Annotated in this window: 47 protein-coding genes and 4 tRNA genes (1 of these 51 running past the window's edge); 13 read left to right on the top strand and 38 right to left on the bottom strand. The window is 56.8% G+C overall.

Going from position 1 to position 57,671, the window contains the following annotated elements; translation table 11 throughout:
* The 6 genes from lepB to rpsP all read right to left on the bottom strand — a co-directional run.
* Positions 1-264, bottom strand: partial view of a signal peptidase I gene (gene lepB / locus BQ7114_RS00255; RefSeq protein ID WP_072340372.1) — the beginning only. 507 nt of this gene lie to the left of the window's left edge; only the first 264 of its 771 coding nucleotides appear in the window; its start codon is at positions 262-264; its stop codon lies off the left edge, out of view.
* Between the two features lie 141 nt (positions 265-405).
* On the bottom strand, positions 406-753 hold the full coding sequence (gene rplS, locus BQ7114_RS00250; RefSeq protein WP_034510726.1) for a 50S ribosomal protein L19: 348 nt from the start codon (positions 751-753) through the stop codon (positions 406-408).
* 279 nt (positions 754-1,032) lie between these two features.
* Positions 1,033-2,421, bottom strand: coding sequence for a tRNA (guanosine(37)-N1)-methyltransferase TrmD (gene trmD, locus BQ7114_RS00245; RefSeq protein ID WP_072340492.1), 1,389 nt, complete (start codon positions 2,419-2,421; stop codon positions 1,033-1,035).
* 5 nt (positions 2,422-2,426) lie between these two features.
* On the bottom strand, positions 2,427-2,927 hold the full coding sequence (gene rimM / locus BQ7114_RS00240; RefSeq protein WP_072340369.1) for a ribosome maturation factor RimM: 501 nt from the start codon (positions 2,925-2,927) through the stop codon (positions 2,427-2,429).
* A 77-nt stretch (positions 2,928-3,004) separates the two neighbouring features.
* On the bottom strand, positions 3,005-3,244 hold the full coding sequence (locus BQ7114_RS00235) for an RNA-binding protein (protein WP_072340367.1): 240 nt from the start codon (positions 3,242-3,244) through the stop codon (positions 3,005-3,007).
* Positions 3,244-3,750 carry a 30S ribosomal protein S16 gene (gene rpsP / locus BQ7114_RS00230; protein ID WP_072340365.1) on the bottom strand — a complete coding sequence of 169 codons (507 nt, stop codon included), beginning with the start codon at positions 3,748-3,750 and terminating at the stop codon, positions 3,244-3,246. Before rpsP ends, BQ7114_RS00235 begins: the two co-directional genes overlap by 1 nt.
* Before the next feature lie 294 nt (positions 3,751-4,044).
* Here rpsP and BQ7114_RS00225 point away from each other — a divergent pair, with 294 nt between their 5' ends.
* Positions 4,045-5,046, top strand: coding sequence for an inositol monophosphatase family protein (locus BQ7114_RS00225; protein WP_072340363.1), 1,002 nt, complete (start codon positions 4,045-4,047; stop codon positions 5,044-5,046).
* Here BQ7114_RS00225 and BQ7114_RS00220 read toward each other — a convergent pair.
* The 15 genes from BQ7114_RS00220 to BQ7114_RS00150 form a co-directional block, all read right to left on the bottom strand.
* Positions 5,043-6,227, bottom strand: a complete 1,185-nt coding sequence (locus tag BQ7114_RS00220; RefSeq protein ID WP_072340361.1) for an amidohydrolase family protein — start codon at positions 6,225-6,227, stop codon at positions 5,043-5,045. The genes BQ7114_RS00225 and BQ7114_RS00220 overlap by 4 nt on opposite strands.
* The gene (gene ffh, locus BQ7114_RS00215; RefSeq protein ID WP_072340359.1) at positions 6,227-7,801 is read right to left on the bottom strand and encodes a signal recognition particle protein; all 1,575 of its coding nucleotides are present in this window, start codon (positions 7,799-7,801) and stop codon (positions 6,227-6,229) included. The genes BQ7114_RS00220 and ffh overlap by 1 nt, the downstream gene beginning before the upstream one ends.
* Positions 7,802-7,856: 55 nt before the next feature.
* Positions 7,857-9,101, bottom strand: coding sequence for a signal recognition particle-docking protein FtsY (gene ftsY / locus BQ7114_RS00210; RefSeq protein WP_072340356.1), 1,245 nt, complete (start codon positions 9,099-9,101; stop codon positions 7,857-7,859).
* 79 nt (positions 9,102-9,180) lie between these two features.
* Positions 9,181-9,480, bottom strand: a complete 300-nt coding sequence (locus tag BQ7114_RS00205; RefSeq protein WP_072340353.1) for a hypothetical protein — start codon at positions 9,478-9,480, stop codon at positions 9,181-9,183.
* A 97-nt stretch (positions 9,481-9,577) separates the two neighbouring features.
* Entirely contained in the window at positions 9,578-13,066 is a 3,489-nt protein-coding gene (smc, locus tag BQ7114_RS00200) for a chromosome segregation protein SMC (protein WP_072340350.1), read from the bottom strand.
* 34 nt (positions 13,067-13,100) lie between these two features.
* Positions 13,101-13,559: a nucleoside-diphosphate kinase gene (gene ndk, locus BQ7114_RS00195; RefSeq protein WP_072340347.1), complete on the bottom strand. Its 459-nt coding sequence runs from the start codon at positions 13,557-13,559 to the stop codon at positions 13,101-13,103.
* Between the two features lie 110 nt (positions 13,560-13,669).
* Entirely contained in the window at positions 13,670-14,338 is a 669-nt protein-coding gene (gene dhaM / locus BQ7114_RS00190) for a dihydroxyacetone kinase phosphoryl donor subunit DhaM (RefSeq protein WP_072340344.1), read from the bottom strand.
* The gene (gene dhaL, locus BQ7114_RS00185; protein WP_072340341.1) at positions 14,331-14,963 is read right to left on the bottom strand and encodes a dihydroxyacetone kinase subunit DhaL; all 633 of its coding nucleotides are present in this window, start codon (positions 14,961-14,963) and stop codon (positions 14,331-14,333) included. Before dhaL ends, dhaM begins: the two co-directional genes overlap by 8 nt.
* A 4-nt stretch (positions 14,964-14,967) precedes the next feature.
* Entirely contained in the window at positions 14,968-15,969 is a 1,002-nt protein-coding gene (dhaK, locus tag BQ7114_RS00180; RefSeq protein ID WP_072340338.1) for a dihydroxyacetone kinase subunit DhaK, read from the bottom strand.
* Positions 15,970-16,072: 103 nt separating this feature from the next.
* Positions 16,073-17,632 (bottom strand): bifunctional folylpolyglutamate synthase/dihydrofolate synthase, encoded by a 1,560-nt coding sequence (locus tag BQ7114_RS00175; RefSeq protein ID WP_072340335.1) that lies wholly within the window; start codon positions 17,630-17,632, stop codon positions 16,073-16,075.
* Positions 17,629-20,850 (bottom strand): isoleucine--tRNA ligase, encoded by a 3,222-nt coding sequence (gene ileS, locus BQ7114_RS00170; RefSeq protein ID WP_072340332.1) that lies wholly within the window; start codon positions 20,848-20,850, stop codon positions 17,629-17,631. Before ileS ends, BQ7114_RS00175 begins: the two co-directional genes overlap by 4 nt.
* A 299-nt stretch (positions 20,851-21,149) precedes the next feature.
* Positions 21,150-21,222: transfer RNA gene (locus BQ7114_RS00165), tRNA-His, on the bottom strand.
* A gap of 106 nt (positions 21,223-21,328) precedes the next feature.
* Positions 21,329-22,243, bottom strand: coding sequence for an ATP-grasp domain-containing protein (locus BQ7114_RS00160; RefSeq protein ID WP_195906681.1), 915 nt, complete (start codon positions 22,241-22,243; stop codon positions 21,329-21,331).
* A 126-nt stretch (positions 22,244-22,369) separates the two neighbouring features.
* Positions 22,370-23,497, bottom strand: coding sequence for a D-alanine--D-alanine ligase family protein (locus BQ7114_RS00155; protein ID WP_072340329.1), 1,128 nt, complete (start codon positions 23,495-23,497; stop codon positions 22,370-22,372).
* Entirely contained in the window at positions 23,494-23,685 is a 192-nt protein-coding gene (locus tag BQ7114_RS00150) for a hypothetical protein (RefSeq protein ID WP_143236751.1), read from the bottom strand. The genes BQ7114_RS00155 and BQ7114_RS00150 overlap by 4 nt, the downstream gene beginning before the upstream one ends.
* Before the next feature lies 1 nt (position 23,686).
* Here BQ7114_RS00150 and BQ7114_RS00145 point away from each other — a divergent pair, with 1 nt between their 5' ends.
* Positions 23,687-24,307, top strand: a complete 621-nt coding sequence (locus tag BQ7114_RS00145) for an AMIN-like domain-containing (lipo)protein (protein WP_072340323.1) — start codon at positions 23,687-23,689, stop codon at positions 24,305-24,307.
* Between the two features lie 59 nt (positions 24,308-24,366).
* On the opposite strand, the gene BQ7114_RS00140 is transcribed toward BQ7114_RS00145, so the two are convergent.
* Both BQ7114_RS00140 and murA read right to left on the bottom strand, forming a co-directional pair.
* Positions 24,367-25,089, bottom strand: a complete 723-nt coding sequence (locus BQ7114_RS00140) for a lysophospholipid acyltransferase family protein (RefSeq protein WP_072340320.1) — start codon at positions 25,087-25,089, stop codon at positions 24,367-24,369.
* Positions 25,090-25,098: 9 nt separating this feature from the next.
* A complete protein-coding gene (gene murA, locus BQ7114_RS00135) occupies positions 25,099-26,415 on the bottom strand; it encodes a UDP-N-acetylglucosamine 1-carboxyvinyltransferase (RefSeq protein WP_072340317.1) in 1,317 nt (438 codons plus the stop codon).
* 224 nt (positions 26,416-26,639) lie between these two features.
* Here murA and BQ7114_RS00130 point away from each other — a divergent pair, with 224 nt between their 5' ends.
* A complete protein-coding gene (locus BQ7114_RS00130) occupies positions 26,640-27,377 on the top strand; it encodes an IclR family transcriptional regulator (protein ID WP_016444969.1) in 738 nt (245 codons plus the stop codon).
* A gap of 16 nt (positions 27,378-27,393) precedes the next feature.
* Entirely contained in the window at positions 27,394-28,494 is a 1,101-nt protein-coding gene (locus BQ7114_RS00125; RefSeq protein ID WP_072340314.1) for a glycosyltransferase family 4 protein, read from the top strand.
* Positions 28,495-28,576: 82 nt separating this feature from the next.
* Here the strand turns inward: BQ7114_RS00125 and BQ7114_RS00120 are convergent.
* The 4 genes from BQ7114_RS00120 to gltX form a co-directional block, all read right to left on the bottom strand.
* A tRNA-Glu gene (locus tag BQ7114_RS00120) sits at positions 28,577-28,652 on the bottom strand.
* A 37-nt stretch (positions 28,653-28,689) separates the two neighbouring features.
* Positions 28,690-28,762, bottom strand: a tRNA-Glu gene (locus tag BQ7114_RS00115).
* Positions 28,763-28,810: 48 nt separating this feature from the next.
* Positions 28,811-28,882 (bottom strand) — tRNA-Gln (locus BQ7114_RS00110).
* Between the two features lie 133 nt (positions 28,883-29,015).
* The gene (gene gltX / locus BQ7114_RS00105; protein ID WP_072340311.1) at positions 29,016-30,518 is read right to left on the bottom strand and encodes a glutamate--tRNA ligase; all 1,503 of its coding nucleotides are present in this window, start codon (positions 30,516-30,518) and stop codon (positions 29,016-29,018) included.
* Positions 30,519-30,665: 147 nt separating this feature from the next.
* On the opposite strand from gltX, the gene BQ7114_RS00100 reads away from it, so the two are divergent.
* On the top strand, positions 30,666-31,796 hold the full coding sequence (locus BQ7114_RS00100; protein WP_072340307.1) for a MalY/PatB family protein: 1,131 nt from the start codon (positions 30,666-30,668) through the stop codon (positions 31,794-31,796).
* Positions 31,797-31,805: 9 nt separating this feature from the next.
* Here the strand turns inward: BQ7114_RS00100 and BQ7114_RS00095 are convergent, their stop codons facing one another.
* The 3 genes from BQ7114_RS00095 to BQ7114_RS00085 are packed head-to-tail and all read right to left on the bottom strand — an operon-like array spanning position 31,806 to position 36,523.
* Complete coding sequence (locus BQ7114_RS00095) at positions 31,806-34,241, bottom strand: ATP-dependent RNA helicase (protein WP_268258619.1); 2,436 nt, start codon at positions 34,239-34,241, stop codon at positions 31,806-31,808.
* Between the two features lie 43 nt (positions 34,242-34,284).
* Positions 34,285-35,058: a fumarylacetoacetate hydrolase family protein gene (locus tag BQ7114_RS00090; protein ID WP_072340301.1), complete on the bottom strand. Its 774-nt coding sequence runs from the start codon at positions 35,056-35,058 to the stop codon at positions 34,285-34,287.
* Positions 35,059-35,092: 34 nt separating this feature from the next.
* On the bottom strand, positions 35,093-36,523 hold the full coding sequence (locus BQ7114_RS00085) for an alanine/glycine:cation symporter family protein (protein WP_072340298.1): 1,431 nt from the start codon (positions 36,521-36,523) through the stop codon (positions 35,093-35,095).
* A gap of 194 nt (positions 36,524-36,717) precedes the next feature.
* Between BQ7114_RS00085 and BQ7114_RS00080 the strand changes: the two genes are divergently transcribed.
* On the top strand, positions 36,718-39,363 hold the full coding sequence (locus BQ7114_RS00080) for a DEAD/DEAH box helicase (protein ID WP_072340295.1): 2,646 nt from the start codon (positions 36,718-36,720) through the stop codon (positions 39,361-39,363).
* 94 nt (positions 39,364-39,457) lie between these two features.
* Here the strand turns inward: BQ7114_RS00080 and BQ7114_RS00075 are convergent, their stop codons facing one another.
* From BQ7114_RS00075 to BQ7114_RS00065, 3 genes are read right to left on the bottom strand one after another with little or no spacing between them, the layout of a single operon-like run.
* Positions 39,458-39,853: a YccF domain-containing protein gene (locus BQ7114_RS00075; protein ID WP_072340290.1), complete on the bottom strand. Its 396-nt coding sequence runs from the start codon at positions 39,851-39,853 to the stop codon at positions 39,458-39,460.
* A 2-nt stretch (positions 39,854-39,855) separates the two neighbouring features.
* Complete coding sequence (locus tag BQ7114_RS00070; protein WP_072340286.1) at positions 39,856-40,569, bottom strand: YggS family pyridoxal phosphate-dependent enzyme; 714 nt, start codon at positions 40,567-40,569, stop codon at positions 39,856-39,858.
* 9 nt (positions 40,570-40,578) lie between these two features.
* Complete coding sequence (locus BQ7114_RS00065; RefSeq protein ID WP_072340283.1) at positions 40,579-41,628, bottom strand: lipoate-protein ligase LplAB; 1,050 nt, start codon at positions 41,626-41,628, stop codon at positions 40,579-40,581.
* Between the two features lie 144 nt (positions 41,629-41,772).
* Between BQ7114_RS00065 and ilvD the strand changes: the two genes are divergently transcribed.
* Positions 41,773-43,653: a dihydroxy-acid dehydratase gene (gene ilvD / locus BQ7114_RS00060; RefSeq protein ID WP_072340281.1), complete on the top strand. Its 1,881-nt coding sequence runs from the start codon at positions 41,773-41,775 to the stop codon at positions 43,651-43,653.
* A 111-nt stretch (positions 43,654-43,764) separates the two neighbouring features.
* On the top strand, positions 43,765-43,977 hold the full coding sequence (locus tag BQ7114_RS00055) for a CsbD family protein (protein ID WP_070664535.1): 213 nt from the start codon (positions 43,765-43,767) through the stop codon (positions 43,975-43,977).
* 68 nt (positions 43,978-44,045) lie between these two features.
* Here BQ7114_RS00055 and BQ7114_RS00050 read toward each other — a convergent pair whose 3' ends face one another.
* Positions 44,046-45,197 (bottom strand): branched-chain amino acid aminotransferase, encoded by a 1,152-nt coding sequence (locus tag BQ7114_RS00050; protein WP_072340279.1) that lies wholly within the window; start codon positions 45,195-45,197, stop codon positions 44,046-44,048.
* A 156-nt stretch (positions 45,198-45,353) separates the two neighbouring features.
* Here BQ7114_RS00050 and BQ7114_RS00045 point away from each other — a divergent pair, with 156 nt between their 5' ends.
* Positions 45,354-46,589 (top strand): DUF1015 domain-containing protein, encoded by a 1,236-nt coding sequence (locus BQ7114_RS00045; RefSeq protein ID WP_072340277.1) that lies wholly within the window; start codon positions 45,354-45,356, stop codon positions 46,587-46,589.
* A gap of 71 nt (positions 46,590-46,660) precedes the next feature.
* Here the strand turns inward: BQ7114_RS00045 and ilvC are convergent, their stop codons facing one another.
* Genes ilvC through BQ7114_RS00030 form a run of 3 tightly spaced genes read right to left on the bottom strand, consistent with a single transcriptional unit; the run spans position 46,661 to position 50,017 of the window.
* Entirely contained in the window at positions 46,661-47,686 is a 1,026-nt protein-coding gene (ilvC, locus tag BQ7114_RS00040; RefSeq protein ID WP_230205922.1) for a ketol-acid reductoisomerase, read from the bottom strand.
* The gene (gene ilvN, locus BQ7114_RS00035; protein WP_072340271.1) at positions 47,676-48,197 is read right to left on the bottom strand and encodes an acetolactate synthase small subunit; all 522 of its coding nucleotides are present in this window, start codon (positions 48,195-48,197) and stop codon (positions 47,676-47,678) included. Before ilvN ends, ilvC begins: the two co-directional genes overlap by 11 nt.
* Entirely contained in the window at positions 48,197-50,017 is a 1,821-nt protein-coding gene (locus BQ7114_RS00030; protein ID WP_072340268.1) for an acetolactate synthase large subunit, read from the bottom strand. Before BQ7114_RS00030 ends, ilvN begins: the two co-directional genes overlap by 1 nt.
* Positions 50,018-50,438: 421 nt before the next feature.
* Here BQ7114_RS00030 and BQ7114_RS00025 point away from each other — a divergent pair, with 421 nt between their 5' ends.
* The gene (locus BQ7114_RS00025; protein WP_072340265.1) at positions 50,439-51,929 is read left to right on the top strand and encodes a threonine/serine exporter family protein; all 1,491 of its coding nucleotides are present in this window, start codon (positions 50,439-50,441) and stop codon (positions 51,927-51,929) included.
* Between the two features lie 242 nt (positions 51,930-52,171).
* Positions 52,172-53,725, top strand: a complete 1,554-nt coding sequence (locus BQ7114_RS00020; RefSeq protein ID WP_072340486.1) for an aspartate:alanine exchanger family transporter — start codon at positions 52,172-52,174, stop codon at positions 53,723-53,725.
* Between the two features lie 359 nt (positions 53,726-54,084).
* On the opposite strand, the gene rfbB is transcribed toward BQ7114_RS00020, so the two are convergent.
* Positions 54,085-55,086: a dTDP-glucose 4,6-dehydratase gene (gene rfbB / locus BQ7114_RS00015; RefSeq protein ID WP_072340262.1), complete on the bottom strand. Its 1,002-nt coding sequence runs from the start codon at positions 55,084-55,086 to the stop codon at positions 54,085-54,087.
* A 198-nt stretch (positions 55,087-55,284) separates the two neighbouring features.
* Here rfbB and manA point away from each other — a divergent pair, with 198 nt between their 5' ends.
* Positions 55,285-56,433, top strand: a complete 1,149-nt coding sequence (gene manA / locus BQ7114_RS00010; RefSeq protein ID WP_072340259.1) for a mannose-6-phosphate isomerase, class I — start codon at positions 55,285-55,287, stop codon at positions 56,431-56,433.
* 83 nt (positions 56,434-56,516) lie between these two features.
* The gene (locus tag BQ7114_RS00005; protein WP_072340256.1) at positions 56,517-57,431 is read left to right on the top strand and encodes a cation diffusion facilitator family transporter; all 915 of its coding nucleotides are present in this window, start codon (positions 56,517-56,519) and stop codon (positions 57,429-57,431) included.
* The last annotated feature ends 240 nt before the right edge of the window (positions 57,432-57,671 follow it).

Raw genomic sequence — 57,671 nt, 5'->3', positions numbered from 1 at the left:
GACGTTATCGCCAATCTGTAGCGTATCCTCCATTGAACTGGACGGGATCCAAAAAGCCTGTACCAAAAAAACTCGCAATAACGAGGACAAGATCACCGCAAGAACAAGGATTAACAGTACCTCGCCCACACGTCCCCGCACAGTAGGCTTCTTGGCAGACTTACCCTGATTCTCTGAATCCGGATGCGCATGACGAGGCAGATATGCAGCCTCCGATTCAGGAGAGCGCTCCTCGCGCCGGACGATCGCATCAAAGTCCTGCATAACTCTCCTAAATCTCAGACCATTCCCAATGCATTAGCTTAAAACATCCAGCCCAATGTGCCTACACCAAACGCTCACGTACGCGAAGGCCCTATAAAAGTCATGCCCCGGCAGATGCCGGGGCATGCACAAGCACTAGAATTAGTTAGCGCGCTTCTCACGGACCTTAGCGGCCTTGCCGTGACGGTCACGCAGGTAGTACAGCTTAGCGCGACGAACGCGACCAACAGTCACAACCTCAATGGACTCAATGGTCGGAGCGTGCAACGGGAACGTACGCTCAACGCCAACACCGAACGAAATCTTACGAACGGTGAAGGTCTCACGAATTCCCTCGCCCTGACGAGCAATGACAATACCCTGGAAAACCTGGATACGAGTACGGTTACCTTCCGTAACCTTTACGTTCACCTTGACGGTGTCGCCGGCCTTGAATTCCGGAATATCGCTACGTAGCGAAGGCTCGTCAACGAAATCTAGCTTCTGCATGTTAATCTCCCGATCAAAACTGCCGCAGGTCAGACCTGATCATATAGCGGCTTAGCCGCCGACTACATTTGCGGAATCTGGCTTCGGTGTCCCCCTGCGGCAGGTTTCACCGCCATTTTCCAACCGCTCCATTGTGCCATATAACGATCACGCAGTCGACACTGTATCCCCCTGGAAACCTCCGGTAGTTACCAACCTCACGGCTCCAGATAATCGCGCGGAGTACCAAGGCGTCGGAGAAAGACGCTCCTAACAGGGTGCTGACACCGCCACGAGACTTTACACAGGTCGGGTCATGACCACGTCAACGTTACGGATATCCCCGACCATGAACACGCGCTTACCCGAGGTCACGAATCCGTGCCTGCGGTAGAAGCTCCGCGCCCGCTTGTTCTCTTTAGCCGTGCCCAACACGAACTCAGTGCCCTTTACAAGCGGCTTCGCATCCTCAATCGCGGCCTCAAAAATCCCGCCTGCAAGCCCCGAGCCCCTCCACTTCTGCGTCACGTAAAGCTTCGAAATATAAGTGGGTGCAGCCTCTATCTGGTGGGCGGGAATATCACTTGGATAGTGGTCTTCCTCGTACATGATGACCAGGGTGTACGCTTCTATCCGCCCGTCGATCACAGCCACCAGAACACGACAATTTGGGTCCGCGAGCCACGAGGCAACGACCTCACTCGATAGATTATTCGCGATGTGCTCAGCCTGAGCCTGCTCAGTAACGTATGCCGGGCACGCATCCGGGAACGTGGCGGCCGCAACCTGCGCGATCTCATCAGCCTCCGCAGCCGTGGCGGGGCGAATCGTCACCCTCTGCCAAACTGAACCGTCACGCGGCGCGATCCACCCAAACCGCGTCAGAACCTCCCGGTCTTCCAGCGAAAGGGTTTGCGGATTCGTTTGATCGATTAGGTCGGGCCGCACCCGCGCTGTCTTAGCGAGGGATTTCCCCCTCCTCCACGACTCGATTTGCGCATGGTTACCACCCATCAGCACGTCCGGAACCTCGAGTCCACGCCACTCTTGTGGCCGGGTATAAGAGGGATATTCGAGGACATTACCTTCGAACGACTCCTCGTCCAAAGACGCTGGATTACCCATGAACCCATCGAGTAGGCGCGCTACCGCCTCCACGAGCACGATCGCGGCCACCTCGCCACCATTCAACACGTAATCGCCAATGGAGTACTCAAACACCTCCACGCCTGGCGTGCCGGCGTAATAATCGACGACGCGCTGATCAATACCTTCATAACGACCACAGGCAACCACAATCTGATCGGCGGCGCACAGGCTCTCCACATCACGCTGTGTCAAAGGTTTTCCCGAGGGAGTCGGAACTGCCAAAACGCGGTGAGCTACGCGCGGGTTATCCTTACTGCCAGTCGCGCCAGCAGAACTATCTAGAAGCGAATCGCCACCGGCACCTTCTGCGCGGATCCGGAGGATTTCATCAAGCGCCTTCCCCCAAATATCGGCGCGCATCACCATGCCCGCGCCTCCGCCATACGGCGAATCGTCAACCGTGCGATGGCGATCCTGCGTCCAATCTCGCAAATCGTGAGCAACAATCTGTACCGCACCCGAATCCTTCGCTTTGCCCATCAGTGACAGATCTAGCGCATCAAAGAACTGCGGGAAAATAGAAACCAAATCAAACCGCACGGTGCTCACTCCTCATCATCAAAGAGGCCGCCCGGCGGATCAACCACGATAGTACCCTCGTCAAGCAGTACCTCAGGCACGATCTGCTTCACAAATGGCACCAAAACCTCGTGGCCGTCGTAATCCACCACCAGCAGGTCCTGCGCGGCGCCGGGTACAAAGCGAGAGACAACACCACGAGGCTCTCCCTCAACCGTGCGCACCTTCAAACCCGTCAGTTCGTGCGGATACCAAGCGTCGTCCTCGTCCAGCGCCTCGTCAGCGTCAATCAACAATAGAGCTCCACGAAGCGCTTCCGCGTCGGTCCTGTCGCGCACCTCTTCAAATTTGACCAGCATCCGCCCCTTGTGAACGCGAATCGACTCCACCGTTAGAACCCCGTGCGAGGCCACGTCAAACCGTGCGCCTTCAAATAAGCGCTCCTGCGGAGAATCCGTACGCACGTCCAGCGCAACCTCTCCCTTAAGAGCGTGCGCCGGCCCTACAACCGCAACCAAAAGTTCCATGAACACCCACCGCTTCAGCTCAAAATATGACTTGGGGCGGTGTGGACAAGCGCCACACCGCCCCAAAATCGAAATAACTAATCCCGATCAGCATCTATGACATCAACCCGGACCGGGCCCCTAGTAGACAGAGCCGACATGACCGCACGAAGCGCGCGAGCTGTCCGCCCATTTCTACCAATGACGCGACCCAGATCATCCGGATTAACGCGAACCTCTAAAAGTTGTCCGCGTCGCATAGACCTCGAGCTCACCTCGACATCATCGGGATTATCAACAATCCCACTGACAAGATGTTCTAGGGCATCAGCTAGCATTAGGCTTCCTCTGCCTCAGCGTCGGCTTCAGCTTCAGCCGGGGCCTCTTCCGCAGCTTCTGCTGCAGCTGCCTCAGCGGCTGTTTCTTCCTCAGCCTTCTTAGCAGCAGCGGCCTCAGCCTCTGCCTTCTGCTTGGCTTCAGCAATAGCTGCCTTACGCTTGATCGCTTCTTCCTCCGCAGCCTTAATAGCCTTCGCGGCGGCCTCTTCATCCGCAGAAGCGTACTTCACGCGCGAAACCGGGTTCTTAACACCCTTATGCGCAGCGAGGTCACCGGTCAAACGGAGCAGGTTGCGAACCTGGTTGGACGGCTGAGCACCGACACCGAGCCAGTACTGAGCACGCTCGCCCTTAATCGAAATGTGCGACGGGGTACGCGTCGGATCGTAGGTACCGATCTCTTCAATCACGCGACCATCGCGCTTCTTGCGCTGGTCAACGACAACTACACGGTAGAACGGTGCGTGGACCTTGCCCATGCGCTTTAGTCGAATACGAACTGCCACTTTAGTGGTCACTCCTTGATTTATTGGGGTGGACTCAAACCGCCATCGGGGGTTACACAAACAGTGGTTAGAATCCTGGACGCGAAGAACTACGGTAGAGAGGGGTCCGCAGACTTCGAGTACAACGCTCCATTGTGCCAGAAAATGAGCCAAAAAGGGAACTGTATTCGGGCTAAGTAAGCAGGATTTATCGTGCGATTGGTCACGGCACTCCCTCGCAAGCTACGTCGCAATGCGTCACGGAGGGAACTCTTCGCAAAATAGTGAGAGCATGGGAACGAGCGAAAGGACATCATGAGCACTGAGCAATACCGGCTGGACAATCCGCCAAGAGTCGTCGGCCTAGACCCCGAAACTACTCGAAGCCTGCAGCGGGCGGATCTAACCCACGAACTCGCACTCATGTGTCGAGCTGCAGCGACCGCGGTGGGGCCCTACCTACTAGCTTCAAGGGTAAAACTCGACGCTGCCACCACCGAAACCAAAGCTAACTTTCACGATCCGGTCACACCCTATGACAAAGCTGCCGAGACTGCGATCAGCGCCCTCCTGGGTAGTTTCATTCCCGGCTCGCTAAAACTTGGTGAAGAGCACGGCGAAGAAATCCTGCCCGGAGGCGCCCCCACCGACTTCCCCGATGAGATCCCAATCGCAGAACCCGATTTTCACGTGGACGCCCGCTCCCTAGCCTCGCGCGTGAAATGGATAGTTGATCCCATTGATGGCACCGCGAACTTCGCCGCTGGATTCCCCTACTTTGGCACATCCGTCGCAGCCTCCCTCGATGGCGAGATCGTGGCCGGAGCCATTACCGTCCCCTACAACAATGAAGTGTTCTGGGCCGATGAAACCGAAGGTTGGATTGAACGCGGAGATGACTTCTACGCACTAAAGTCAGGCAACATTCAAGGCAGCAAGACTATTACAGCTGAGAGCGAAGCGCTGCTCCTCACCTACTTCCCCACCGTATCTGAGGTGAAACAGTTCCCGGACCTAGCCGCTAAAGGACTCACTGACCTACTATCCACCTTCCGCGCCATGCGCCGCCCGGGAGCGTGCGCCCTTGACCTCGCTCAAGTTGCCGCTGGTCGCGCAGGAGCCGTCTTCGCCACGCGAATCAAACCGTGGGACATTGCCGCAGGTGTCCATCTGGTGCGAGTCAGTGGCGGACACGTGGACCAACGTGACCTCGGAAACGAAGGAACGGGCACCCAACCAGCCATTGCCGCTACGTCCGCAGGACTCAAATCGGAGATGCTCGCAAGCCTACTGGATCAAGTGCAAAGCCAGTATTAGAGGCCCTCGACGCGCTCTAGGCCTCGATAAAACACATGTGTTGGTAGTTGCAAGACCTCAATGTTTTGACGCGGGTCAGCATCAAACATAACGAGGTCGGCATCGGCGCCCTCATGCAGACCAGCCGCGCCGAGATACTCGCGAGCCTTCCAGGTTGCTAAATCGACAATTTGTGACGGGGCAAGGCCCATCGAGCGCCACATCGCAACCTCTTTTGCCACCTGGCCGTGCTCCTGGTATCCACCCGCATCTGTGCCCGGAAGTAACTGCACTCCAGCGTCGATGAGACTCCCGAGAGTAGCCTCATGGCGCTCCCACAAATCCGTCATGGTTTGCGCGTATACCGGGTATTTCTTGCTCCCTGCTCGCGCGAACTGCGGGAATAGCGCCACCTGCATCAGCGTGGGCGTAACCGCGATTCCCATCCGGGAGGCCTCCCGCGCATGATCCGGCCTCATTCCAGTGCCATGTTCAATACAGTCCACCCCGGCTTCGAGGAGGCCATCAATTGCCTTTTCACTAAACGAATGGGCCGTAACCCGCGCTCCGGCCTCGTGTGCGGCAATCACGCCTTCCTTTAGCGCTTGCGTATCCCATAACGGATCTAGATCTGAGTCCGCCCCATTTGATCGGTCAATCCAGTCGGCAACTACTTTCACCCAGCCAGTACCCGTCCGCGCCTGGCCCTCCATGACGGATGGCAGTTGCGCATCCGAGGTCTCAATCGCATAACCGCGAATGTAACGCTTGTGCTTAGCAATATGCCTGCCGGCCCGCAAGATGGTGAGAGTGTCGAGCCGCTCATTGATCCACGAGTTGTCACCAATCACTCCGCAATCGCGCACCAGGAGCACGCCCGCATCACGGTTGGCTTGAGCCTGGGCAAGCATTTGCTCGCCCGTGGTCTGCCCCTGCGGGCCTATCCCAATATGACAGTGAACATCCACGAGGCCGGGAGTTACCCATACGTCGTCAAAATCATTAGCCATGCCCGCTCGGCTGGCCTGATCACCTAGGCGGTAAATCTTCCCGCTCCGTACCTCAAACGTGCCGCTGACCCATTCGTGAGGGCCAACGGTTGAACTCGCTTCACGTGCGATACCCGAGGAATCTCCGGATGTAAGGGAAAACTCCCCGAGCTTCGGGGAGCTTTGCCAAAGCACGTGGCCGGAAAACCTCATTAGCCGCCAAATCCGCCCAGCATGCGCTTAACGTCATCCGGCAGATCATCCATTGTGGGGCGAGGTGCCTCCTGCTGCACGCCAAACGCAGACCCCTGACGCTGTTCCTTTGGAAGCATCGCCTTCAGTTCCTGCTGGCGACGCTTCGCGGGATTGCCCGATACGCCAGACTTCGAGCGCTTCTTAGCCTTCTTTGGCTGACGTGCGCCGGCTCGCTTGCCCGCACCCGGCAGGTTCCCCATACCTGGGAAGCCACCCATACCGGGCATTCCGCCGCCCGACCCCATGCGTTTCATCATTTCGCGTGCGGCCTCAAAGCGCTTAACCAACGAGTTGACTTCCGCAACTGTAGTACCCGAACCAGCCGCAATACGGCGCCTGCGAGAACCATCGAGCACCTTGACGTTGTTACGCTCAGCAGGCGTCATCGACCTCACTATCGCTTCGATGCGCGACACTTCCCGCTCGTCGAAGTTCTCCAGTTGCTGACGCATCTGGCCCGCTCCCGGCATCATTCCAAGGAGCTTCTTCATCGAACCGAGTTTGCGCACCTGCTGCAACTGGTTCAAGAAATCATCCAGCGTCAACTCACCCGACATTGCCTTGGCAGCAACGTCCTCGGCCTCACGCTGGTCGATCTTCTTCTCAGCCTGCTCGATAAGGGTGAGAATGTCACCCATATCGAGGATTCGCCCGGCCATGCGGTCAGGATGGAAACGCTCGAAGTCCTCCAACCCCTCGCCGGTGGAGGCGAACAGGATCGGCTGGCCGGTAACTCCGCGTACCGACAGCGCCGCGCCACCACGCGCATCGCCATCAAGCTTGGACAGAACGACACCCGTAAATCCAACACCGTCACGGAACGCAACCGAGGTTTGTACCGCATCTTGACCGACCATGGCATCTAGGACAAACAGGATCTCGTGGGGATTCACGGCATCCCGAATATCGCGCGCCTGCTGCATCATCTCTTCGTCAACGCCCAGGCGGCCCGCCGTATCGACGATTACGAGGTCGAATCCGTTCTCAATCGCATAGTTCAGACCCGAACGCGCAACGTGCACAGGATTGCCCACACCATTACCCGGCTCTGGGGCCCACACTTCAACACCGGCACGCTTACCAATAACCTCAAGCTGGGTGACAGCGTTTGGACGCTGCAAGTCCGAGGCTACGAGGAGGACGCGTTTGCCTTCCTCCTTCATCCAGTGGCCTAGCTTGCCAGCCAGCGTAGTTTTACCAGCGCCCTGCAAACCAGCGAGCATGAACACCGTGGGGCCGCGTTGCGCGAAGTGAAGCTCACGCGTTTCGCCACCCAATACCTCCACAAGCTGGTCGTGTACAACGCGCACAACCTGCTGGCCCGGATTCAGCCCCTTCGTCACGGTGATGCCGCGAGCTTCCTCGCGAACCTTCTTAGTGAACTCGCGAACTACGGGTAGCGCGACGTCCGCGTCAAGAAGGGCACGGCGGATCTCAGATGCGGTTGCATCAATATCCGCATCGGTGATCACACCTTTGCCGCGGAGTTTGCGGAAGGAATCTGTTAGACGATCAGAGAGGTTTTGAAACACGTTTTTGATCCTGTTTTCGAAAAGTTACTGCATCCTACCTTAACCGATTAGGAGCTTAGCCAACGATTGCGTCCACGAAGTCTTCGGGGCTGAACGGAGCCAGATCGTCCGCCCCCTCGCCCAAGCCCACAAGCTTCACTGGCACTCCAAGCGTCTTCTGCACCGACACGACAATGCCGCCCTTGGCTGATCCGTCCAGTTTGGTAAGAACCACGCCGCTCACGTCAACAACTTGGGCGAAAATTTCCGCCTGGCGCAAACCATTCTGCCCAGTTGTAGCGTCTAGAACCAGAAGCGTTTCAGCAATTGGTCCCTGCTTCTCCATGACGCGCTTCACCTTGCCAAGCTCGTCCATCAACGTGGACTTATTTTGCAAGCGCCCCGCGGTATCCACCAAAACCACGTCCACCGCGTCCTCACGTCCGGTTTTGATCGCCTCAAATGCAACCGAGGAGGGATCGGCGCCTTCAAGTTCAGAGCGAACGGTCCCCACGCCCACGCGCTCGCCCCAAGTGGTGAGCTGTTCGGCAGCCGCTGCACGGAAGGTGTCGGCCGCACCGAGGAGGACTGACTTGTCCTCCGCAACGAGGAGGCGGGCCAGCTTACCCACGGTTGTGGTTTTTCCTGTGCCATTAACACCAACCACGAGCACCACGGCCGGGTGCGTACCAGTCTCGGTCTGAACGGGCGCGAGATTCAAAGAGCGGTCCATGTCCGGATCCACCGCGGCAAGAAGCTCCTCGCGCAGTAGCTTGCGCACGCGCTCGGGATCCGACGTGTCCTCGACCTTCACCTTTTGGCGCAGGCCCGCCATGATCTGATCCGTGGTGTCGAGGCCGAGATCAGCCATGAGGAGAGTGTCTTCAAGTTCCTCCCAGTCTTCCTCGGATAAATCGCCGCGCGAAAGAATGCCGAGGAGGGCAGAACCGATGCGGCCCGAACCGGCAAGGCGCGAACGCAGGCGATGCATGCGGCTGGGGGCTGACTCAGGCTGATCGAGTTCTTCGGCTGGAGCAGGCTCTTGTTCCAAAGTGGAGGCGGCAACATCGGGTTCACTTTCAACAGGCTCTGACTCGGCCGGAGTTCCTGGCCTTGCGGAGACCTCACTTTCAGCCTGCTTAGCTTCAACCTGCTCAGTTTCGGCTTCGGGCTTTGCCTCGATCTGCGGCTTGCGCGGCGCTGGTGGCAGTTCTTTATTACGCGAACGGGAGACCGTTACTGCGCCACCAACAACCAGCAGTCCAACGAGGATCCACACGAGATACAGGTTGGATCCGAGAAAATCTAAAAATGCGTCCATGCATTAATGATTACGCACCGGAGCGCCGTTGACCAATAATAAGCGCCACAAAATACCGTAGTGGCCACGTAAAAGTGATCTAGTCGTCAGAGGAAGTGGGCCTCTGTTCAAGGCTTGGCAGTTCCTCGGCCCGCAGGTAGGCGGATCCCTCGCGCCCCTCTTTCTTAATCACCGCTTCAAGCGAGGACTTACGCGGCGTCACAGGATCCGGCTTTTGTCCTTCAATATCTGCCTGTTTCCACTCATTCGTCGTCTTTTCGAGGTGGACCTGCCAGTCTGAAACTGACCTACGGGTAACCAGAAGTACCACAAGGACGCCCACCGCGAGCGCAAGAATCACGGTCAGCGTGACGAAAATGAAGAAGGCTGGTTGTAGCACTCTTCTAGGGTGCCAGATCCGCGCAGATACGCAATAGAAAACACGGCTGATTACGCAGTTGTGACCAACACACTACCGGCGTGCGACAACGGCCTACCTACCCGTTTGACTCTGCTTGCGCCTGCTTCGTTTCTGCTAGTTTTGATGAAACCACTTGCGTCACGCCCGCACGCATAGTCACGCCGTAGAGCGCGTCTGCGATCTTCATGGTCCGCTTTTGGTGCGTGATGATAATCAGTTGCGAGTCCTGTTGCAGTTCCTTGAAAATCGTGATTAGGCGCGACAGGTTCACGTCGTCAAGGGCGGCCTCAACCTCATCTAACACGTAAAACGGGGACGGACGAGCCTTGAAAATGGCGACGAGGAGGGCGAGCGCGGCAAGCGACCGTTCTCCGCCAGATAACAGGGATAGGCGCGTGATTTTCTTGCCCGCGGGACGCGCTTCAATCTCAACACCGGTCTCCAGCATGTTCTGCGGGTCCGTGAGGACGAGTTTGCCAGACCCTCCGGGAAAGAGGGTTGCGAACACGTGAGTAAATGCCTCTTGGGTGTCGAGAAAAGCCTGGGTGAATACCTCTTCAACTCGCTGGTCTACTTCGTCAACGATGCCCAGCAGGTCGTTCTTGGATTCCGTAAGATCACGTAGCTGGTCAACCAAGAACTGGTGGCGCTTAGAGAGAGCCTCGTGTTCTTCGAGCGCTAGTGGGTTGATTTTGCCCAGCCGGTCCAGCTCTCGTTTAGCGCTGCGCAGACGTTTTTCTTGCTCTGCGCGAACGTACGGGTAGGGTTCTTCCGCAACTACGAGGTTATGCGGGCCGAACTCGTCGATAAGTTGATCGGCCTCAAGCGCGAGCTCGTCGCGTGCTCGCGTGACGGTGTGCTCATACCGCAAGGCAACTTCTTGTAGCGCAATCTCATCGCGGTGCGCAGCGTCCGTGATTTCGAGCAGACTGGCACGAATCTCGTCTACCTCATGGCGAGCGCTTGCTGCCGCCTCGGATGCTTCGGTGCGTTCGCTCTCCGCTGCGCGAAGCTGCTGACTGGCCTCTTCTAGAGCGGCTTCCGCAACCCGGATCGGAGCCGCGATCCGATCACAAATGTCACTCAGGCGCTGATATTCGCGTTTGCGCGCAGCTTCGCGTCGTTCATATTCGGCTAGGTCGGAGCGGGCCTTCGCGACTTGCTGGCGCATGGAACGGGCACGGTCGCGCACGCGGCGCGCTGTTTCTTCGAGTGTTCGAATGTCGAGGCGGGTCGCAGTTTCTTTGGCACGCGCTTCGCGCGCTGCTTCTTCTAGCTGTTCTGCTTCTTCACGAGCCCGTGCGGGATCCGCAACCTGTGGGAGCGCCTGCGCCCCCGCCTGCTTAGCTTCGGCTTCAACGAGGCGCTCGCGGGCTCGTTCCACGCCCTCTTCGATCTTTTTCAAAGTGGTGGCAAGGCGTTCTTGCTCCCCCTGGGCAGCCCGCAAACGAGAACTGGCACGCGCCCGCACCTCCATCGCCTTCGCCCGCTCTGAGTCAGCCTTGCGCAGAGCCTGCAACTGCTCGTTTGCAACCTTGAGAGAAGCGTCGTAACGCTCGCGCGCCTCCTTCAGTTTTTGCGAGACAGCCTCCAGGTGCTCACTTGCTGCATCGGCGCGTCGGCTCGCATCCTCGTAGTCAGCGTGGCGGGCCAAAACCGACGCGTGGTCAGAACCCGAAGTAAGTACCGAAACCGGAGTGAAAACATCGCCCGTTCGAGTGGCAACCTTTGTCACCAGCGGATTTTCAAGGGCGCGAATGGCCTCCCTCTCGTCCTCGCACACCACCGCTCCGGCTAGCAGCGTGTTGATGAGACCTTGCACGTGCTTGCCCTGAACCACGTCAACAGCTCTGGTCCATCCATCGATAGCTACCGGTTCCACGCTCTGTTCCAAAGCAGTGACCATTCTGCGGCGTCCACCCGAGTCCAAAAACTGCAAAGAAATACCCAGGTCGGTGATCACCGCGGCATCGGTAAATGGATCCAGTAGCGCGGTGATCGCATTTTCCCACCCCGCACTGGTAGAGATAAAACTAGCCAAAGATCCGAGGACCTCCGGATGCTCAGCGCCCAATAGTTCCGCCGTCTCGTCCGCCGGCTGCAGGGACTGCGCCAATGTGTCGCGCCGAGCCGTCCAGGTGGCGCGCTCGGACTGGGCTTCTCGCTCCTGCGAGAGCAGACGATCAACCAGGTCGCGGGCCTCGTCTCGAGATCGCACCGCGTCCTCATGCGCATTCGCCATCTGATCGTCAGCCTGAACCTCTTCAAGGCCTTCCATTTCGGCGCGTGCTAGCTTCGTTCGCTCCGCGGCCTCCGCAACCGCATTTTTCATCCGTTCAACTTCAGCAGCGCGTGAGGTCAGCGCCTGTTTTGCCGCATTCACGTCACCAATCAGCCTGGCAATATGCTCGCGCCGGTTCGACTGCTCGGCTTCCAAATGACGCACCTCGTCGAGCGCGGTGCGCGCAGCGGCTTCGGCCTCTTCTCGGGCTTTGATTACATCGGCAAGCTTCTGTCCAGACGCCTGCACCTGTTCGAGCAGGTCCGCATCCTCTTCATTTGCCTTTGCTGATTTTTGATCAAGATCCACGAGGTCGAAGTTTGGTGCGGGTAGCGGCTGTGCAACGCCTCGCATGCGTTCGTTAGAGACCGATGACAGTGTCATTAGCGAGGCGTGCGTCGTGGATAGCTCTTGCCACAACCGCGTGAGTTCCTGGGTACGAGGGGTGCCGAGGCGAGCCAATTGCTCCGCCTCATTTAGACGTGCTTTAGCGGCATCCAACTGCTCGTTAAGCACCTTCTTGCGGGCGTTCGTTGCCTCTTCGCTGGCTCGCCCCGCGTCGAGGCGTTCTTTCAAACTCGCGAGGTCATCGGCCAATAGTCGGGCCTGCGCGTCGCGCACCTCGGCCTGGATCACACCGGCCTTACGGGCAGTTTCAGCCTGTTTGGCTAGGGGACGCAACTGACGGTGGATCTCATTAGTAAGATCGCGAACACGAACGAGGTTGCCCTCCATCGACTCCAGCTTGCGCAGCGCCCGCTCTTTGCGCTTGCGATGCTTGAGCACGCCCGCGGCCTCTTCAATGAACCCGCGCCGTTCCTCGGGCCCGGCTCCTAAAATCGCATCCAGCTGGCCCTGACCCACAATCACGTGCATCTGCCGCCCCATGCCGGTGTCGGACAGGAGCTCTTGAATGTCTAGTAAGCGTACTTGAGTGCCGTTGATCGAATACTCAGATCCGCCACCTCGAAACAGCGTGCGCGAAATGGTGACTTCGGAGTAGTCGATCGGGAGGGCGCCATCGGTGTTGTCAATGGTTAGAGACACCTGAGCGCGCCCCAGTGGGGCGCGCTCAGAAGTTCCGGCGAAGATGACATCTGCCATCTGACCGCCGCGAAGATTTTTAGCTCCCTGTTCGCCCATAACCCAGACGAGGGCGTCTACAACATTTGACTTACCAGAACCATTAGGCCCGACTACACAGGTAATGCCGGGCTCAAGATTCATGGTCGTTGTCGAAGCAAACGACTTGAATCCACGGATGGTAAGAGTTTTTAGATGCACGCCTCAAAGTTTAGGCGAAAAATGAGCGAAAACGTTATTCTTTCCAAACAAGTTCGGGGAACCACAGTGCGATTTCGCGGTCTGCTGAGGCCGGCGAGTCAGAACCGTGAACAATGTTTTCCACGTTACCAGTACCCCAATCTCGACCAAGATCGCCACGGATGGTTCCGGGCGCCGCGAGAGTCGGGTTGGTGTTACCCATGAGGTTACGCATGCCTTCAATCACGCGGTCACCTTCAACGACCATCGCAACAACGAGGTCAGACTGCATGTACTCCAGTAGATCCTTGAAGAAGTGCTTCTCCTTGTGCTCGAAGTAGTGATCTTGCAGAAGCTCTTCGGAAGCGTGCTTGATCTTCAAACCCTTTAGCTGGTATCCCTTAGCTTCGATGCGGCGAATCACTTCGCCGGTGAGGCCGCGGCTGAAACCATCCGGCTTCACAAGGACGAGGGTGTGCTCTTTATTCGCATCGAGCTGTTCCGGACTAGGCATTTGCCTTCCTTTCCATTGACTTCCGTGTCGAATTCGATTCTACGACAATTTATCTTGACGTAAAGAGAAACCGGGTTGTTACCATATTTCTCAGCCGGCTTGTCGGTGTTTCACTCCGGCATTGATTTAAGTTTTTGCACGAGGTCGCTTACAGCCCTCTGGGCGTCAGCGCCGCTGGCGCGCACGGTTACGGTCTTCCCCTGTCTAACGCCGAGCGCCATGAGCGACATGACTGAGGCCGCGTCTGCCCCATCGATGGTGACCTGTGCATCGTAGTCGCTGACAAAACGCGCCACTAGGGCAGCCGGGCGGGCGTGTAGGCCATCCGGGTCTGCTATTGCGACCTCGGCCTCACAAACGTCCTCCCCCGAGGGTTCTGTCTCCGACTCAGCGAACGCACCCCACGTTTTAGCAGCGTCACGGACAGCCTCAATAACGCCCTCGGCATCGGCGCCTTGCTGGGCTGCGACCGCCCCCGCTACCGCCCCCTCAACCAGTGGACCGTCGGCAAAATATACCGGCTCGTCATCAAGAAAGTCGAGCACTGAATCAACCGTGAGCGTTGCCGAGCCGAGATCGGTTAGTAAAACCACGGGACCATCCGCTACGAGTTCCTGAACCGCAGCATCTACCTTGTCGAAGGAGGTGCCGATGTTCCCATCTTGAAGCCCCCCTGCCGCACGGATTGCGATGTCCGGAGCCATTTGCGCCGCGACTTCGGCCACGCCCTGCGCGAGTTTGTCCGAGTGCGAAACGATTACAAGGCTGACCTTAGACATCGATCGCCGCCACGGCCTGTTCAAGGATGATTGCAGACGATACCGCACCCGGATCAAGGTGCCCAATGGAGCGCTCCCCCAGGTACGAGGCACGCCCCTTCGTTGCCTTTAGCGGCTTCGTGGCTTCAGCACCTTCTCGTGCAGCTAGCGCGGCGGCTCGGAGGGCTTCGGCGCCGTCACCACCCGCGGTAGCAACTTCACGTGCGGCCTTAGCCGCCGGCGCCCACGCATCGACCATGGTCTTTTCGCCCTCTTGTGCCTTACCTCGCGTCTGGACACCAAGCAAAGCCGCCTCAAGCAGGTTTGCAACAGCAATCGCGTCCAGATCCTGCTCGCCAGTTGCCGCCTTGGCCGCACGTAGGAACGCGGTTCCATACAGGGGCCCAGCAGCGCCTCCAACGGTAGACATCAAGGTTTTGGCAACTAGTTTCAACACCGACTGAATGTCTTCTGTAGCTGTAGCGGCGAGCGCTTTCTCAACCGCGCTGAAACCTCGATCCATGTTTTCACCGTGGTCGCCGTCGCCGATTTGGCGATCCAGGTCAATCAGTTCAAGACGCGCCCCCGCAATCTCTTCGGCGCTCTTATGGATCCAGGCCAAAGCCCAGTTCACATCTAAGCTCACTTGCTTACATCCCTTCTCGGTATCCCGCTGTTAGTGCGGGTGCGTCAAACAGCTCTAGCATTTCATCATTTACGCGCAGTAGCGTAAGTGAAGCGCCGGGCATGTCCAGGCTGGTCACGTAGTCTCCAACCAGCGTACGCTCAGCAACAATGCCATCATTCTGGAGAAGCTCGTGGACCTTGCGGTTCACAATGTATAGCTCAGACAGTGGCGTGGCGCCCATCCCATTTACTAAGGCGATTACGCGATCTCCTTGCGCAAACGGCAGGTCCGCACGCACCTTCTCGTACAGCTCTGTCGTGAGCTCGTCCGCGGTCTTCATCTCGGTACGGCGGTATCCGGGCTCGCCGTGAATACCAATCCCCATTTCTACCTCGGTATCGCCAAGGTCAAAGGATGGCTTACCCGCGTGCGGAACCGTGCAGGGCCCAAGAGCCAGGCCCATGGAGCGCATGTTGTCATTCACTTCGTTGGCGATTCGCGTTACCTCGTCCAGGTCGTCGCCACGTTCTGCCGCGGCTCCCGCGATCTTCTCAACCAGCATGGTGCCCGCCACGCCGCGCCTACCTGCCGTGTACAAAGAGTCTTCCACCGCAACGTCATCGTTGATAATCACGGTGCGAACCTCAATATCGTCCATTTCGCAAAGTTCAGCAGCGGTTTCAAAATTCAAGACATCGCCCGTGTAGTTCTTCACGATGTAGAGCACGCCAGCCCTGCGATCCACCGCGCGAGTAGCCGCCTCGATAGGGTCTGGAGTTGGCGAGGTGAACACAGCGCCGGGCACCGCCGCGTCCAACATTCCGTAGCCAACAAAACCACTGTGCAACGGTTCGTGTCCGGATCCTCCACCAGAAACGAGAGCGACCTTGCCCTCCTCCTTTGGTTGTGCACGCAAAATGTAGTCTGGTTCGAAGTGCACATCAACCAGATCGGGGTGCGCCAGCTGGAAGCCTTCCAGAGACTCGCGAACCACTTCATGCACGTCGTTTACAAGCTTTTTCATACTTCCTCCACGCACGTCGGATAGCTTCAGGTCTCTACAATTCTTACATGCAAAAAGCGACCTGCACCACAGAATTGAAGTGCAGGTCGCTTTTGTTTGACGTTTAGTGCTTGATCAGGTCTCGAGCCGCTCCTGCGAGCACCACAGAACCCGTAATAACCACACCGTTAGAACCCGCCGGATCGGGATTCAACTCAGCGCGTTCTACCGCAAGATCAACCGCATCAAGTAGCGACGGCTCCACAAACACGCGGTCCTCGCCGAACACGTCCCTCGCGATCTGCGCGATTTCTTCCGTGTCCATTGCACGCGGCGTGTCCATCGAGGTAATCACAATATCCCCCACCACGGGCTCAAGTTCAGCCAGGGTGGCCTCGACGTTCTTATCTGCCATCGCAGAGTAGACCGCCGCAATGTTCGTGTAGTCAAACGACTCAGTGAGGGCCTGCGCCAATGCACGCGCGCCGTGCGGATTGTGCGCCGCATCCACCACAATCGAAGGGGAAGTTCGCACAACCTCGAGGCGCCCGGGGGACGTAGCCATCGCGAATCCCTCCTCGACGATGCCTGGCTCCACCTCGCGGCCCCCGTTGAATGCTTCGAACGCCGCAAGAGCCAGCACTGCATTCTCACCCTGATGCTTACCAAAAAGCGGGATGAAAATATCGTTGTAGAGGGCAGCGGGCGTCTGGATGGATACCACCTGCCCGCCCACTCCGAGCTTGGAAGAAACCAGGTGTAAATCCTCACCTACAACGCGCAGCACCGCTCCAACCTCGTTCGCGCGATCGCGCAAAATCTCAAGGACCTCCGGCTCCTGCTTCGCCGAAATGACGAACGACCCAGGTTTGATAATGCCTGCCTTTTCGGTTGCGATCTCGGCAAGCGTAGATCCGAGCCACTTTTCGTGGTCGTGGGCGATAGGCGTGATGACGGCAACATCCGCGTTGATCACGTTCGTTGCATCCCACTTGCCACCCATACCAACCTCGATCACTGCGGCATCAACCGGCACATCCGCAAACGCAGCCAGCATCATCACGGTCAGCACTTCAAAAAACGACATCGCGGGGCCACCGCTCCGCTTCGAGTGCTCATCCACCATTGCGAGGTAAGGAGCGACATCCTCATACGCCGCAACGAACTGAGCCTGTGAAATCGGCTCGTCATTTACGCTGATCCGCTCCCGCATCGTGGTTAGGTGCGGGCTGGTGAACCGCCCCACCTTTCGGCCCGACGCGCGTAGCAACGCACTGATCATGCGCGCCGTGGACGTCTTTCCGTTTGTGCCAGTGAGGTGCACACTTCGATAGAGGTTCTGCGGATCTGCGAGGATATTCATCGCCAGCTGCACGCGCTCAATGCTTGGCTGAACTTTGTGCTCGGGCATGCGCGAGAGAATCTCGCGTTCAATCGCGTGATAAACCATCTCGATCTCATCAGCCGTAGGGTACAGGTCGGTAGCTTCCTCATCGAGGTCGCTCTCCCCTGCATCCTCGCCGCCTTCACCGAGGTTAGGTGCCGCCATGTGCGCAGCCTCCATGACCTCCTCAAGGGAGGCGGAGACATCGCGGTTCATGATCTCGTCTACAACCTGTTCAGGAGTGCGCTCGCCGTCACCCTCAGTGTCGGCAGACTCATGGAAGATGTCGAAATCTTTCACTGCATTTTCACCACGTGAATCTCGATCTCGTCACCGGCTTCAACCGCGAGGTTCAGCGTCAAGGTCTCAGCTTTCAACATGTCAGCGTGCTTTTCCACTACGCTAACGCGCTCAGCCGGCACGCTCAGGGTTAGCTTGATGCGATCTGCAACGTGCAGACCCGCGGCTTTGCGCTCATCCTGAACTTGGCGGATGAGGTCGCGGACAAAGCCTTCGCCCTCGAGCTCATCGTCGATCTGAGTATCCAAAACCACGAAGGATCCTGAAGATAGGACCGTTGCGACCTGGCCTTCTTCAGCCTCAACCTTCGTGCTTACCAACACGGCTTCGCCGCCCAGACGAACCGGGTCGCCATCAACCACGACTCCAGGGAAGACAACCTCGTTGCCGTCTACCTGCCACTGGCCCTGCTTTTGCGCGGCGAAAAGCTTCGAAGTGTGGCGACGAACCTCGGCCGAGAACTCGCGCGGATTCAACTTAAGCTCCTGCGCAACACGCAAACCGGATTCAGATGGCGTCTTCAAGGTCACGTTCTTCACGTTGATCTCGGCCGCGATCAGGTCCGCGTAGCTAGAAAGCTCAGCCGCCCGCTCCGAGATGACGGTCAGGTCACGCAGTGGCTGACGCACACGTAGTTTCTCGCCCTTACGCAAGCTGTGTGCAGCCGAGACAACCGAACGGACCTCGTCCATCGTGGCAACCAACTCGGCATCCGCCCACGCGTCGCCGAGCTTCGGATAATCCTCCAGGTGTACGGACTCACCGCCCGTGAGGCCGCGCCAGATTTCCTCGCTGATTAGCGGCAAGAGCGGCGCAATTACGCGCATCATGACTTCAAGCGCGGTGTACATCGTGTCGAATGCGGCCTCGTCCTCTTCCCAAAAACGCTGGCGGGAAGTGCGAACGTACCAGTTTGACAACAGATCCAAATACTCACGTACATGCGCGGTCGCGCCCGGAATGTCATACGCATTCTGTGCAGCCTCTACCGCGAGCGCGAGGTCTCGGGTGCGCGCAAGTAAGTAGCGATCCATCACCGGCAGGTCAGCCACGACGGCCGAATCCAGCGGAATGGGCTTTGCGAAGTAGCCCTCTCCCCCGTTTGCTGCACCGGTGTAGAGAGCAAAGAAGTAGTAAGTGTTCCACAGGGGCAGGATCATCTGGCGAACCGTGTCGCGAATCGATTCCTCTCGAACGATCAGGTTGCCACCGCGAACCACGGAAGAGGACATGAGGAACCACCGCATCGCGTCCGATCCGTACGTGTCAAACACGTGGTTAACGTTCGGGTAGTTGCGTAGCGATTTCGACATCTTGCGGCCGTCATCACCCAGCACAATGCCATGGGCAACAACGTTTTGGAACGACTGCCTGTCGAACAACGCTGTTGCCATCACGTGCATCGTGTAGAACCAGCCGCGCGTTTGCCCGATGTACTCGACGATGAAATCGCCCGGGTAGTGGTTTTCGAACCATTCCTGGTTCTCAAACGGATAGTGCACCTGGGCAAATGACATTGAACCAGACTCGAACCAGCAGTCAAACACGTCGGAAATACGGCGCATCATCGACTTGCCTGTTGGGTCATCCGGATTTGGACGCACCAGCTCATCAATGTAGGGGCGGTGGAGGTTATCGACCTTCACCCCAAAATCGCGTTCGAGCTCGGCGCGTGAACCGTACACGTCCACGCGCGGATACTCCGGGTTATCCGACTTCCACACGGGAATCGGTGCGCCCCAGAACCGGTTACGTGAGATCGACCAATCGCGCGCGCCCTCAAGCCACTTACCAAACTGGCCTTCCTTGACGTGCTCGGGAACCCAGTTGATCTCCTCGTTTCTAGCCAACATGCGATCACGGATCTTTGTAACTTCAACGAACCAAGACGATACGGCCTTGTAAATCAGCGGCTGACGGCAACGCCAGCAGTGCGGGTAAGAGTGCTCATAAGACTGTTGGCGAACCAACACCGCGCGCTCACCTGAAGGGCGGCGCGCTAACGGACCGCTGCCGTCCTTCAGGTCCTGGATGATTGGGCGGTTCGCATCGAAAATATGCATGCCCTCATAGTCTTTAACGGGGGCCACAAACTTCGCGCCGTCGTCAATCGGCACAACCGTCTTGATTCCGACTTCCTTACACACGTTCGCGTCATCTTCACCGAAGCCGGGCGCCAGGTGCACCAGGCCGGTGCCATCGCTCGTGGTAACAAAGTCAGCGGCAATAATGTGGAACGCTTTGGGGCCAGGAATATCCTCATCGTTGCTGAAGTAGTCGAAGATCGGAGCGTACGCGCGGCCCACAAGGTCCGAGCCCTTCAGCTGGGCAACAACTGGCGGCTCTTCACCCAGCTCGCGCTCGTAAGAAGAGACAAGATCCTTTGCGAGGATCACGCGTTCGCCGGCAAGCGGTCCTTCTTCGGGCTGCACGGTCACGTAGTCAACGTCTGGCCCAACGGCCACCGCGAGGTTCGAAGGAAGAGTCCACGGCGTCGTAGTCCAAATAAGTGCAAGTTCACCGGTTTCTAGACGCAGGCCAACCGTTACAGTGTTGTCTTGACGCATCTGATAGACGTCGTCATCCATCGAGAGCTCGTGGTTTGAAAGCGGCGTCTCATCGTTCCAGCAGTACGGCAAGACGCGGTGCCCCTCGTATGCAAGACCCTTTTCATACAGGGTCTTGAATGCCCAAATGACCGACTCCATGAAGTCGATATCAAGAGTCTTGTAGTCGTTTTCGAAATCAACCCAGCGAGCCTGACGAGTTACGTATTCTTCCCACTCGTTCGTGTAGCGCAAAACAGAAGTGCGGCACGCGTCGTTGAATTCTTGAATGCCAATACCGTTCGGGCCTTCGATCTCATCCTTCGTTTCAATGCCGAGCACGCGCTGTGCTTCAAGCTCAGCAGGTAGACCATGCGTGTCCCAGCCAAAGCGGCGCTCCACACGCTTGCCCTGCATCGTCTGGTACCTGCCGACGATGTCCTTGACGTAGCCGGTTAGAAGGTGGCCGTAGTGCGGCAAACCGTTAGCGAACGGCGGACCGTCATAAAACACGAATTCGTTAGAACCGGCCTCACCTGAAGGACGGATCTCAATGGACTTCTTGAACGTGTCATTTTCTTTCCAGTAAGCCAAAATCTCTTCTTCAAGGCTGGGGAAAGAAGGGGATGCTACGACGTCGCCATCACGGTGGCGGGGGTAGTGGTTGCTCATTTGTTCCGTCCTCATTCATCATTCGAGGACGTCTCCAACCCGGTGGGTTGGTGCGCGGTACCACCTCGCTTGCCAAAATGCTTTGGCCGCTCGAACTGCTATCACGGGCTTACCCGTCCGGGTCTACTAGGCTGAGCCGTTCTTCCGGAGGCTCATCGGTGATACCCGGTTGCCCGGCCGAATCATCGCCATTTGCCAGAAAGTATAGCCCGCACGCGGCGGCGATGAGAAAGCGAACCAATGTAATTCGCCACACAGCCAATAAAAAAGATCCGACCGTTTGGTCGGATCTTTATCCGGGTGGCTGACGGGACTCGAACCCGCGACGTCCTGGACCACAACCAGGTGCTCTACCAGCTGAACTACAGCCACCATCATTGCTCACGCAACGATAGATAACTGTAGCAGTAACGGAGCACTAAACAAAACGTGGAACGCGTTGCCTCTACCACACCGCAGTAGGCCAGAGCGTTGTCTTTTACCAGTGCGCTCGCACCGAAATTGCGTCAGCGAAGTTCCCGAGGGCCTCTGGCGAGGAATCCAGGTAGAGCTGCGCGTCCACCAGGCCAACTTCCATAACCATGAACGAGCCCTCCCCATCGGGCACGATATCCACCCTGTTGAACAGGAACTGCTCGTCACGGCCCATCCGCTGCTTAACGTAGGCATGGAGGGCAGCGCGAATAGTTTCACCCCAACGCCACTCCTCCGGCGTTGCCTCACGGGCTTTAACCAGCGTTTCCTGCTTGGATTCCATCGTGATCGAAGCATCATGCAACATCGGTTGCTTTTGAACCGCGTGCGAAAGCAGCCCGTTGAAGAACACCAAGGTGATCTCACCGTGCTTATCGATCTCCTCCTGATAACGCTGCAACATCACGGAACGCCCCTCGCCCAAAAGGCTCATTACGTGACCAACCGCAGCTCTTCTCGAAGCGGGTTCTACCGCACAGTAGCGACCAATATCGCGCGCACCAGAAGAAACCGCAGGCTTGATAACAAAATCCTGGAGGGCCGGAAAACGCGAGTGCACCCGATGCTTTGAAAGCTTCTTATCAACGTCGAGCCACGTGGTAGGAATGATAGGAAGTCCAAACTGCGCGTTCAAAATCTTCAAGTAGTGCTTGTCCGAGTTCCACTCCAAAATGTCCGGGTGATTCAGCAGGCGAGGCACCGTCTTAGTCCACGACAAGAACTCATCGCGCCTCGTCGCGTAATCGCACACGGAGCGAACAATTACGAGGCCGGCATCTGTCCAATCAACATCTGGGTCATCCCAGCGCTTAACCCGGGGATCACATCCTCGCTGAGCCAATTCATCTGGCAAGCCTTCCTCGCCAGGATAAAGATTGGGCAATTCAGAAGAGGTTACTAACGTCACGCGTGGCTTCATAGTTGATACTTTAACCATATTCGATCGAATTGTTTGCACGGATGAGAACACTGTCTGCAAGCGGAACAGATATTGGGCGAAGCGTTCCTGCCCTTTCAAAATGAGCGAGGGCGCCTTCCCGCAGTTTCAGCGTAACCCTATCGGACGTGCCAGGGCCTGCTCAATCAAATGGGATACGAGGGCGGGATACTCTATGCCCGTTGCCTGCCACATCGCTGGATACATGGACCACGGGGTGAATCCCGGCATAGTATTCACCTCGTTAATTGTGATTTTTCCGGATTCTTCGTTGTAGAAGAAGTCCACGCGGGCAAGCCCCTCGCAACCTAGCACCTCGAACGCGCGCACAGCGGTTTCTCGGATCTGCTGTTCCACGGCTTTGGGCAGGTCAGTTGGCGTGGAAAGCGTCACGTCATCGTGCGCCTGATACTTGGTCTTGTAGTCGTAGAAGCCATCCCGCGAGGCAACCACGATCTCACCGCACCTGGAGGCGCGCGCACCCTCGCTGCCAAAGTCGAGGACGCCACACTCTATCTCGCGGCCCACCGTCGCAGCCTCGACAATCACACGTGGATCAACCTTGCGAGCTTCTTCGATAGCGTCTTCGAGCATGTCCAGGTCCTCAACGTGAGTGATCCCCAGCGAGGAACCGGCGCGTGCGGGCTTCACGTACAGATCCTGACCGACGCTTGCAGCCTGCGCCAGAGCACGGGAGCGATCCCTCCTCCATTCGTGGTCGGTGATCAGCGTCCACCGCCCCACGTAAATGCCGGCACCAAGCAGGAGCGCTTTGGTCAAATGCTTGTCATTAGACACCGCCGAGGCCGCAACACCGCAGCCCACGTAGCGCACGTTAGACATCTCCATTAGCCCTTGAATAGTGCCGTCTTCACCGTAGGGGCCATGGAGCAGAGGGAACGCTACATCAACGCTACCCAGGTCAGTGGCTTCAATTCGTTCACCGGCAACTGCGCGCGGTTTCTCCACTACCCACGGATTTCCCGTCCATAGCGCTACGGAGGACTCCCCAGCTTCGATCACTACTCCTCGACCATCAATCATCTCGTAGAGTTCTGGCTTAGCCGGCACGCGCACCCATTCACCATCGGGCGTAATACCGATTGCCAAGACCTCGTACCTAGCTGGGTCTATAGCCGCCATTACACTGGCTGCCGTTGCGCAAGAAATTTGGTGTTCGCCGCTACGCCCTCCGAAAATCAGGGCGACACGGGTCTTCTTTGGAGAATCGCTCATGACCTTGACTTTACTTCAAAACCATCAGGTTCAATCAACTCGCGCGTACCTTCAAAAATATGTCGCGCGTTAGACACTTCCGGGCGTTCGCCGCGATTTCGATCTTCGAGGCCGGTAATAGCCCGCTTGTAGATGAAGCCCTCGCTTGGGCGGGTTACAGTAAGACGAACGTAACGATTGGAACTCACCATGAATAACAAAGTTCGAGCCAGCGTAGCGCTGGCCACGGTGCTAGCGGCATTGGCATTTAGCGGATGCAGCCAGGGCGAGGGCGCCCCTGATGCCTCTACGCCGGCAACTACTGAGGCAGAAAGCTACCCGCCCCCGACATATGTAAACACAACGGCGGAAACTGATATTGCTATGGACGAGGTCGAATGGGTGTCTGGGTCTTCTCAGCAGGTTGAAGGCATTTCAAACACTTCTTTGCTGGCCCACGATTTTCGCGTAGGTGCACATGAGGATTACTACCGCGTGGTGGTCGAGTTCGTAGGTCAGGGCGATCCCGGCTGGACCATTGGTTGGACCGACAAATCGGTTGAGCTCGGGCGTGGCGAGCCGCTACCAATTCCGCAGGGCAACGTGCTTGACGTCATGATCCACGGCGCCACCTGGCCGGCGATTCCCGGAGCTGCCGACTACTACTACAACGGGCCCGCTGATAAACGACTGGATGACAATGTTCTCGCCTGGTTTGACGGCTCATTTGAGTCTGAGACACATCTTGCGATCTCGAGCGATAAACAGCGCGAATATCGAGTGTTCACTCTTGAAGATCCCAAGCGGCTCGTAATCGACCTACGCAAATAGGGCAAGCAAAATCTTCCCTGGCTCTCGGGCGGCTTTTCTACAACCGGCGGGCAAAGCTTCTAGCTATCCGAGACGGGAGGGTATGCTTTGAGCTTTGGATCCCACCTGGTTTCGGGCGCTTTTTCCCCGCGGATTTCTTCGATCATTGAGGTGATGACAACCTCCATACGACGCGTCGCTTCTTTGACCGCCTCATGATCGTTTTCATCCTGGTTTAAGTCAGAGAAGTCGAGGGCGGGCCCAGCAATCACCCAAGTGTCACGCCTACGCAAAGGGAAAGAATTCCTCCAGCGATGCATGATCTCGTGGCCTCCCCAGTGCGCCAACGGAATCACAGGAACCCCGGTTGCGAGGGCAAGCCTAGCGGCTCCCGTCTTGAACTTCATGGGCCAGTGATCGGGATCTGTAGTGAGTGTGCCTTCGGGGAAGATGGCTACAGATTCGCCTTCAGCCAGCGCAATTTTCGCATTCTTGAGGGCGTCGCCAGCACTGGAAGTTCCCCGACTTACCGGCACCATTTTTGCTCCGGTGAGCACGCGACGCAGTCCAGGAACCCGGAACAGGCTGTCTTTAGCGAGCACGCGCACGGCATGCCCAGCGTCAACGATGAAGTGCGCCACCACTACCACGTCATACTCGGTCACGTGATTCATCATGAGGATGAAAGGGCCGTCTTTGGGAAGGTTGTTTCGGCCCCGCCAATGCGGCTTAGTGGTCAGTTTCGCAAGAGGGCGCAGGACTTCAACCGCGACCTTATATATACCAGTTGCCGGCTTACTCATGGCCTGCTCCTACATTCTTTCCGCATCGGCGCCCAAGCGGCCAAGCTTGCTGAGGAAGTGCTCGTACCCGCGGGCAATCACGTCGATGCCATGCACGATGGACTCCCCCTCCGCTGCCAGAGCCGAGATGAGGTAGGAGAAACCTCCACGCAGGTCTGGAACGGTAATCTCAGCACCATGCAGCGGTGTAGGTCCAGAGATAACAGCGGAATGGTAGAAGTTGCGCTGCCCAAAGCGACACGGAGTGCCGCCCAAGCATTCACGGTAAATCTGTATTTCCGCGCCCATCTGGTTTAGCGCCTTCGTGAATCCAAGACGATTTTCGTAAACCGTCTCATGGACAATTGAAAGCCCCTTCGCCTGCGTCAAGGCAACAACCAAAGGCTGCTGCCAGTCAGTCATAAAGCCGGGGTGAACGTTCGTCTCGAGCACGATCGATTGCAACTGCCCACCGGGGTGGAAGAAACGGATGCCGGCATCGTCGATTTCGAACTGGCCACCAACCTTACGAAATACGTTCAGGAACGTCGTCATGTCTGGCTGATGCGCTCCGCGCACGTAAATGTCGCCGTGCGTTACCAGTGCGGCAGAAGCCCACGAGGCTGCCTCGATGCGGTCTGAGATCGCGGTGTGCGTAAATCCGCGCAGCTCCGATACCCCCTCGATTCGGATCGTGCGATCGGTGTCCACGGACAAGCTGGCACCCATCTTTTGAAGGACGTTGATTAGGTCCATGATTTCCGGCTCGATGGCCGCGTTCTTCAGCACTGTTATGCCGTCAGCCATTACCGCGGTTAGCAGGGTTTGCTCGGTGGCGCCTACCGATGGGAAAGGAAGCTTGATTTTGGCGCCGCGCAAACCGTCTGGAGCGGTGATGCGAATGCCGTTATCTTCTTTATCTACCTGCGCGCCAAATGCCCGCAACGCATCCAGGTGCATGTCGATTGGGCGGTCACCAATGCGACAACCTCCCAGGTCAGGAATGAAGGCTTCTCCTAGACGGTGCAAGAGGGGGCCGCAAAACAGAATCGGAATGCGCGATGATCCGGCAAGGGCCTGAACCTCAGATACGTGGGCTACCTCGACGTTTGAAGGGTCGAGCTCAAGGACACCAGCACCCTGGTCAAAATTAATGTGCACACCGTGCAGACCAAGAAGCTCAGAAACCAGGTCCACATCTCTAATTAGAGGAACGTTTGAGAGCTTCGAGGGTGTTGTACCAAGTAGGCTTGCCACCATCGCCTTTGGAACGAAGTTTTTTGCACCGCGAACGGTGATGTCGCCCGTTAAAGGTTTGCCGCCCTGCACACGCAAAACCGAGTCCATGGAAACCTTTCTGCTTATCTAACTAGCTGAATTTATTATTATCCCTTGCACTAATCTATAACGCACGGCCCGCAGGTGCTCCATTACCCACACCACTGCCTCCACATGTCTCAGCACAACTGTTCGCACGTTCACCCAACACAAAGCCTCTTGTCTGCACTTTTGTGCGCGCGATCATATCCAGAAGTTTGCCATCTCAATGATTGAGATGGCAAGATCGGTGTATGGATGAAAAAGCTCCCACCAGTGGCGTAGGCGTTCTAGATAAAGCCTCGCTTGTTTTGTCCGCATTAGAGGCCGGGCCGGCAACGCTTGCCCAGTTAGTCTCAACCACTAAATTGGCCAGGCCAACCGCGCACCGCCTTGCAGTCGCTCTTGAGTTTCACCGTTTCGTTGCTCGCGACATGCAGGGCCGTTTTGTTTTGGGCCCTCGCCTTTCAGAACTCGCATCGGCTGCTGGCGAAGATCGTCTTCTCGCATCGGCCACGCCGGTTCTCATCGCGTTGCGCGATCACACGAAGGAATCAACTCAGCTTTACCGCCGTCAGGGAGACCAACGCATTTGTGTTGCGGCAGCTGAGCGCCAGATCGGTTTGCGCGATTCCATCCCGGTTGGCGCCACGCTTTCCATGAAAGCAGGATCCGCAGCCCAGGTGCTCCTGGCTTGGGAGGAACCGGACCGACTTCACCGCGGCCTCTACGGCGCTTCGTTTAACGCGACCATGCTCTCTGCTGTTCGCCGTCGTGGCTGGGCACAGTCCGTGTCTGAACGCGAGATAGGCGTGGCGTCTGTGTCCGCTCCTGTTCGCGGACCGGGAGGCAAAGTGCTTGCCGCTATCTCTATTTCTGGCCCCGTGGAGCGTATGGGACGCCAGCCTGGCCGCCAGCATGGCCCATCGGTAGTTGCAGCGGCCAACCGTCTCTCAGACTTCCTGCGCCGCGCCGAAGAACTCGGCCTATAGTTTCGCACCTGACAAAATGCGGATTGCCCTCGTTTCTGACCCGTACAGCCCGCGCGTTGGGGGGATTGAAACCCAGGTGCGCAATCTGGGCCAAGCCCTCGCCGCTGCCGGCCACAGCGTCACGGTGATTACGGCAACGCCCGCAACCTCGCAGCGCGGTGATTTTACGGAACTTGATGGCGAAGTTACGGTGCGGCGTCTGACCGCACATATCCCTCTAGATCTTCCGGTGAATCCATTTGCAAGTGAGGCGCTGCAGCAAGCTTTGCCCTCGTTTGATGTCGTTCACATTCACATGGGGTTGATCTCGCCGTTCGCGCGCATGGCAGTGCAGGCCTGTATTAAGACCGGTACGAGGGCGATTTTAACCTGGCACTCCCACCTTGGCGGTAGCACTTGGTGGTACGGCGCGGTCAATCCCCTGCCCGCTTGGGCGAGCGCCGGAATACGACTCACCGCGGTATCGTCGCCAGCTGCACGGGCAGTTGCCGCGGCAGCTCGTGGAAACGCCCAAGTAGCGGTGTTACCAAACTTGATTTTTGATGAGCCCTGGGAGCATGCGCGTCAAGTAGCTTTGACCCATTTCAACGAGGAGGCTACTTCTGCTCCCCTCCGAGCAGTAACGGCCACGCGGCTTGCTCCAAGAAAACGGGTTCTACAACTTGCCGAGATCGCAAGGCGGGCGCGCGTGGACGTGCACGTGTACGGCGACGGCGGTCTACGGCCTGCTTTGGCTCGCCCCGGATTCTCGGGTGGTCGCCTGCATCTGCATGGAAAAGTAATGTCCACGCAACTGGCTGATGCGTATACGCGCGCAGAGGTTTTTGTGTCCCCGGTTGTGAAAGAGGCGTTCGGAATCGCAGCTCTGGAGGCTCGCGCATGCGGTTTGCCCGTCATTTACCGCCAGGGCTCAGGGATTGAAGAGTTCATCACCCATGGCCGCGACGGCTTAGAGACCTCGAGTGACAAAGAGATGGCCGCGGCTCTCGCTATGTTCGCTACACATCCCCAGCGACTCAAGAAACTTCGCGAATACGCGCTTCAGAACCGCATTACCCACACTTGGAGCCGCGGCCTGCAGACCTACCTGGAGCTATACGAGGACTGGCGCAACTAGATCTTTACACCTCCAAGTGCACTGAACACTATGTGAAACAGGCACCTGGTAGCAAAAAAAGCACCCGATTTCTCAGGTGCTGTGGCACCCCCAACCGGATTTGAACCGGTGTCGCCGCCGTGAGAGGGCGGTGTCCTAGGCCGCTAGACGATGGGGGCCTAAGCGCTTTAGCGCCGATTTGGTTACTAGAACCTGCACCCCCAACCGGATTTGAACCGGTGTCGCCGCCGTGAGAGGGCGGTGTCCTAGGCCGCTAGACGATGGGGGCCTTGCGATTACTCGCTTTGAAACCTCTGACCTACGGTCAGGTGCTTCGCTGGGGTACCAGGACTCGAACCTAGACTAAATGAACCAGAATCACTCGTGCTGCCAATTACACCATACCCCAAGGTAAGGTAGCTTCTTCGTGCGGTTTCCCGCTGACGGAAACCCTTCACTAGGAAGCGCCAACAAGAAACTCTACCCGACGGAGCATCACTTACAAAATCCGATCATCGTTATTTAGTTCACGTTCACGGATTCTACTGGGCGAGCTTGGCCTCCAGTTGGCGTAACCTTGCCAAGACCTCTTCCTTGCCCATGATCTCCATGGATTCAAACAGCGGCGGCGAGACCTGTCGGCCAGAAATAGCGGTACGCAACGGCCCGAATGCCAGCCTAGGCTTGACCTGCATTTCATCAATGAGGCGGGCACGCAATGCCTCTTCCAAAGATTCTACGGTGAACTCGGGCAGGCCTTCTATGACCTCTATACCGGCACGCAGAACCTCGCCAGCATTATCCTTGAGCTTGCCCACAGCTTTATCTTCGAACTCAAGCACTTCGGTTTCCACAAAGAACGGGCCGAGCATGCCGCCAACCTCACCAAGTAGGCGAATGCGCGTTTGAATTAGCGGCGCCCCCTTGGTGATGATTTCCTGTTCACGAGCCGTAAGCGCATCAAACTCTTCAGCTGACACATAGCCGTCGCGGTAAAGGAACGGCACGATGCGACGCTTGAAGTCACCCTCTTCCAGCATACGAATGTGATCGGCGTTAATCGCAATGGCCTTCTTCAGATCGAAGCGCGCCGGGTTGGGGTTCACATCGTGAATGTCGAACGCCTTCACCATTTCTTCAGCCGAGAAGATGTCCTCATCAGGGCTAATCGCCCAGCCGAGTAGGGCTAAGTAGTTCAGCAGTCCCTCTGGAATCATGCCGTTTTCGCGGTGGAGCAACAGGTTCGACTCCGGATCACGCTTGGACAACTTCTTGTTGCCTTCACCCATAACGTAAGGCAGGTGGCCAAACTCCGGCATCTGCTTTGCGATTCCGAGCTCGATGAGAGCGCGATACAAAACGATCTGGCGCGGGGTGGAAGATAGCAGGTCTTCACCGCGCAACACGTGCGTAATGTCCATGAGCGCATCATCTACGGGGTTCACGAGGGTATAGAGGGGGTGACCGTTTCCTCGAACGATCACATAGTCCGGAACAGAGCCAGCCTTAAACGTGATTTCACCGCGAACGAGGTCCGTGAAGGTAATGTCCTCATCCGGCATCCTTAGGCGGAGCACCGGCTTGCGTCCCTGCGCGCGAAACTCAGCTTTCTGCTCTTCCGTGAGATTGCGGTCAAAACCGTCATAACCGAGCTTCGGATCACGACCTGCTGCCTTGTGGCGCGCTTCGATCTCCTCTGGCGTTGAGAAAGACTCGTAGGCGTAACCGGCTTCTAGCAGTTTCGCCGCGACGTCTTTGTAAATGTCCATGCGCTGCGACTGCCGGTACGGCTCATGCGGCCCGCCTTTAAGCACACCCTCGTCCCAGTCCAGGCCAAGCCAAGTTAGAGAATCGATAATCTGATCGAATGACTCCTCAGAGTCTCGCTGGGCATCGGTATCCTCAATGCGGAACACAAACGTCCCCCCAACATGCCTGGCCCACGCCCAGTTAAACAGGCAGGTGCGGACCATTCCTACGTGAGGGGTTCCAGTTGGTGATGGGCAAAAACGAACGCGGACTTTGCCGCCATTTAGAGTATCCATGATGTCTCGATTCTACATCGTTTACGCGCCGGCTTTTCAACGTGGTTGCCACGCACCAAGTCTTTGACTTCACAGCCCATCCTTGCCCCGTACCACTTGCGTACACAACCACCGTTGTCGTTATGGTTGTAGGCGGAAGGGATTGCAATGACTGATTTGGATGCTTTTGACGAGGACACCGCCCACGCCAGCGGTCTTTTGAAGTGGGAGATGCCGGGCGTGTCTGGCCATTGGGTTGCAGAGATGGACTTCGGCACCGCTCCCGTAGTTGAAGAAGCCATCGTGGGCGCCATTAAGAGGGGTTTTCTAGGCTACATGCCGCAGGAACTGTCCGACCGGGTTAAAGACGCCACCGCGAGCGTAGTTGGCCGCCGCTACGGTCTTGAGGTTGAAGCCGAGAATGTGCGGTTGGCATCATCAGTGCTCGATGGCTTGAATGCGATCCTTGGCCACATGTTGAAGCCCGGCTCACGGGTGATAGTCCCAACCCCTGCTTACATGCCTTTTTTGACGCTACCGGGCAAGTTTGGTCACGAGGTTGTTCAGGTTCCTTCCGCGATTGTCGACGGCATTTGGCAACTCAATTTGGACGGTATTGAAGCCGCGGCCAAGAATGCTGATCTGCTTATTCTTTGCAACCCGTGGAACCCGACAGGCAGGGTCCTTACCGCCTCTGAGCTGACGCGTTTAGGCGAGATTGTGACCCGCCATGACCTGCTCGTATTCAATGACGAGATTCACGCTCCGCTGGTTGCAACCCCCTCTTCCCATATTTGCTTTGCCGGCCTGGATCAGGCTTTTGCTGACCGGACGGTCACCGCGGTTGCAGCATCGAAGGGCTTCAACTTGGCGGGGCTGCACTGCGCGCAAATGATCACAACGGGGCAGATGATCAATAGGTTCGAGGCCGCGGCTGCGTGGCTGAATCATCCGACACCGCTCGGCGCTTTGGCGACAACAGTCGCATACGAAGAAGGCGAGCAATGGCTGAGCGAACTCAATGCCTACCTGCGGCAGAATGTGGCCTTAATCGATGGCTTGTTGGAGGGTTCCTCGCTCAGTTGGGCTACGCCGCAGGGAACCTACATGGGGCTGATTGACGCATCTAAGCTCGGCGTACAAAATCCGCAGGAGTACCTGCTTGAAGAAGCGAAGGTTCGTACGACGCCTGGCAATGCCCTCGGTAAAGGTTTTGAGCAGTATGTGCGGTTCGGTTTCGCGTCTTCCGCTGGGGTCGTGCGCCGTTCAATCGAACGCATGACAGCGCTGCCTGCTTAGGGTCCCAGCTCACCGCAAACGCGCGTTGGTTTTGCGCGTGGCGGTGGCGGTCCACGGATCTTCGGGCCACGGGTGTTTTGGGTAGCGTCCGCGCATTTCCGCGCGCACCTGCGAGTAGGTTTCGTTGAAGAATGTTTCCAAATTCGAGGTGATGGCAAGCGGTCGTCCGGCGGGCGATAGAAGTTCGAATGTGAGCGGTTCTCCCATCACCGTTGGCGCTTTCTTGAACCCGAACGTTTCTTGCAGCTTTACACGTACGGTTGGACCTCGCTCCGGGTCAAAAACGATTCGCGCACGATTGCCGGAGGGAAGTTCGATCGAATTTGGCACCAGCTCGTCTAACTTTGCTATCTTGTCCCATCCGATCAGGGTTTTCAGGCCATTAGTGACATCGATTTGCGCCAGCGGTTTTCCATCAAGGAGGTCTTCCCACCACTCTCCAAGTAGCTCATCTGCCGAGTTTGCGAGTTGCTGGTTGGAAAGTTCTGGCCAAGACGCGTCCCGCGCGCTGATGTACCTGGCTTTATTCACGAGGTCAAGGCCCGTTGCACCTAGCTTGAATAAGTCCAGGCCTCTCTCCTCCAGGGCAGTTGCGAGCACCTTTCGCACTTCCTCAATCGTCGGTTGCACGCGTCGGCGTCCAAGCTCGATCTGCCCCAACCGCTCAATGCAACTTGCAGTAATCCGTCCTCCCTTAAGCTCAGTCACGACCTCGGATCGCAACATTGGCTTTGCGATCCAACGCGCCCATTCCGGTTGCAGTGGAGCCCCCACGGTCACCTTTGTAACCCCGCCAGTTGTGAGCACGCCGCCGACCGCGATCCAGGGTTCAAAACTGAGCGGGGACGTAGCATCAACGCTAAATCCTGTGCCGGATGCCGCGAGGAAGCGTCTTTTCTGACCATCTTGTTTGCCCCGCTGTTTCGCAATCCGCCCCGGATAGGCCAAGCCGATCACAACGCCTGGCAGATCTACTTCATTTAGTAGAAGGTCTGGAGAAGCAGATCCATACGAGGGCGAAAACTTGGAGGCGATGGACTGAAACCTGCGAACGTCGGCTTGCGACACCTGATTCAGTACCTGTGTGATGTCAGCGCTTTCAGGCCTCGTTTCGGTGGCTAGCGCCGCAACGATCCTCGCCACGGCTTGTTCCTGCCCGCTCCACCTACTGGCTAGAAGGAGGGCGCGCCCCATGCGCGGGTCTGCAGGCACCATAGCCAACATGCGTCCCTCGCCTGTTATCTGCCCACCGGTTAGAGCGCCAATACTCTCTAGGGTGGATTCCGCTCGCACCAACCCTGGCGCAGGAAATGGCGAAGGCAAGCGCATCTGCTCCGGCTCGCTCCAGGCATGTGCAAGTAGCGCGGCTTCGGTTAAGTCCCCACTTTCGATCTGCGCAGTGGCATACTGCGTCATTCTTGCAAAATCAGTTTGCGAGTAGCATCGGTACACCACGCCGGGACCTGTACGATTGGCGCGGCCACCGCGTTGGGTTGCAGAAGAACGAGATGCTCTGACCGTTACCAGCGCAGCGGCCTCGCGACGCACATCGAACCGCGGGCTACGCGTCAGACCGGAGTCAACCACACAGTTGATGCCCGCAACCGTTAGCGACGTCTCCGCAATATCAGTTGCCACAATCACCCGTTCACCCGGTGCCAGCGCCTCGTCCTGTTGCTGCGTTGTAACACCACTATGCAAAGTGAACGTGCGAATCCCGGCGGTGCGGATCATTGCGGCCACGTCCTCCACATTGCGAATCGACGGGGCAAAAACGAGGGTGGGCCCATTGTTTTCAAAAGCCTCAACCGCAGTAGCCGCAAGATGGCTTAGGAACTCCGGGCTGGCCCCTTGCGAATCAAGTGCCGGTACAGATGCTGGCCTCCACACTTCGCTGAGCGGATACGGATCACCCGCAACCTCAATCCGGTCTGTCTGCGCTGAACTCGCCAGTAGCGTGTGACACCTATCCACATCCGCCGTTGCGGACATTACTCCAAGCAGGAGGTCATCGCGCATATCCGCAATATCTAAAGCGAAGGCGAGGGCGAGGTCTGAATCGATGTGACGCTCATGCACTTCGTCCAGCAATAGGGCGTCAACGCCGGATAAATCAGGGTCCGCGAGGAGGCGGCGAAGCAAACTACCCGTAGTTGTGAACTCGATCCGCGTATCCGCGCTGATCTTCCGGTCCGAGCGCATCGTCCAACCGACCACGCCTCCAGGCTCATCTTCCAACAAAGACGCCACATATTTTGCCGCTGATCTCACCGCCACTCTGCGCGGCTGCGCGATCAGGATGCGCCCACTCGAACCTCGCTCATCGAGAAGATGACGAATAAGTAGCGGTGCCAGCGTGGTCTTACCCGAACCGGGGCTAGCAGATAGGACGAAGCGGCGCCTGCCCAAAACCGCTGCCGCAATGTCGTTTTGCGCTGAAGTAATGGGTAGACGCGCGTTGTTGAAGGCCTCGATAAAGCTCAGTTTGTTACCTCGTCACAAAGTTGGCGAGGCTACCAATGCCCTCGATCTCACATTCCACACGGTCTCCTGCTTCAATAGGACCGACACCGGCAGGCGTGCCCGTCATAATCACGTCACCGGGTAGGAGTGTCATAACCGACGAGATGTACTCAATCAAATAGGGCACGTCAAAAACCATGTCGCGAGTATTGCCCTGCTGCATGACCTTTCCATTTACTCGCGTTTCAATGTTGAGGTCATCAATATCTAATTTCGGATCGACCGTGATCCACGGGCCCAGAGGGGCGGATGTGTCGAATCCCTTCGCACGCGCCCACTGTCCATCGATTCGCTGCGCATCACGCGCGGACACGTCGTTTGCAACCGTGTAACCAAACACGTAGTCCAGGGCGTTTTCTGCACTTACGTCTTTGCACAGCGTGCGAATAACCACGGCCAGTTCGGCCTCGTAGTGGACTTCACGGCTCCAGTCGGGCAGAACAATCGGATCATCCGGGCCAATCACTGCGGTGTTCGGCTTGAAGAAGATATTTGGATGGTCCGGCACTTCCCCACCCATTTCAGCCGCATGGTCGCGGTAGTTTTTTGCAACGGCCACGATTTTGGAGCGGGGAATCACCGGGCTAAGCAGGCGCACCTCGTCGAGCTTAAAGACTTCTCCGGACGGCTCCACCCCTTGGAACAGAGGGTCTCCTTTTAGCCCTTCGATAAGGTCCGCTCCCTCAGCAATGGCTCCGTATCTGGGGTTTGCGCCCGCACTAAATCTTGCTACTCGCACTGGGTCCTCCTAAACCTTGACGCCCCCAGTGTAGCTATACCCAGATATCCTTGTCGGCTTGCTTTTCAAGTTCGGGATACTTCGCAATCTTGAAGCTCATGTCATCGCTGTCACGCAGCTCGTTCCAGTCTCGCAAAATAGTTCGCACAACCTTCATAAGAGCAATGAGGGCCAGCAGGTTAATGATTGCGCCAAGCCCCAGCAGGAGGTCCGACACCGCCCACACCACCGGGAGCTTCACGATGGCGCCGAGCGAAGCCACAATGACAGCTACAACCCTGAACCCGAAAGAGATGTACTTATTGCGAGTTAGGTGATCGAGTGCGGATTGACCGTAAGAATAGGCACCGTACGCCGTGGTGTAACCAAAAATGAAAATGATGAGCGACATGGGAAGCGCCATCCAGGATCCCAGTTGTGCACTCACGGACTGCGCGGTTAGCGAACCGGCCAGTTCAGGATCCATGCCGGCCTCATACAATCCCGATGTGAGGATCAAAAGTGCGGTGACCGTACATACGATGATCGTGTCGATGAATACACCAAATGCCTGCAAGAAGCCCTGCTGCGCGGGGTGAGCCACGGTTGCAGAACCAGCCGCGTGAGGCGTAGTACCTAGTCCGGCCTCGTTGGAGAAAAGACCCCGTCTAGCACCATTTACAAGGGCGATGAAGATGCCGCCCAGTACGCCTCCGGCAATCGGACCGAAGCCGAACGCTGATTTAACAATCAAAACGAGGGCCGCGAGAGCAGCTGCCGGGTTAAGAACAATCACGACAATAGCGATGAGGATGTAGACCGCGGCCATAATCGGGGCCAGGTACTCGGACGCACGTGCCACTGACTTAATGCCACCCAAAATGACAGGGGCCAGAAGTAGGAAGGTAAAGAGCATCGTGGAGTACGGCGAAATGTCATGATTTGCATTGAACGTTGCCGCCACCGTGTTGATTTGCACCATTGGCACCGCGAGGCCAGAAGCCACCACGGAGATAACTGCAAAAATGATGCCGGCTTGTTTCCAGCCCAGGCCCTTACGCATGTAGTACTCGGGGCCGCCGCGGAAGACGCCATCGGGGTGCTTTTCCTTATACACCTGGGCGAGCACGGATTCCGCGAACGAAGTTGCCATACCAACCAGGGCTACTATCCACATCCAGAAGATCGCGCCCGGACCTCCCATTACAAGAGCGAGGGCAACGCCCGCGATGTTACCAATGCCAACGCGCGTGCCAATACCTACCGCGAAAGCTTGGAACGATGTCACGCCCTGCAGAACTTGAGTTCGAGAGCCCGAGACCGAATGAAAAATGTCTCTTGCGTTCTTTATCTGTGGAAAACCAAGATAAACAGTGATTGCTATACCCACTCCTATGAGTAGGAATACGAGCACCCACGAGTAGAGCATGTTTACAGACCAAAGAAGCGCATTTTCAAGCGCAATGCCAATCGAGGCAGTTTTCATCACAGGACTCCCGGAAGAGAAACATTTGGGATATGTACAGATATTACTAAACCACGAGCGAAAACAACAAAATATCCCTCCCTTAAAACCAGAAGCTGGACGTTTTAACGCTTTTCCACCCCGTATTGAGCAACTCACTTATCCCCTCCGCGTCCACTAAAATTTTTGTCCCAGGTTTTTGAGACAATCACAGCATGAGCCCAGTGTTGAATGAACTCCTCGACGACCTCGAAGATAGCGGGAAGCTTAATGATCCCGACGCCTTATACGAGGCGTTTTGTTCGTGGGCAGAGTCGGGCGGGCGGCCGCTCTACCCGCATCAAGACGAGGCATTTATTGAGCTACTCGGAAATAACCATGTAATTGCGGCCACGCCGACGGGCTCGGGAAAGTCACTGATCGCTCTTGCCGGACACATCATCTCGCTGGCTCGCGGCGGCAGATCGTATTACACGGCTCCACTCAAAGCACTGGTGTCAGAGAAGTTCTTCGACCTCGTATCCCTGTTTGGTTCACAAAATGTAGGCATGGTCACCGGGGACGCATCGGTCAACGCAGATGCGCCAATCATTTGTTGTACAGCCGAGATTCTGGCCAATCAGGCACTGCGAGAAGGCGCCGACCTCGATGCGGACATGGTGATTATGGATGAGTTCCATTTTTACGGTGACCCACAGCGCGGATGGGCGTGGCAGGTACCCCTATTAGAGCTAACGAAGCCGCAGTTCGTTCTGATGTCCGCAACGCTTGGCGACGTCTCTTTCTTTGTGAAGGATCTAGCGGAACGCACCGGGCGCTCAGTCTCGGTGATTGATGATGCGAAACGCCCCGTTCCCCTCGAGATGGCCTACACAAAGTTGCCGCTGGCAGATTCGGTTGCGGAGCTCATCGAATCTGGCAAGTATCCGATTTACATCGTTCATTTTGGGCAAAAAGCAGCCATGCAGACCGCGGCTAATCTAGCCACTCCAAATCTCATTTCTAAACGTCACCAAGAACGCATTAAAGAGGCCACGGCTGATTTCCGTTTCGGAAAGGGGTTTGGCCAGATTCTACGCGGCCTATTGCACCGGGGCGTAGGCGTGCATCACGCGGGAATGCTTCCCCGTTATCGCAGACTAGTAGAGCGTCTAACCCAGCAGGGCCTTCTAGCAGCGATTTGTGGCACTGACACACTGGGCGTCGGTATTAACGTACCGATCACCACCGTGCTGATTACCTCACTGGTTAAGTTTGATGGACGCCGCGAGCGCCACTTGAGTGCACGTGAGTTCCATCAGATTGCCGGGCGCGCGGGCCGCGCGGGCTTCGACGAGGTGGGCTGGGTTGTTGTCGAGGCACCCGACCATGTGATTGAGAATCGTCAGGCTGAGATTCGCGCGGGCGATGATCCAAAGAAGCTTAAGAAGATTGTTCGCAAGAAGCTTCCCGAGGGACGGGTCGGCTGGTCCGAATCCACATTCGAACGTTTGCAGTCCGCCCAGCCCGAGGCGTTGCGCTCACAGTTTGAGTTCACGCATTCAATGGTGCTTAATGTGCTGGCTAATCCGAAGGCTCCTACCGAGCACCTGCTACGCCTCGCAACGCGCAATCACGATGATCTAGGCGAATCCAATCAGCATTTACGACGGCTCGGACAGATCTACACCTCGCTGCGCCAAGCTGAGGTTATCGAGAAGCTCTCTTCAGAAAATGCTCGCTCGGCAGGTGTTGATCGGCTACGCCTAATGCGGGATTTGCCGGACGATTTTGCGCTGAACCAGCCCCTCTCCCCCTTCGCTCTGGCCGCCTTGGATTTGCTCGATGCGCAGGCAGACAGTTTTGCGTTGGATGCAATCTCGGTCATCGAGGCAGTGCTGGAGGATCCGCGTCCCCTCCTGTTTGCACAGCAAAATGAAGCAAAAGGGGAAGCAGTTGCCGCGATGAAGGCAGCCGGAATGGAATATGAGGAGCGCATGGAGGCGCTGGAGGACGTGACTTGGCCGCGCCCTCTGGCCGAACTGCTGGAGCCCGCATTCCACACGTTTGCGCGATCGAACCCGTGGGTGGGTGATTTGGAGCTTTCACCAAAGTCGGTTGTGCGCATGATGATTGAGAACGCGATGACCTTCTCAGAGTTGGTCTCCCGATTTGATGTTGCCCGCTCCGAGGGCGTTATTTTGCGCTATTTGATGGACGCTTACCGGGCATTGCGCCAGATTATTCCAGACTCGCTGATGAATGATGAGCTACGCGAAATCATCGAATGGCTCGGCCAGTTGATTCGCGCGGTTGATTCCTCGTTAATTGACGAGTGGGAAGCACTTTCTAACCCCGATGCCGGGGTGATGGAGTCGGATGAGTCTGGGGCTGAACGAGCATTCGGTGCGGCCGAGGACGGTAGCGTCTCAATCACTGCTAACCCACATTTCTTCCACCAGCAGATCCGAAATGAACTGTTCAAACGGGTGGATCGTTTTGCTCTCGACGATCTTGACAGCCTGATCGACTATGCCGATTCTGACGGCATTGAAACATGGAGCGAAGCCCGTTGGGAAAACGCTTTAGATCGCTATTACGCGGAATATGACTGGCTTGGAGCAGGCCCCGAGGCTAGGTCAAAGGCGCGATACTCGTGGGTGGTCAGCCCGCAGGACGCGGATTTAGCAAGCGCGGGCATAAGTGATCGTCTGATTGAGGCGAATGCGGGCTTGCTGGGAGCGGGCAACATTTTGGTTACATACACGTTCGAGGATGAGCACGGTGACGGTGACTGGAGGCTGGTGGCTCTGATTGACGCCCAACTCTCGGCTGACGAAGACAGGCCCGCCTTCCGCCTACTTGAGGTAGGGCCGAGGTAGGCAACTTGACGTATAGAACGGACGGCTACCGCATATCTTCAACTGGAAGACCAGGTGGTCGGCTACGCGTTTGCCCCGCGGCGCTAACTGCGATTTAGGCAAGCACTCCGCTTTGTCCATCAGTTGCCACGATCTGCTTTCCAAACGGGAAGCAGGTTACCGGAATGAGTTTCAGGTTGGCGATTGCCATTGGAATGCCAATGATCGTGATGGCGAGGGTAAACGCCGTGGCAATATGCCCGATAGCAAGCCAGAGGCCCGCAATCAGGAACCATACGACGTTCATGAGCGCAGAGCCGACGCCCGCTCCCGGCTTGTCAACAACTTTGCGCCCAAACGGCCAGATCACGTAGGCAGCCATTCGAAACGACGCCACGCCTGCGGGGATCGTAATGATTGGAATGAAGGCGAGCAGGCCGAAGAACAGGTACATTAGCGCCAGTTCGATACCTGCGAAAATAAGCCAAATGATGTTTAGGATTGTGCGCATTTTTACTTCCTTGCTCCAAAAATTGCAGATCCCATTCTAACTCGCGTGGCCCCTTCAGCTATAGCAAGCGCGAAGTCGGAAGTCATTCCCATTGAGAGCTCACGCGCATCTCGAAGTCCAGGCAGTTTCAGAGCCCGGTCACGAATTTCGCGCAGGTCAGAAAACGACTTGCGGATCACCGCCTCGTCGGTGGTATGCGCACCGATAGTCATAAAGCCGATGACACGCAGGTTCTCCAGCTCGGCAATTTGCTGTGCTACATCAATGGCTTCTGCCGGCCCAGTTCCAGATTTTGATTCTTCACCCGAAGTATTCACCTGGATCATGACGTCTATACACCGGTCTTTGACCCGCTTGCTGATTGCCTCGGCTAGACGCAGTGAATCAACGGTTTCAATCTGATCAACCACCCGCAGGGCTTTGTTGATCTTGTTGGTCTGGAGCGGGCCGATCATCGTGGTAGTTAGATTGGCAAGGCCGAGCTCGCGCAGGTACGGCGTGGTTACTTCGGCCTCTTGGACGCGGTTCTGTCCCATCAGGACGGGGTGGCCAAGCTCGATGAGAGCGCGCGCCGCAGCTTCGCATTCCTCGGTGCTACGCGTTTTGATGGCAAGTTCCAGGTCGATGTCGCTTGCCGGACGCCCCGAGGCGGTGGCTGCGTCCTCCATCTCGCTCAGGATCTGCTCGATGCGTGTAGAAATGTGCGTCACAGTCATAGCTATCACCTACGGGAGGCGCTTTACCCACTCCGGTGTGGCGAACTTGGTGCGCGCTCTTTCTTTAGCGGTTGCGATGTCAGCATCGGTGATTTCACTTGGCGTCGCGTTGTACTTGGTGCGGAAGTGATCCAGGAATACCTCGATGATGTCTTCGCGCGCCATGCCGGTTTGCGACTTCATAGGATCAACGCGTTTAATCGCGGAGCGGGTACCTTTATCTTTGAGCTTCTCCTTGCCAATCCGCAGGGTCTCAAGCATTTTCACCGTGTCAATGTCGTAGGCCATGGTGACGTGGTGAACCATATACCCGTTGGCAAACCGCTTCTGGGCCGCGCCGCCGATTTTGCCCTTTTCGGAAGAGATGTCGTTGAGCGGAATATAGAAGGCCTTCACGCCAACTTTTCCGAGGGATTCCATGCACCACTCGTCAAGGAACGGGTAAGACTCTTCAAACGAAAGTCCATCAACGAGGCCGGTGGGGATAACCAACGAGTAGGTAACACAGTTACCCGGCTCCATGAACATGGCGCCGCCCCCGGTGACGCGGCGAGAAACCACGATGCCATGCTTCTTGATACCGTCCTCATCGATCTCGTTTGAGTACGACTGGAAGGATCCAATTACCACTTGGGGCGCGTTCCACTCCCAGATGCGCATGAATGGTTTGCGCCGGCCTGCAGCCACGTCCTCCACGAGTGTTTCATCCATGACAACGTTGAGCATTGGATCGATTGTCGGGCCGTGGATTACTTCAAAGTCGATATCGGACCAGTCCAAAGCCTTGCCAAGCGCGCGGCGCACAGCTATTGCAACGCCGCGCGTGGTGAGGCCAAACAAAGTATCTGTAGGTAGCACTACCGCATCCAGCGCGGCAGTGATTTCGTTCGCGCTGGAATGCTCTACGAGGCCTTCGAGCGCCGCAGTCATGCGAAATAATGCTTCATCGGGTTCGAGGAAGAAGTCACCGGAGATACGAACGTTTGCAAGCGCTCCATCTGCAACGTCTAAATCAACAACAACCAGTTTCCCGCCTGGAACCTTATATTCACCGTGCATATTTCCATCTTATGTAGCCCCGGCCAACTCTCCTAACGGAGGGCTTTGCACGGGCGGGGTTTTGGTCACTGTTCGGTATGCGAGTTGGCGCGCCGCGAAAGTAGCAACCAAAATATGCTTGAGGAAACACGGAAAGGGTTAGCGATGGCTTTTGCGCTACGTTCAAATACTTCAACAGCAGGGCGAAACATGGCTGGGGCCCGCGCACTCTGGCGCGCCACGGGCATGGAGGATTCTGACTTTGGCAAGCCAATCATCGCAATCGCGAACTCGTTTACACAGTTTGTTCCCGGTCATGTGCATCTGCGCGATGTAGGCAAGATTATTGCAAAGTCCGTGGCTGAAACGGGCGGGGTATCAAAAGAGTTCAACACCATCGCGGTCGATGACGGTATTGCGATGGGACACTCGGGCATGCTTTATTCCCTGCCCTCCCGCGAGGTGATTGCCGACGCGGTTGAATATATGGTGAACGCCCATTGCGCCGATGCCCTCGTATGTGTTTCGAACTGCGACAAGATCACGCCGGGCATGCTACTGGCTGCACTGCGTCTTAACATTCCCACTGTGTTCGTCTCGGGTGGCCCCATGGAGGCCGGGAAGAACATCGATCCGAATGTGATCTTGGGCGATTCTAAAGAAGGGCACGGCAACCTCGTAACCGTCATGAATGCAACGGCTGACGATGCGGTTTCGGATGCGCAGCTGCTGCAGATCGAAAAACTCGCGTGCCCCACGTGCGGCTCGTGCTCCGGCATGTTCACAGCCAACTCGATGAATTGTTTGACCGAAGCCCTCGGCCTATCGCTGCCTGGTAATGGTTCAACGCTTGCAACGCATGAGGCTCGCCGCGGCCTGTTTGAGCGCGCAGGAAGCCTCGTTGTTGAACTCGCGAAGCGTTATTACGATGGCGAAGACGAGTCTGTACTGCCCCGAAATATGGCCACCAAGGATGCTTTTGAAAACGCAATGAGCCTGGACATGGCAATGGGAGGATCATCCAATACAGTTCTTCACTTGCTGGCAGCGGCTCGCGAAGGCGGCGTTGATTTTGACATGGACGACATTGGCCGGCTGGGAGATACCGTGCCAACGCTGTCGAAGGTGGCCCCAAACCACAATGATTACCACATGGAGGACGTGCATCGCGCGGGCGGCGTACCGGCGTTGCTGGGCGAGCTTGACCGCGCTGGGCTATTGAAGCATTCGGTGCACGCAGTTCACTCCCCTGATTTGAAGTCGTGGCTCACGCAATGGGACATCCGTGGGGGCGCACCGTCGACTGAGGCCCTTGAGTTGTTCTCAGCCGCGCCCGGTAATGTGTGCACAACCGAGCCATTCTCGACCGCCAACAGGTGGAGAGAGCTGGATACCGACCGCGAGGCTGGTTGTATCCGGTCTGTAGAACACGCTTACGTTGCCAGTGGCGGCTTGACCGTGTTGCACGGCAATTTGGCAGCTGAAGGCGCGGTGATCAAGGCGGCTGGTATCGATCCGTCCCTCTTCCATTTTGAGGGGGAAGCAATCGTGTTTGAGTCCCAGGAAGAGGCTATTGAGAAGATCCTGAACAAGACCGTGCACGAAGGCCACGTGGTTGTGATCCGCTACGAGGGCCCATCGGGCGGGCCGGGAATGCAAGAGATGCTGTACCCGACCTCCTTTATCAAGGGTCGCGGCCTAGGGAAGAAGGTTGCACTGATTACAGATGGGCGTTTCTCGGGTGGCACTTCCGGCATTTCCGTGGGGCACATTTCTCCCGAGGCCGCGGCGGGCGGCGCGATTGGCCTGATTGAGGATGGGGATCGCGTCATCATCGACGTGGATCGGCGCGAGCTCACGCTGGATGTGCCCGAGGAGGTACTTGCCCAGCGCCGCAACAAGCAGTTAGAGCGCAGTGAACCGTGGACTCCGAAGGAGCGTAAACGCGAAGTTTCAGATGCTTTGAAGCTGTATGCGATGACTGCTACTTCGGCGTCACAAGGCGCGGTAAGAGACATCTCTTTGGTGCAAAGAAAGCAGATTTAGGCTAAGACGTTCGCCCAGTTTGGAGCGGTTTTATGCGATTTGCCCAGGAAACTTTAAGGTGGAGACGCTACAATAATATATGTTCCGATTTTCAATAGTTAGGAGTTAACCATGGCAGACGGCATGAAAGACAAGATCGCCGGTAAAGCGAAGGAAGTTGCTGGCGAGGTCTCCCAGGACAAGGATCTGAAGGCCGAAGGTAAGGCAGATCAGGTTGCAGGCAAGATCAAGGATTTTGCTGAGGATGTCAAGGGCAAGGCAGAGCAGGCTGGCGAGGACCTGAAGGCCGGCGTTGACAAGCTGAAGAAGGAATTCGGCGAGTAAACAAGACTTGCAAATGCAGTGGTACCCATCGCCCAACGGCGATGGGTACCACTTCTATCTACCACCAGCTATACGATGCGGTAGAGCCAGTGGTACGGGTCTGGCTCGTGCCCATTTTGAATGCCAACCAGTTGGTTGTAGATCGACAAGGTGAGCGCCGATCCAGGAATCTCCAGGTCGAAGTCCTTTGACGCAAGTCTGCCGATTGGCGTTACCACCGCAGCAGTTCCACAGGCGAACATCTCAGTTACCTCACCGCTCCTAATGTCCTTGGCCAAATCGGATAGGCGGATCCTCTCTTCAAAAACAGGAGTTCCGCGGTCGCGCAGCAGGCGAATAATTGCAGACCGGGTGGAGCCCTCCAAAATGGTGCCCGTAAGGCTCGGTGTACGCACCGAACCATCACTACGCACCACAAACACGTTCATGCCGCCCAGTTCTTCCAAATACTGGTTCTCACGCGCATCCAGGAAACAAACCTGGTCGAATCCAGCATCTGCCGCCTCTTCTTGGGGCAGGAGGGCGCCAGCGTAGTTCCCGCCCGTCTTTGCTGCTCCCGTTCCGCCGGGGCCAGCGCGGTGGAACCCGTCCGAAACCCAAATCGATACGGGGCTTAAACCATCCTTGAAGTAGAGGCCAACTGGGGTGGCAATAGTCAAGAAGGTGTACTCCGCAGCGGCGTGCACGCCCAGGAACGCCTCGGAGGCAAACATGACCGGTCGCAGATACAGAGAGGAACCAAACGGAGTGGGCACCCACTTCGCATCCTCGGTAACGAGGGCGGCGATGGCACCCACAAAATCCTCCACCTCCATTTGAGGCATGCACATACGCCTTGCTGACGCATTGAAGCGGGCCGCGTTATAGCCGGGGCGGAAAGTCCAGATTGACCCGTCATCGTGACGGTATGCCTTCATTCCCTCAAAAATCTCTTGCCCATAATGCAGCACCGCGGCTGCCGGCGATAGGGTGAGCGGGCCAAACGGGACAACCTGCTTGCTGTGCCACCCCTGCCCTTTTGTCCAAATCGCACGGGCCATGTGGTCCGAATAGGCCGCACCAAAGCTCAGCTCATCCATCGCCTTCGCCCAGGCTTCCTCGCTCGCAGGCGCCGGATGTGGCTGTACCTCAAAACGTTGTGCCACGTCCTTGGCCGCCGATAGCGTTCGCGCCCCCTCGGCTTCCAACGCCGTCATGTTGTGGCTTAGCCCGTCGCTCATGATGCTTCCTTCCTCGCTTCGATTTAAGTCTATTTTAGGTATCGCGCTCCCCTCGCACCCGCAGTGGTCATAGCGTGAACGCTCTACCTTTCGATACGACCTAACAAGGCCCTGCCCAATCTGCGATGATGGAGGGAGTCAGCTGAAGGAGTCGCCTTGACCACTGCTCAAGTTTTCCCCGCAAACATTGGCCTACCAAAAGAAGCAGACCTATATAAATGGTGTGTGATTGCCGCGGATCAGTTTTCTGCCTCACCCGCGTATTGGAGAGAAGTTGAACAAATAGTAGGCAGTGCGCCATCCACGTTGCGCATGATCGTTCCGGAAGTTTATTTGGCGATCGAGAATGAGGAGGAGTTGCAAGCCCGCGTGAAGGCAGCACACGTTGCTATGCACGAATACCTCGACTCCCATATTGAGGTGGTTGAAAACGCCGTTATCTACACGGAGCGAGCGACACCATACGTAAAAAAACGCCGCAGCCTCGTGCTTGCGCTCGACCTCGAAACCTATTCATACACGGGCCAAGAAGTTGATGCACGCGCGTCCGAAGCCACTGTTTTAGAGCGTATTCCCGCTCGCGAGGCCGTGCGCCGCGGCGCCGCACTGGAACTTCCGCACGTGCAGGTTCTCTACGATGACCCCGACTTCGAGGTCCAAAAACTCATTGATCCCACCACGCTAAGCCCGCTGTATAGTACCGACCTGATGCAAGAAGGCGGCAGCGTCAAGGGCTGGCACATCCCCGGCGATTCCCAGCTGTGGGCGTCCATCAAGAGCGTTCTTGATGGACTTGAACAGCGCCACGGTTTCCGCTTTATTGTGGGCGATGGTAACCATTCGCTTGCGGCCGCGAAGTCTCACTGGGAGCACCTGAAGCCCACGCTTTCGGCATCTGAGCTTGCAAATCATCCGGCAAGATTCGCGCTGGTTGAACTTATCAACGTGCATGATGATGGCTTGGTCATGGAGCCAATCCACCGCCTTTTGCGCGGCATTTCGGCGCAGCAACTGCTCGATGCCGCCGACAAATGGAACGAGAACCATGATGGCGAGGTTGTCGCGATTGATCTTCTCACCGCGAGCGGGCGTGACACGTTAAAGCTCGTTCAACCGGGTGCCCTTGTGGTTGAACCGGTACAAGAACTAATTGACCAGCTCATTAGCGATCTTGGGTTAGACCCAGCCCACGCGTGCGAGTACATTCACGGCGAGGACGAGCTTGCTCGCCTCGTAAATGAGGAAAATGCACTCGGTATTGACCTGCCGGCGTTGGATCGCTCTTCCCTTTTTGAATACGTGGCAAAACAGGGGGCTATGCCGCGCAAATCGTTTTCGCTGGGCGAGGCCAATGAAAAACGTTATTACCTGGAGACCAGGCAAATCTCCTAGACAAAAGGGTTACTAAACAAAAAGTATGGGAGCACTTGCAAGTGCTCCCATACTTCTACTTACAGCCAGGTTTAACGCGCTGCGCTTCCCGTGTAGTCCTCATCCTCATCTGTCCAACCGAAAGCCTTGCGAAGCTCGCGGCCAGTTTGTTCGATCGAGTGCGACTCGTGCTCCTTGCGTAGCTGCAAGAACTCGGGCGCACCCGCATCCTGATCCGCAATGAAACGCTTTGCGAAGGTGCCGTCTTGAATATCAGCGAGCACAGCCTTCATGTTTTCCTTCACATCCGGCGTGATCACGCGCTTACCGGACACGTAATCGCCGTACTCTGCCGTGTCGGAACAAGACCAGCGCTGCTTCGTAAGGCCTCCCTCGTTAATGAGGTCCACGATCAGCTTCATTTCGTGGAGCACCTCAAAGTAAGCGATCTCAGGCTGGTAACCGGCCTCGGTCAGCACCTCAAAACCGTAGGTAATCAGCTGGGAGACGCCGCCGCACAACACAGACTGCTCGCCGAACAGGTCCGTTTCGGTTTCTTCCTTGAACGTCGTCTTGATTGCACCCGCGCGAGTAGCGCCGATGGCCTTAGCGTAGGAAAGCGCAACGTCCCAGGCCTGGCCGGACGCGTCGTTTTCTACCGCAACAATCGCAGGCACGCCCCTACCCTCTTCGAACTGGCGGCGGACCGTGTGGCCCGGGCCCTTCGGAGCAACCATACACACGTCGTGGCCCGCACTTGGCGCAATGTAGCCGAAACGTACGTTGAAGCCGTGCGCGAAGAAAAGAGCAGCGTCGTCCTTTAAGTTTGGCTCAATCTCCTGTGTGTAAACTACGCGCTGCACCTGGTCCGGCGTTAGGATCATGACCACATCCGCAACCTTCACAGCCTCGGCAATCGTGGCTACACGTAGCCCCATTTCAGCGGCCTTCTGCCATGAGCTGGAACCCTCGCGCAGGCCCACCACGACCTCGACACCAGAATCACGCAAATTGAGCGCATGCGCATGCCCCTGCGAGCCGTAGCCAATTATCGCTACGCGCTTACCCTGAATGACGGATAGGTCGGCGTCGTCGTCATAATAAATTTCAGCCACGATCTTTCTCCTTTAGCTGATCGGTTATGGAACGTGGACCTCGACCAATCGCCAGGGTCCCTGATTGAACGATCTCACAAACGCCATAAGGTTCAAGCGCAGTGAGAAGTGCGTTAACTTTTTCACTATCCCCCACGGCCTCAATAACAACCGAGGTGGGGGAAACATCAACTACGTGAGCGCGGAAAAGCTCAACGATTTGAAGCACCGCGGTGCGGCGCTCGTCATCCGCACGCACTTTAAATAGCACCAGCTGGCGCGTTACCGAGGGGGAGGCCGACACGTCAACGACCTTCAGCACATTCACCAGCCTGTTTAACTGCTTCGTGATCTGCTCCAGCGGATGCTTATCCACCTCCACCACCACGGTCATGCGGGAGATCTCCGGGTGCTCGGTCTCTCCCACTGCAAGCGAACGGATGTTGAACGCGCGGCGCGCAAACAGGGAGGCAACGCGCATGAGCACACCCGGCTTGTTCTCAACAAGCACCGAAAGTGTACGAATTTCACTCATTAGACGTCCTCTTCCCACTCAGGCGCGATACCGCGCGCGTAATTTATCTCATCGTTGGAGACGCCCGCAGCCACCATCGGCCACACCATCGCATCCTTCGACACCCTAAAATCGATGAGGACGGGGCGGTCGTTGATTGACATTGCCCACTCGATAGCCTCATCAACTTCCTCCGGCTTAGTAACCCGGCGCGCCGCCATGCCGTAAGCGTCTGCGAGTTTTAAGAAATCCGGAATCTGCGCTTCCGTGGTGTTCAAGTAGGTGTGTGAGTATCGCTCGTTGTAAAACAGGTTCTGCCACTGACGCACCATGCCGAGCACCGAGTTGTTAATAATCGCCACCTTGATGGGGATGTTGTTGATAGTGCAGGTGGCGAGTTCCTGGTTAGTCATCTGGAAACTCCCATCACCGTCGATCGCCCACACCACCCGATCTGGGTTACCAACCTTCGCACCCATCGCCGCGGGCACGCAGTACCCCATGGTGCCAAGTCCGCAGGAAGAGATGAAGCTACGCGGCCTCTCATATTTAACGAACTGCGCTGCCCACATCTGGTGCTGGCCCACGCCCGTCGTGTAGATGGCTTCCCGCCCAACCACCTCGGATAGGCGCTCGAGCACGTACTGCGGGGCCATAGCATCGCCCGGTTCTTCGTAGCCCAGCGGGTACGTCTCGCGCAGACGATTAAGGTAGCGCCACCAGCCGGAAAGGTTGGTTGCCTCCTCCTCGTACAACGGTTTTGCAGCGGCCACAAGCGCGCTCACGGTCAATGCCAGATCACCCACAATCGGAATATCTGCGTAGCGATTCTTGGAGATTTCGGCAGCGTCAATATCTACGTGGACAACTCTCGCGCGCGGGCCAAACGAATCCAGCTTGCCGGTCACTCGATCATCAAAACGCGCTCCCAAAGAGACGATCAGGTCTGCCTTTTGCAGTGCCCCCACAGCGGCCACAGTTCCGTGCATGCCCGGCATTCCCAGGTTGTGCGGGTCTGAGTCGGGGAACGCGCCCCGAGCCGGCAGGGTTGTCACCACGGGCGCATCCGTCAGCTCAACCAGTTTGGCTAGATCCTCGCTCGCTCCGGAACGAATCATGCCGCCACCAACATAGAACACGGGAGCCTCGGCCTCATGGATCGCCTTCGCTGCCTCGCGAACCTGTTTGCTGTGCGGACGTGAAGCCGGGTGGTATCCCGGCAGGTCAAGCTTTGGCGGCCACGAAAAGTCAAACATCTCATTTTGCGCGGATTTGGTAATATCCACGAGGACAGGACCCGGCCGCCCCGACGATGCCAGGTAAAACGCTTCTGCAATCCTACTGGGAATGTCCTCGGCCTTCGTGACGAGGAACGAGTGCTTCGCAAGCGGCATAGATGCGCCCACAACGTCGGCTTCCTGAAACGCGTCAGTTCCGATGAAGCTAGCCCCCACCTGGCCGGTGATCACAACAATCGGCACCGAATCGAGGTTCGCATCCGCGAGCGCCGTCAACGTATTCGTTGCCGCAGGGCCGGAAGTAACCACGGCACAACCGACCTTGCCCGTAGAAATCGCGTAACCCTGAGCCGCGTGACCGGCACCCTGCTCATGGCGAACCAAAATCACGTTCAGCTTCTTCGAATCAAGAAGCGCGTCATAAACGGGAATGATCGCGCCGCCTGGCATGCCAAAAATATCGGTCACATCCAGGCATTCAAGACTACGCACAACCGCGCTCGCTCCACTAATACGCTCTGGCTTAGCCGCTTGTTCGCGACCAAGATGAGCGTCGAAGCTAGGAAGCGGTTTCCTCGACTTAGCTCTTCCCTGTTTCTTCACTTCAGTCTCCCAAGGCTAGGGCGGCAATAAAAAACCCTCGACCTTTTGGGGTGCGAGGGTAAGGCGTGCGGCTTATCTTTTATCCAGCAAAGCCCGCACGCCGACGAATAATCACGCGGCGCGAAGAGACAATCTGAACTGAACAAGCCATGGGTACACACTACGCAACTTTGAGCGCAAAACATGAAACCGGCGATGAACGATCTCAGATAATGGATGCGGGCCGCAAGCGGTCATCTACATCGTCCGCGCGGCGCTAGGAGCTAAAGAATCAAATTATGCTGACGTCTTTCAAAGCGCCAGAACTCTCTCGGTCACGGTCGAACCAGCCGTTATGCCGATTCGAGCCCCGCACGTGGTGTGAGCACCTTTACGTGCTTCAAACTTTTTCGCCCAGATCGCAAAAAGTAGAATACACATTGTGTCTAGGCAAATATTCCATTCGTTCAAGAGCCGCTTTCGCAAGGCCAATACAGGTGACGAGGATGTTGCTACAGCTGTGGCAGCCAACCAGCCCTCGCCCGCACCTCAACCAACCGAAGACGTCATCAGGGCGCTTACGGAGAATACCGCTGAAAATTCAGAAGAACTAGCCGAGCAACTTCAGATTCTGTCTTTGACAGAAGAAGAGGTGCGGGAGAACCGCATCAGGCGCGAACGCTTGGCTTACCAAACGAGCGTCGTTGTGAAACTAGGTAGCATGCTCATGGCTGCTGGGGCCGGCTCCTATCGCGTCAAAGCATCTATGGAGCGCCTCGCACATGCCATCGGGATTGAAAAACTTGAAACCCACGCGTCGCTAATGGAGCTCAACACTACGGCTTTCAAAGCGGATACGTTCCGCACAGAAGTTGTAGAACAGCGCGCAGTAGGAGTCAACGCGGCACGAATCGACGCCCTTAGACAGTTCACTCGATCACTGCGTCCCAACATGCTCGCAGAGGACGCCGACCAAGCCCTCGATGCGATCGCGGCGCAACCACACCTATATTCGCGCCTCCAACTAGCAGTAGCATCAGGAGTTGGCTGCGCCGGATTCGCGTTCTTGAACAAGGGCGGCCTCATCGAATGCCTGGCGGTACTCGTGGCCGCTTTCCTTGGCCAATACGTGCGCTCCATGATGCTGGGGAAACGATTTAACCACGTAGCCACCTGGATGGCTTGTTCCGCGATCGCGACCTCCATTTACATCGGCACGGTTTCAACGATGGTTTCTTTCGGCTTCGCCGATAACACCCACCAGGCCGGAGCGGTATCTGCAATCCTCTTCCTCGTGCCCGGATTTCCGCTGGTCACAGCAATCCTTGACCTTGTACGCCTAGACTTAAATGCGGGCATTACAAGGGGAACCTACGTTGCGATTTTAATGGTGGCGGCAGGTGTATCCGTCTGGGCAGTAACCTTCGTAACCAACTGGTCTGTAAAACCCAGTGCGCCAATGGTTATCGCACCGCTCCTACTCCTGGCATTAAACGCTCTAGCCACATTCATTGCCGCTACTTCTTTTGGAGTACTCTTCAACACTCCCCTATCCATCGCCGCAACCGCAGGCCTGGTTAGCGCCCTTTTGAATCCCCTGCGGATCCTGCTGGTTTCTCTCGGATACCCAAACCAGGCGATGGTTGGCCTGATGAGCATGATGGTTGGCCTCTTCGCCGCGCTACTATCCACAAAGGTCCGCTCTTCTCGCGTCACACTATCCGTACCAGCCGTGGTCATCATGATTCCGGGCGTGCCGTTCTACCGCGCTATCACGGCAGTCAACCAAGGAGAAACGCTCACTGCCTTCGCCTCGATTGCGGAAGTGTCATTCGTGATCCTCGCTATCGGCGTCGGACTCGCTATCTCACGCATGCTTACTGACCCGGGGTGGACATTTGATTCACCAAGAAAATCAAAGATCATTGCTTAACTAAAGCGAGTCCAAACAAAGTGTAATTTTCTCCAGCAATCGTAGTTTTAGCGAGAAAACGTGCGCCCAGCTTCATGCTATGGTTTACATGGCGTAAAACGCCAGAACGAAACCCTGCGATGAAAGACCAGGGGCGGCGAAGATAGTGTCAAAGAAACTGAAACCGCCCGGAAAGTTTTAGTCAGGAGTACAAGAAAGAATTGGTAAGCATATTCACCTTCTTTGCCGAGCAGCCGGTCCTCATGCTCTTCATCTTGATTGGCCTGGGCATGCTCGTTGGACATATCAAACTTAAAGGCGTGTCTCTTGGAGCCGCCGCCGTTCTATTCCTAGCGATTTTTGTATCCGCATGGGCAGAAACCCTCGGAGTAGAAATCCGAATTCCGGGCGTGTTTGGCGTTCTTGGCCTCGCGGTTTTTGCATTTGCAATCGGTGTTAACTCTGGCCCGAGCTTCTTCCATAACATTAAGACAGCTCTCGGCCCTATCTTGGCCACTGTCGCCCTCTACATAGTTGCTGCAGGAGCTGCCTACGGACTCGGCATTTATGTGTTCGACATGGACATCGCCCTCGTTGCCGGTACTTTTGCTGGCGCACTCACTAACACGCCGGCACTGGCAGCCGCCGGACAGGCATCTGGCGACCCCGGCCTTGCAACCGTTGGTTACTCCATTGCCTACCTGTTTGGCGTAATCGGAATGATGATCGCAGCTATGGCGGCGCTACGCGCCGGCAAGAACGACACTGATAAGCCGTCTCCACTTGCAAACCGCACCATCCGCGTGGAGCGCTCCGACAAGCCTCTGGTTGGCGACATCTACGAAATGATGGGCAAGAAGGTAACCTTCTCGCGAATCAGGCGCGGCGAAACCGGCCCCATCAAGAAGCCGGTAATGTCCGACTCGCTGAACCACGACGACCTCGTAACTGTTGTAGGACCGCGCGAACTAGTTGCGCGCGTTGCAACCGAACTTGGTCACGGCTCTTCACACTCCCTAATGGAAGACCGCTCTTACCTCGATTTCCGTCGCATCACGGTGTCAGACCCGAAGCTGGCTGGACGCACCGTTGCAGACCTCGACATGGGTAACAAGTTCTCCGCAACTATCTCCCGCGTGCGCCGCGGTGACATCGACATGGTTGGCGAACCGGGCCTCGTGCTTCAGCAGGGTGACCGCGTCCGCGTTGTAGCCCCCACCTCGAAGATGCGTGAGATTACCAAGTTCTTCGGAGACTCCGCGCGTGGTCTTTCTGACATCAACCCGGTTGCACTAGGTCTTGGCATGGCGCTCGGCATTGTTCTTGGCGAGCTACCGATCCTCACCCCATCGGGCGAGTACTTCTCAATCGGATCTGCGGCCGGCACGCTCATTGTTGGTCTGATCTTCGGCAAGATCGGACGTATCGGCAAGGTTGTCACCGCTATTCCTTACACCGCTGCGATGGTGCTCTCCGAGTTCGGTCTGCTCGTCTTCCTCGCCCAAGCGGGCACGGTAGCAGGTGGCCAGATCGGTGAGGCGTTTGCATCCGGCTCCTGGCTGAATATCCTCATCCTCGGCATGGTGGTCACCTCGATTATGGCTGTTGGCCTGTACATGGTCATGAGATGGATCTTCAACATGGGTGGCACGCAGCTTGCCGGTTTCCTCGGCGGCTCACAAACCCAGCCGGCGGTGCTCGCATTCGCGAACTCGCGTACCAACGCGGACCCGCGTGTTGCACTTGGCTACGCTCTGATCTACCCCGTCGCGATGATCGGTAAGATCCTCGTGGCGCAGGTACTCGGCGGCCTCTAAACCGCATTCGCATAAGCGACTGGGCGGGCAGTTCATTTGAACTGCCCGCCCTTTCATCTACGTACCTATTACGCACCTAAAACCGGCACGCCTACCATCGGCACTCCTATACAAGGAAGGGAGCTGCAAAACGGTATTCAGACCCAAACTGGCAGAAACCAACCTCAGATTCGGCACTTCCCCTCTGAATACCGAATACCGCAACCACCCCAATCGGTATTCCGACCCAAAGCGGCGAAAACTACCCCTACATTTGCCAGTTCTCCTCACGGTCGTTGGAGACGAGGCTGGATTATGGCCAAACCCGCAGCGACCGTCAGAACGGCGGGTTTCAGTACCCTTGGTTCGGATGTAGGGCTTCAGTACCCCTGCTTCGATAGGCGCAGCTCCGTAGAAGCCTTCATTGGCTCCCACCAGGAGCGATTCCGCTCGTACCACTGAATGGTGTTTGCAAGCTCGTCCTCGAGACTTAGACGCGTGGGACACCACTCCAACTCAGTACGAATCCGCTCCGCATTCAGCGCATACCTGCGGTCATGCCCTGGCCTATCCGCAACGAATTCGAAGTCGTTGTCGTCCGCGCCCATGAGGGTATTGATGCGTCTCACGACCTCTAAATTCGAGCGCTGCTGTTCCACCCCAATTAGGTAAGTCCTGCCAACCTGCCCATGCTGAAGGATCTGCCACACGGCCTCGTTATGGTCATCAACGTGGATCCAATCGCGCACATTTTGACCCGCTCCATAGACGCGCGGACGCCGACCAAGCAGACGTTCCGTGATGGTTCGAGGAATCAGCTTCTCCACGTGCTGACGCGGCCCGAAATTATTCGAGCTGTTAGAAATCGTGGCTTGCACACCAAATGAACGCACCCAGGCTCGCACCAAATGATCTGCCGCCGCCTTAGAAGCCGAATATGGTGAGGATGGCCGATACGGGCTCTCTTCTGTGAACTTCTGATGGGTATTCAACGGCAGATCTCCATACACCTCGTCGGTTGATACGTGGTGAAAACGCACGTCGAACTCGCGGGCAGCCTCGAGAAGCATCGCCGTGCCGTCCACGTTCGTACGCACAAACAGCAGGGGATCTCGTAGAGAATTATCATTGTGCGATTCTGCTGCAAAGTGGACCACGGCATCGGCCCCGCGCACGAGGTCGTAAACGGTTTCCCGATTCAAGATGCTATCAACAACGAGCTTGCACCTGTCCGGATACAGCTTCATGTCTGCCTCAACGAACTTCCTGCCACTGGCATACGTGAGGGCATCGAGCACCGTGACGCTAGCTCCCTTAGCTAAAGCCAACGACGTGAAGTTGGACCCGATAAAGCCCGCTCCTCCAGTGACAAGCAAGTGCATAATCTGATTCTCTCATGCATCCAAAAGCGGTGTCCCCGCAGTGAGCGTGAAGCTGCACAGGTACAGATGAGGGCGACGGTTTATCGCTCAAATCGCCTGGCAGAAAACGCTATGATACGGGCTTTTAGTTATACTTAATGCCGGTAATGAAAGCGAGATCGATTGAATCCAACGGCACGTAGAATCTCCGGCTACCCCATGCGTTACGACTGGGGTGACCTGCATGCGCTCCACGACTTTTGTGGCACGCCTGCAGATGGCGAGCCGCTCGCTGAAATCTGGTACGGCACGCACCGCGGCGGCCCGTCCCGGCTCGAAGATGGAACGCTGCTCGAAGACGTCGTAGCTCCCCGTGGAAAAGGCGCCCACGTTGACGGCTTCCCTTACCTTGCAAAACTGATCGCACCCGCAAAGCCCCTTTCAATACAGGTGCATCCATCCATTGAAGAGGCCGAAGCGGGGTTCGACCGAGAGAACAAGCTCGGCATCCCACTGCGCTCGCCTGATCGGGTGTTTGTGGACCGCAACCACAAGCCGGAGATGCTCCTCGCCCTCACCCCATGGCGGACACTGGTTGGTTTTGCACCCGAGCAAGAACTCATTCGATTCAATGAAGAGGTATCCACTCCGCTTTCTTTGCATATTGCCAAGCTGATTCGTGAGCAAGGCCTGGAACGCCCTGCCGCCTCAGCTCTACGCGACGGGTTGAAACCGCCCATCGAACACGTGGAGGAATACGCGCGCAGATGCGGCGAAATGGCGCGCCACTCGGACCCTGCGATTGCTAAACGCGCAGGCATGCTTGAGTTCGTGCACTCATTTTTCCCCGGCCAGTCATCTCTGCTTGTGGCGGCGTTGATGAACATCCTCGACCTAGAGCCAGGCCAGGCACTGTTCACTCCCGCCGGCACCATCCACTCATACTTGTCAGGAGTTGGGTTCGAGGTTATGTCATCGTCGGCAAACACGATCCGCGCGGGTCTCACCAATAAGCACATCGACGTCGAGGGCCTCCTATCCACTGCAAACCTGCGCTCTTCTGCTCCTACCCTTGTGGAACCAGTTAAACATCCCGAATGCGGCATTCACGTCCTCACATATCAACCCGATGTAGAGGACTTCCGCTTAGACGTCGCTGATGCAAGTGGAGGGAGGCTACGAGGTGCAGCAGCCGCAGACACAGTCGTAGTCGCCATCGATGGTAACGGCTTTGTCAATCAAGAGACGCTTGCACGAGGTAGCGCAATGTGGGTTCCCGCGCATGGAGATTTCGAACTGCGCGGCACCGTCAAAGTGGCCGTCGTTTCTATCGCCGCGGCTCCCGTAAAGTGGAGCTTAATACCCTAATTGCGCTGCGGCGGCCGCTTTGTACGTCTCGCGGGCCAAGGCCTAGGATAGATGCCATAAGGAAACGGCACAGGAGATAAACAGTGAGCCACGAGCATAACCACGGAGCAGGCGCGCCAACTAACAGACTTTGGTTCGCATTTGGGGTCACAGCGACGGTCATGATTGTAGAGGTGATCGGCGCTGCAGTGACTTCGAGCCTTGCCGTCCTCGTTGACCTCGGACACGTGCTAACTGATCTTCTTGGTTTGGGTATGGCTCTCATCGCCGCGAAACTCGCGGCCAGACAGGCAAGTAAACAACGCACTTGGGGGTGGGCGCGCGCCGAGGTGCTCGCAGCTGCAATGCAGGCAATCATCCTCATCGGCGTGGGCGTGTACGCGGTGGCAGAGGCAATCCGCCGCTTCATCATTCCTCCTCAAATCGAGGGAGCCGGCCTACTGCTGGTGGGAATCATAGGTTTGCTAGGAAATATTGCCAGCCTTATCGTGCTCTCCGGAGCGCGCGAGCACAACCTCAACATGCGGGCCGCTTTTCTTGAAGTGCTAAACGACGCACTTGGGTCTGTAGCGGTCATCGCGTCCGCAATCGTTATTAGTACCACGGGCTGGCACCAGGCGGACTCAATTGCGAGCCTCATTATCGCCATGCTCATTGTGCCAAGGGCCGTGGTGATCCTACGCTCGGCTGGTCGCATTCTGATGGAGTTCACGCCTAAAGAACTTGACCTCGATGAGGTGCGCAAGCACCTGCTTGGTCTAGAGCATGTTGTGGACGTGCACGACATGCATGCGTCGACGATTGGTACGGGTCAGAACACGTTCAGCGCCCACATCATTCTCTCCGAGAAGTGCTTTGCACAAGGTCATGGTCTTGATGTGCTACTGAACGCCGAGCAATGCTTGCGCGAACACCATGGCGTCTCTCTAACGCACACAACGCTGCAGTTAGAACCAGCAGGATTCCGCCACGGCCACGACGACATAGTCCACAAATAGAAACCGCGGCCCTTAACGTGTGGCTCAGCGCAGTATGCTCCGGATGCTACATATTCCGTGACGGTGTGGTGGACACGCAGTATTGGTGGCAGTACAGCGGGTTTGGGTTAGGGTGGGTGAATTGTTTTGAGGGGGCTGCTAACCGGCTTGGTTAGCAGCCCCCTCAAATTGAGTGTGGTAGCGGTGGTTTCCTACTCTCCCACACCCTACCAGGTGCAGTACCATCGGCGTTCACGGGCT

Origin of the sequence: Actinomyces urinae (assembly GCF_900119695.1) — a bacterium.
GTDB lineage: Bacteria > Actinomycetota > Actinomycetes > Actinomycetales > Actinomycetaceae > Gleimia > Gleimia urinae.
The sequence above is the reverse complement of the archived record's forward strand: the minus strand, read 5'-3'. Positions and strand labels throughout refer to the sequence as shown.

Bases quoted from the DNA above. Each gene is read 5' to 3' on its own strand.
- dhaM (WP_072340344.1), bottom strand. From the start codon at position 14,338: ATGTCTAAGGTCAGCCTTGTAATCGTTTCGCACTCGGACAAACTCGCG.
- gltX (WP_072340311.1), bottom strand. From the start codon at position 30,518: ATGGATACTCTAAATGGCGGCAAAGTCCGCGTTCGTTTTTGCCCATCA.
- BQ7114_RS00020 (WP_072340486.1), top strand. From the start codon at position 52,172: ATGCTCTTCATCTTGATTGGCCTGGGCATGCTCGTTGGACATATCAAA.
- BQ7114_RS00070 (WP_072340286.1), bottom strand. From the start codon at position 40,569: ATGACTGTGACGCACATTTCTACACGCATCGAGCAGATCCTGAGCGAG.
- BQ7114_RS00220 (WP_072340361.1), bottom strand. From the start codon at position 6,227: ATGAGGTTTTCCGGCCACGTGCTTTGGCAAAGCTCCCCGAAGCTCGGG.
- ileS (WP_072340332.1), bottom strand. From the start codon at position 20,850: ATGAGCAACCACTACCCCCGCCACCGTGATGGCGACGTCGTAGCATCC.
- BQ7114_RS00075 (WP_072340290.1), bottom strand. From the start codon at position 39,853: ATGCGCACAATCCTAAACATCATTTGGCTTATTTTCGCAGGTATCGAA.
- BQ7114_RS00065 (WP_072340283.1), bottom strand. From the start codon at position 41,628: ATGCACGGTGAATATAAGGTTCCAGGCGGGAAACTGGTTGTTGTTGAT.
- ilvD (WP_072340281.1), top strand. From the start codon at position 41,773: ATGGCTTTTGCGCTACGTTCAAATACTTCAACAGCAGGGCGAAACATG.
- BQ7114_RS00100 (WP_072340307.1), top strand. From the start codon at position 30,666: ATGACTGATTTGGATGCTTTTGACGAGGACACCGCCCACGCCAGCGGT.
- ndk (WP_072340347.1), bottom strand. From the start codon at position 13,559: ATGCCTAGTCCGGAACAGCTCGATGCGAATAAAGAGCACACCCTCGTC.
- BQ7114_RS00085 (WP_072340298.1), bottom strand. From the start codon at position 36,523: ATGAAAACTGCCTCGATTGGCATTGCGCTTGAAAATGCGCTTCTTTGG.
- BQ7114_RS00055 (WP_070664535.1), top strand. From the start codon at position 43,765: ATGGCAGACGGCATGAAAGACAAGATCGCCGGTAAAGCGAAGGAAGTT.
- BQ7114_RS00080 (WP_072340295.1), top strand. From the start codon at position 36,718: ATGAGCCCAGTGTTGAATGAACTCCTCGACGACCTCGAAGATAGCGGG.
- rplS (WP_034510726.1), bottom strand. From the start codon at position 753: ATGCAGAAGCTAGATTTCGTTGACGAGCCTTCGCTACGTAGCGATATT.
- ftsY (WP_072340356.1), bottom strand. From the start codon at position 9,101: ATGGACGCATTTTTAGATTTTCTCGGATCCAACCTGTATCTCGTGTGG.
- BQ7114_RS00145 (WP_072340323.1), top strand. From the start codon at position 23,687: ATGAATAACAAAGTTCGAGCCAGCGTAGCGCTGGCCACGGTGCTAGCG.
- BQ7114_RS00225 (WP_072340363.1), top strand. From the start codon at position 4,045: ATGAGCACTGAGCAATACCGGCTGGACAATCCGCCAAGAGTCGTCGGC.
- BQ7114_RS00140 (WP_072340320.1), bottom strand. From the start codon at position 25,089: ATGAGTAAGCCGGCAACTGGTATATATAAGGTCGCGGTTGAAGTCCTG.
- BQ7114_RS00155 (WP_072340329.1), bottom strand. From the start codon at position 23,497: ATGAGCGATTCTCCAAAGAAGACCCGTGTCGCCCTGATTTTCGGAGGG.
- BQ7114_RS00125 (WP_072340314.1), top strand. From the start codon at position 27,394: ATGCGGATTGCCCTCGTTTCTGACCCGTACAGCCCGCGCGTTGGGGGG.
- dhaK (WP_072340338.1), bottom strand. From the start codon at position 15,969: ATGAAAAAGCTTGTAAACGACGTGCATGAAGTGGTTCGCGAGTCTCTG.
- BQ7114_RS00130 (WP_016444969.1), top strand. From the start codon at position 26,640: ATGGATGAAAAAGCTCCCACCAGTGGCGTAGGCGTTCTAGATAAAGCC.
- rimM (WP_072340369.1), bottom strand. From the start codon at position 2,927: ATGGAACTTTTGGTTGCGGTTGTAGGGCCGGCGCACGCTCTTAAGGGA.
- BQ7114_RS00050 (WP_072340279.1), bottom strand. From the start codon at position 45,197: ATGAGCGACGGGCTAAGCCACAACATGACGGCGTTGGAAGCCGAGGGG.
- ilvN (WP_072340271.1), bottom strand. From the start codon at position 48,197: ATGAGTGAAATTCGTACACTTTCGGTGCTTGTTGAGAACAAGCCGGGT.
- rfbB (WP_072340262.1), bottom strand. From the start codon at position 55,086: ATGCACTTGCTTGTCACTGGAGGAGCGGGCTTTATCGGGTCCAACTTC.
- manA (WP_072340259.1), top strand. From the start codon at position 55,285: ATGCGTTACGACTGGGGTGACCTGCATGCGCTCCACGACTTTTGTGGC.
- BQ7114_RS00235 (WP_072340367.1), bottom strand. From the start codon at position 3,244: ATGCTAGCTGATGCCCTAGAACATCTTGTCAGTGGGATTGTTGATAAT.
- murA (WP_072340317.1), bottom strand. From the start codon at position 26,415: ATGGACTCGGTTTTGCGTGTGCAGGGCGGCAAACCTTTAACGGGCGAC.
- BQ7114_RS00160 (WP_195906681.1), bottom strand. From the start codon at position 22,243: ATGAAGCCACGCGTGACGTTAGTAACCTCTTCTGAATTGCCCAATCTT.